General features: G+C 60.5%; 53 protein-coding genes (1 of these 53 only partly in view). 21 read left to right on the top strand and 32 right to left on the bottom strand.

Features of this window, described 5'->3' with window-relative positions:
• From KGA82_RS11285 to KGA82_RS11265, 5 genes are all read right to left on the bottom strand, one after another.
• Positions 1-415, bottom strand: partial view of an AI-2E family transporter gene (locus tag KGA82_RS11285; protein ID WP_207286463.1) — the 5' end (the start) only. It extends 641 nt beyond the left edge of the window; only the first 415 of its 1,056 coding nucleotides appear in the window; the start codon lies at positions 413-415; its stop codon lies off the left edge, out of view.
• Between the two features lie 72 nt (positions 416-487).
• On the bottom strand, positions 488-1,294 hold the full coding sequence (locus tag KGA82_RS11280) for a DUF4892 domain-containing protein (protein WP_008029299.1): 807 nt from the start codon (positions 1,292-1,294) through the stop codon (positions 488-490).
• A gap of 8 nt (positions 1,295-1,302) precedes the next feature.
• Entirely contained in the window at positions 1,303-1,962 is a 660-nt protein-coding gene (locus KGA82_RS11275; RefSeq protein WP_223450367.1) for a glutathione S-transferase family protein, read from the bottom strand.
• A 50-nt stretch (positions 1,963-2,012) separates the two neighbouring features.
• Positions 2,013-2,867: an alpha/beta hydrolase gene (locus KGA82_RS11270; RefSeq protein WP_008029303.1), complete on the bottom strand. Its 855-nt coding sequence runs from the start codon at positions 2,865-2,867 to the stop codon at positions 2,013-2,015.
• Positions 2,864-3,670: an alpha/beta fold hydrolase gene (locus KGA82_RS11265; protein ID WP_008029305.1), complete on the bottom strand. Its 807-nt coding sequence runs from the start codon at positions 3,668-3,670 to the stop codon at positions 2,864-2,866. Before KGA82_RS11265 ends, KGA82_RS11270 begins: the two co-directional genes overlap by 4 nt.
• A 206-nt stretch (positions 3,671-3,876) precedes the next feature.
• Here KGA82_RS11265 and KGA82_RS11260 point away from each other — a divergent pair, with 206 nt between their 5' ends.
• Entirely contained in the window at positions 3,877-6,834 is a 2,958-nt protein-coding gene (locus KGA82_RS11260) for an RHS repeat-associated core domain-containing protein (RefSeq protein ID WP_223450366.1), read from the top strand.
• A gap of 40 nt (positions 6,835-6,874) precedes the next feature.
• Here KGA82_RS11260 and KGA82_RS11255 read toward each other — a convergent pair whose 3' ends face one another.
• From KGA82_RS11255 to KGA82_RS11235, 5 genes are all read right to left on the bottom strand, one after another.
• Positions 6,875-7,318: a hotdog fold thioesterase gene (locus KGA82_RS11255; protein ID WP_223437144.1), complete on the bottom strand. Its 444-nt coding sequence runs from the start codon at positions 7,316-7,318 to the stop codon at positions 6,875-6,877.
• A gap of 32 nt (positions 7,319-7,350) precedes the next feature.
• The gene (locus tag KGA82_RS11250; protein ID WP_223450365.1) at positions 7,351-9,018 is read right to left on the bottom strand and encodes an AMP-binding protein; all 1,668 of its coding nucleotides are present in this window, start codon (positions 9,016-9,018) and stop codon (positions 7,351-7,353) included.
• A gap of 190 nt (positions 9,019-9,208) precedes the next feature.
• Positions 9,209-9,661 carry a phosphohistidine phosphatase SixA gene (gene sixA, locus KGA82_RS11245; protein WP_008041615.1) on the bottom strand — a complete coding sequence of 151 codons (453 nt, stop codon included), beginning with the start codon at positions 9,659-9,661 and terminating at the stop codon, positions 9,209-9,211.
• Complete coding sequence (locus tag KGA82_RS11240) at positions 9,658-10,005, bottom strand: DUF4389 domain-containing protein (RefSeq protein WP_223450364.1); 348 nt, start codon at positions 10,003-10,005, stop codon at positions 9,658-9,660. Before KGA82_RS11240 ends, sixA begins: the two co-directional genes overlap by 4 nt.
• Positions 10,006-10,036: 31 nt before the next feature.
• Positions 10,037-11,062 (bottom strand): NAD(P)H-dependent glycerol-3-phosphate dehydrogenase, encoded by a 1,026-nt coding sequence (locus tag KGA82_RS11235; protein WP_008029310.1) that lies wholly within the window; start codon positions 11,060-11,062, stop codon positions 10,037-10,039.
• 196 nt (positions 11,063-11,258) lie between these two features.
• Here KGA82_RS11235 and KGA82_RS11230 point away from each other — a divergent pair, with 196 nt between their 5' ends.
• The 7 genes from KGA82_RS11230 (at position 11,259) to KGA82_RS11200 (ending at position 18,781) form a co-directional block, all read left to right on the top strand.
• A complete protein-coding gene (locus KGA82_RS11230) occupies positions 11,259-13,382 on the top strand; it encodes a TonB-dependent receptor plug domain-containing protein (RefSeq protein WP_223450363.1) in 2,124 nt (707 codons plus the stop codon).
• Positions 13,383-14,315 (top strand): ABC transporter substrate-binding protein, encoded by a 933-nt coding sequence (locus KGA82_RS11225; protein ID WP_223450362.1) that lies wholly within the window; start codon positions 13,383-13,385, stop codon positions 14,313-14,315.
• Positions 14,312-16,213 (top strand): ATP-binding protein, encoded by a 1,902-nt coding sequence (locus KGA82_RS11220; RefSeq protein ID WP_223450361.1) that lies wholly within the window; start codon positions 14,312-14,314, stop codon positions 16,211-16,213. Before KGA82_RS11225 ends, KGA82_RS11220 begins: the two co-directional genes overlap by 4 nt.
• 247 nt (positions 16,214-16,460) lie before the next feature.
• A complete protein-coding gene (gene fabA / locus KGA82_RS11215; RefSeq protein WP_003179264.1) occupies positions 16,461-16,976 on the top strand; it encodes a 3-hydroxyacyl-[acyl-carrier-protein] dehydratase FabA in 516 nt (171 codons plus the stop codon).
• Positions 16,977-16,987: 11 nt separating this feature from the next.
• A complete protein-coding gene (gene fabB, locus KGA82_RS11210) occupies positions 16,988-18,208 on the top strand; it encodes a beta-ketoacyl-ACP synthase I (RefSeq protein WP_008029314.1) in 1,221 nt (406 codons plus the stop codon).
• 54 nt (positions 18,209-18,262) lie between these two features.
• A complete protein-coding gene (locus tag KGA82_RS11205) occupies positions 18,263-18,520 on the top strand; it encodes a hypothetical protein (protein ID WP_223450360.1) in 258 nt (85 codons plus the stop codon).
• A gap of 72 nt (positions 18,521-18,592) precedes the next feature.
• Positions 18,593-18,781, top strand: coding sequence for a hypothetical protein (locus KGA82_RS11200; protein ID WP_192420389.1), 189 nt, complete (start codon positions 18,593-18,595; stop codon positions 18,779-18,781).
• A gap of 70 nt (positions 18,782-18,851) precedes the next feature.
• Here KGA82_RS11200 and KGA82_RS11195 read toward each other — a convergent pair whose 3' ends face one another.
• The 7 genes from KGA82_RS11195 to KGA82_RS11160 form a co-directional block, all read right to left on the bottom strand.
• Positions 18,852-19,394, bottom strand: a complete 543-nt coding sequence (locus KGA82_RS11195) for a DUF2058 domain-containing protein (protein WP_008041629.1) — start codon at positions 19,392-19,394, stop codon at positions 18,852-18,854.
• A 28-nt stretch (positions 19,395-19,422) separates the two neighbouring features.
• Positions 19,423-20,256 carry a nucleoside triphosphate pyrophosphohydrolase gene (gene mazG, locus KGA82_RS11190; protein WP_223450359.1) on the bottom strand — a complete coding sequence of 278 codons (834 nt, stop codon included), beginning with the start codon at positions 20,254-20,256 and terminating at the stop codon, positions 19,423-19,425.
• 124 nt (positions 20,257-20,380) lie between these two features.
• A complete protein-coding gene (relA, locus tag KGA82_RS11185) occupies positions 20,381-22,624 on the bottom strand; it encodes a GTP diphosphokinase (protein ID WP_008029318.1) in 2,244 nt (747 codons plus the stop codon).
• Between the two features lie 122 nt (positions 22,625-22,746).
• Positions 22,747-24,099 (bottom strand): 23S rRNA (uracil(1939)-C(5))-methyltransferase RlmD, encoded by a 1,353-nt coding sequence (rlmD, locus tag KGA82_RS11180; protein WP_223450358.1) that lies wholly within the window; start codon positions 24,097-24,099, stop codon positions 22,747-22,749.
• Positions 24,099-25,001 carry a cysteine synthase CysM gene (gene cysM / locus KGA82_RS11175; RefSeq protein ID WP_207286454.1) on the bottom strand — a complete coding sequence of 301 codons (903 nt, stop codon included), beginning with the start codon at positions 24,999-25,001 and terminating at the stop codon, positions 24,099-24,101. The genes rlmD and cysM overlap by 1 nt, the downstream gene beginning before the upstream one ends.
• Before the next feature lie 396 nt (positions 25,002-25,397).
• Complete coding sequence (locus KGA82_RS11165; protein WP_223450357.1) at positions 25,398-26,804, bottom strand: sensor histidine kinase; 1,407 nt, start codon at positions 26,802-26,804, stop codon at positions 25,398-25,400.
• Entirely contained in the window at positions 26,791-27,513 is a 723-nt protein-coding gene (locus KGA82_RS11160) for a response regulator transcription factor (protein ID WP_008041637.1), read from the bottom strand. The genes KGA82_RS11165 and KGA82_RS11160 overlap by 14 nt, the downstream gene beginning before the upstream one ends.
• A gap of 214 nt (positions 27,514-27,727) precedes the next feature.
• Between KGA82_RS11160 and KGA82_RS11155 the strand changes: the two genes are divergently transcribed.
• Positions 27,728-30,481, top strand: a complete 2,754-nt coding sequence (locus KGA82_RS11155) for a response regulator (RefSeq protein WP_008029326.1) — start codon at positions 27,728-27,730, stop codon at positions 30,479-30,481.
• A 202-nt stretch (positions 30,482-30,683) separates the two neighbouring features.
• Positions 30,684-31,673, top strand: a complete 990-nt coding sequence (locus tag KGA82_RS11150) for a 2-hydroxyacid dehydrogenase (RefSeq protein ID WP_223450356.1) — start codon at positions 30,684-30,686, stop codon at positions 31,671-31,673.
• 5 nt (positions 31,674-31,678) lie between these two features.
• On the opposite strand, the gene KGA82_RS11145 is transcribed toward KGA82_RS11150, so the two are convergent.
• Positions 31,679-32,059, bottom strand: a complete 381-nt coding sequence (locus KGA82_RS11145; protein WP_223450355.1) for a hypothetical protein — start codon at positions 32,057-32,059, stop codon at positions 31,679-31,681.
• 134 nt (positions 32,060-32,193) lie between these two features.
• On the opposite strand from KGA82_RS11145, the gene KGA82_RS11140 reads away from it, so the two are divergent.
• Positions 32,194-32,628 (top strand): hypothetical protein, encoded by a 435-nt coding sequence (locus KGA82_RS11140; RefSeq protein WP_008029332.1) that lies wholly within the window; start codon positions 32,194-32,196, stop codon positions 32,626-32,628.
• Positions 32,628-33,032, top strand: a complete 405-nt coding sequence (locus tag KGA82_RS11135) for an META domain-containing protein (protein WP_192227941.1) — start codon at positions 32,628-32,630, stop codon at positions 33,030-33,032. Before KGA82_RS11140 ends, KGA82_RS11135 begins: the two co-directional genes overlap by 1 nt.
• 162 nt (positions 33,033-33,194) lie before the next feature.
• Here KGA82_RS11135 and KGA82_RS11130 read toward each other — a convergent pair whose 3' ends face one another.
• Entirely contained in the window at positions 33,195-33,662 is a 468-nt protein-coding gene (locus tag KGA82_RS11130; protein ID WP_192227942.1) for a TlpA disulfide reductase family protein, read from the bottom strand.
• A 114-nt stretch (positions 33,663-33,776) separates the two neighbouring features.
• On the opposite strand from KGA82_RS11130, the gene arsC reads away from it, so the two are divergent.
• Genes arsC through KGA82_RS11115 form a run of 3 tightly spaced genes read left to right on the top strand, consistent with a single transcriptional unit; the run spans position 33,777 to position 35,150 of the window.
• Positions 33,777-34,130 carry an arsenate reductase (glutaredoxin) gene (gene arsC / locus KGA82_RS11125; RefSeq protein ID WP_223450354.1) on the top strand — a complete coding sequence of 118 codons (354 nt, stop codon included), beginning with the start codon at positions 33,777-33,779 and terminating at the stop codon, positions 34,128-34,130.
• Positions 34,127-34,723 carry an NAD(P)H:quinone oxidoreductase gene (gene wrbA, locus KGA82_RS11120; RefSeq protein WP_008011647.1) on the top strand — a complete coding sequence of 199 codons (597 nt, stop codon included), beginning with the start codon at positions 34,127-34,129 and terminating at the stop codon, positions 34,721-34,723. The genes arsC and wrbA overlap by 4 nt, the downstream gene beginning before the upstream one ends.
• 1 nt (position 34,724) lies before the next feature.
• The gene (locus tag KGA82_RS11115) at positions 34,725-35,150 is read left to right on the top strand and encodes a DUF2069 domain-containing protein (RefSeq protein ID WP_008029342.1); all 426 of its coding nucleotides are present in this window, start codon (positions 34,725-34,727) and stop codon (positions 35,148-35,150) included.
• A 91-nt stretch (positions 35,151-35,241) separates the two neighbouring features.
• On the opposite strand, the gene KGA82_RS11110 is transcribed toward KGA82_RS11115, so the two are convergent.
• Both KGA82_RS11110 and ttcA read right to left on the bottom strand, forming a co-directional pair.
• Positions 35,242-35,916, bottom strand: a complete 675-nt coding sequence (locus KGA82_RS11110; protein WP_008029344.1) for a DNA-3-methyladenine glycosylase I — start codon at positions 35,914-35,916, stop codon at positions 35,242-35,244.
• Positions 35,917-36,039: 123 nt separating this feature from the next.
• The gene (gene ttcA, locus KGA82_RS11105) at positions 36,040-36,864 is read right to left on the bottom strand and encodes a tRNA 2-thiocytidine(32) synthetase TtcA (RefSeq protein WP_008029346.1); all 825 of its coding nucleotides are present in this window, start codon (positions 36,862-36,864) and stop codon (positions 36,040-36,042) included.
• A gap of 383 nt (positions 36,865-37,247) precedes the next feature.
• Here ttcA and KGA82_RS11100 point away from each other — a divergent pair, with 383 nt between their 5' ends.
• The gene (locus KGA82_RS11100; RefSeq protein WP_008029348.1) at positions 37,248-37,850 is read left to right on the top strand and encodes a Yip1 family protein; all 603 of its coding nucleotides are present in this window, start codon (positions 37,248-37,250) and stop codon (positions 37,848-37,850) included.
• Positions 37,851-37,998: 148 nt separating this feature from the next.
• Complete coding sequence (locus tag KGA82_RS11095; RefSeq protein WP_008029350.1) at positions 37,999-38,493, top strand: SprT family zinc-dependent metalloprotease; 495 nt, start codon at positions 37,999-38,001, stop codon at positions 38,491-38,493.
• A gap of 111 nt (positions 38,494-38,604) precedes the next feature.
• On the opposite strand, the gene KGA82_RS11090 is transcribed toward KGA82_RS11095, so the two are convergent.
• Together KGA82_RS11090 and KGA82_RS11085 are read right to left on the bottom strand one after the other, a co-directional pair.
• Positions 38,605-39,786, bottom strand: a complete 1,182-nt coding sequence (locus KGA82_RS11090) for a CaiB/BaiF CoA transferase family protein (protein ID WP_223450353.1) — start codon at positions 39,784-39,786, stop codon at positions 38,605-38,607.
• 145 nt (positions 39,787-39,931) lie between these two features.
• The gene (locus KGA82_RS11085) at positions 39,932-41,266 is read right to left on the bottom strand and encodes a dicarboxylate/amino acid:cation symporter (protein ID WP_223450352.1); all 1,335 of its coding nucleotides are present in this window, start codon (positions 41,264-41,266) and stop codon (positions 39,932-39,934) included.
• 338 nt (positions 41,267-41,604) lie between these two features.
• On the opposite strand from KGA82_RS11085, the gene KGA82_RS11080 reads away from it, so the two are divergent.
• The gene (locus KGA82_RS11080; protein ID WP_008029356.1) at positions 41,605-42,603 is read left to right on the top strand and encodes an AraC family transcriptional regulator; all 999 of its coding nucleotides are present in this window, start codon (positions 41,605-41,607) and stop codon (positions 42,601-42,603) included.
• 120 nt (positions 42,604-42,723) lie between these two features.
• Here the strand turns inward: KGA82_RS11080 and KGA82_RS11075 are convergent, their stop codons facing one another.
• Genes KGA82_RS11075 through KGA82_RS11065 form a run of 3 tightly spaced genes read right to left on the bottom strand, consistent with a single transcriptional unit; the run spans position 42,724 to position 45,098 of the window.
• Entirely contained in the window at positions 42,724-44,070 is a 1,347-nt protein-coding gene (locus tag KGA82_RS11075; protein ID WP_223450351.1) for an ATP-binding protein, read from the bottom strand.
• Positions 44,067-44,744: a response regulator gene (locus tag KGA82_RS11070; protein WP_008029360.1), complete on the bottom strand. Its 678-nt coding sequence runs from the start codon at positions 44,742-44,744 to the stop codon at positions 44,067-44,069. The genes KGA82_RS11075 and KGA82_RS11070 overlap by 4 nt, the downstream gene beginning before the upstream one ends.
• Positions 44,745-44,792: 48 nt before the next feature.
• Positions 44,793-45,098, bottom strand: a complete 306-nt coding sequence (locus KGA82_RS11065; protein WP_223450350.1) for a hypothetical protein — start codon at positions 45,096-45,098, stop codon at positions 44,793-44,795.
• A gap of 144 nt (positions 45,099-45,242) precedes the next feature.
• Here KGA82_RS11065 and KGA82_RS11060 point away from each other — a divergent pair, with 144 nt between their 5' ends.
• A complete protein-coding gene (locus tag KGA82_RS11060) occupies positions 45,243-46,034 on the top strand; it encodes a dienelactone hydrolase family protein (RefSeq protein ID WP_223450349.1) in 792 nt (263 codons plus the stop codon).
• A 152-nt stretch (positions 46,035-46,186) separates the two neighbouring features.
• Positions 46,187-46,912, top strand: coding sequence for a 4'-phosphopantetheinyl transferase (locus KGA82_RS11055; RefSeq protein WP_223450348.1), 726 nt, complete (start codon positions 46,187-46,189; stop codon positions 46,910-46,912).
• Positions 46,913-47,026: 114 nt separating this feature from the next.
• Here the strand turns inward: KGA82_RS11055 and KGA82_RS11050 are convergent, their stop codons facing one another.
• Both KGA82_RS11050 and KGA82_RS11045 read right to left on the bottom strand, forming a co-directional pair.
• Positions 47,027-48,637 (bottom strand): ATP-binding protein, encoded by a 1,611-nt coding sequence (locus KGA82_RS11050; RefSeq protein WP_008041763.1) that lies wholly within the window; start codon positions 48,635-48,637, stop codon positions 47,027-47,029.
• Positions 48,634-49,356 carry a response regulator gene (locus tag KGA82_RS11045; protein ID WP_008041764.1) on the bottom strand — a complete coding sequence of 241 codons (723 nt, stop codon included), beginning with the start codon at positions 49,354-49,356 and terminating at the stop codon, positions 48,634-48,636. The genes KGA82_RS11050 and KGA82_RS11045 overlap by 4 nt, the downstream gene beginning before the upstream one ends.
• 737 nt (positions 49,357-50,093) lie before the next feature.
• Here KGA82_RS11045 and KGA82_RS11040 point away from each other — a divergent pair.
• Positions 50,094-52,988, top strand: coding sequence for a ribonucleoside-diphosphate reductase subunit alpha (locus KGA82_RS11040; protein ID WP_008029373.1), 2,895 nt, complete (start codon positions 50,094-50,096; stop codon positions 52,986-52,988).
• Positions 52,989-53,254: 266 nt separating this feature from the next.
• Here the strand turns inward: KGA82_RS11040 and flgE are convergent, their stop codons facing one another.
• Genes flgE through flgB form a run of 4 tightly spaced genes read right to left on the bottom strand, consistent with a single transcriptional unit; the run spans position 53,255 to position 56,198 of the window.
• Entirely contained in the window at positions 53,255-54,574 is a 1,320-nt protein-coding gene (gene flgE / locus KGA82_RS11035) for a flagellar hook protein FlgE (RefSeq protein ID WP_223450347.1), read from the bottom strand.
• Between the two features lie 31 nt (positions 54,575-54,605).
• Positions 54,606-55,328, bottom strand: a complete 723-nt coding sequence (gene flgD / locus KGA82_RS11030) for a flagellar hook assembly protein FlgD (protein WP_223436517.1) — start codon at positions 55,326-55,328, stop codon at positions 54,606-54,608.
• 15 nt (positions 55,329-55,343) lie between these two features.
• Entirely contained in the window at positions 55,344-55,787 is a 444-nt protein-coding gene (flgC, locus tag KGA82_RS11025) for a flagellar basal body rod protein FlgC (RefSeq protein WP_007937507.1), read from the bottom strand.
• Positions 55,788-55,790: 3 nt separating this feature from the next.
• Positions 55,791-56,198 carry a flagellar basal body rod protein FlgB gene (flgB, locus tag KGA82_RS11020; RefSeq protein ID WP_008041767.1) on the bottom strand — a complete coding sequence of 136 codons (408 nt, stop codon included), beginning with the start codon at positions 56,196-56,198 and terminating at the stop codon, positions 55,791-55,793.
• Positions 56,199-56,637 lie beyond the last annotated feature (439 nt).

The raw sequence follows: 56,637 nt of genomic DNA, 5'->3' as shown, positions 1-56,637 counted from the left end.
AAGGTTTGAGCGACACCATCATCGCCGCGCCCTGCTGATCGATGCTGTTCCAGATCACCACCAGACGCGCGCCTACCAAAGGAATACTGCCCAGCCATGCCGGCGCCTCGGGCAGGCCATCCATCTGCACGTCCTTGATAAACGCCGTGGCATCACGCACATGGTCCGCGAGGTTGAAACCCAGCCACACCAGCGGCACCGCCACCAGCAACATCCAGCCGAGGGTCAGCAATGCCGCCGCCAGGGATTCTCGGCCATTGAGCCAACGGGTCAGCAAGCGCATCAGCGGCCAACTGGCGAACGCAAGCACCGCGCCCCAGAACATGGCCGACCAGAACGGCGCCATCACCCAGAAGCTCGCACCAAACAGCACCAGCAGCAGGATCTGCACCAACAGTCGATCGTTATTGATCATCCACGTCTCGAAAAAATGTCAGTCAGCCAATAAGAGTAGGCGAACGCGGCAAGCACGTCCGCCTGCCACAGCTTATCGCAACAGTTCGATGTGCAGGCCAGAGCCTTCGACGCTGCCGGTTTCCATCCTGGCCGTACGCACACCCTGGCCGATCAGGGCCTGGCGCCAGGCTTCGGCCTTCGGCCCGGACACACTGACCCGCAACGTGGTGTCCAGGTTCAGCCCACGGGAGATCAGGCGCAGCCAGGTATCGTCAGGGTCGCCGGTCAGCTTGGGGAAATCGAGCTCGCCGGTGCTCTTGAGTTCTCGAAGCAAGGTGGCGGAAGTCGGCAGCAAATCGCCCAGCGGTGCTGCGGCGTCGAACTGCTCGACGTGCAAATAGGCTTTGCGATTGCCGCGAGTGATGCTGTAAAGCGCCACCAGGGTGTTGTCCCGCGGCGCCGCCAGACGCAACAACAGGTAGGCCTGCTGATCGTCGGCCCCATAGAGCTTGGCATTGCCGAAGACCTCATTGGCCCACAGGCTGCTCTCGCCGCAATCACGGGCCTGGCACCAGAACAGCAACTGGGCGTCCTGCTTCTGCAAGGCTTCGCGAGCCGCCGTGAAGGCTTCGGTGGAGGAATGCTCCGCAGGCAGTTCGTAGGTCACCGACGTGGTTTGGCCGCGGGCGCTGACCTGACCGTCGAAGCGCAACTGCCCGCTGATCTTGCGGATCGAGCCCAGCGGGTAGATCCGTTCGAGTTCAGCGGTAGGGCGATAGTCGACGATCTGCGAATCGGCCAGGCGCGGCACGATCGGCAGGTCCTGACTGCCCGGCACATCGGCGGCAAACAGCGAAGGACTGAAACAACACAGCATTAGCAGACTGAGTGATCGCATGGACAGGCTCATCGGATCAGCATGGCCTGGGCACCCTTGACGACACTGGCGTCGTCGATGCGCTCGGGCACCAGCAAACCGCGCTGCACCGCCGGACGCGCCGCCATCGTCGCCATCCAGCGTTGCAAGGCCGACAAGCCGTCCACTGCCACACCGGACCACTCGTGACCACGGACCCACGGATAGGTCGCGATGTCGGCAATGCTGCATTCGTCCGCCAGAAACTCTACGTCTTGCAGGCGCGTGTCGAGCACTTCATACAGGCGTCGGGTTTCATGCTGATAACGGTCGATGGCGCCCTGGAGCTTTTCCGGAAAGTAACGGAAAAACACGTTGGCCTGGCCCTGCATCGGACCGATTCCACCCATCTGGAACATCAGCCACTGCAGCACCACCGAGCGCCCCTTCGGGTCCTTGGGCAACAGCTTGCCGCTCAGTTCTGCCAGATAAATCAGGATGGCGCCGGATTCGAACACGGCAAAATCGCCGTTGGCGCGATCGACAATCGCCGGGATCCGGCCATTGGGGTTGATCTTGAGGAAGTCCGCGGACTTCTGTTCCTTTTTGTCGAAACTCAGGGCGTGCACCGTGTAGGGCAGGCCGAGTTCCTCGAGCACGATAGAGACCTTGTGGCCATTCGGGGTCGCAGCGGTGTAGAGATCTATCATGGTTGTCTCCCATTTCAACCCGCCCAGCCTCGACAGTTGCCCGGCGCAAGTCAAGGAACGGCGAAGAACCGATTGAAACAGTCTGCGACAAGGTCGGCACCGGATTCGTCATTCAGGTGCAAATGATGACCGCCAGGCAGCTGTTCACGGCTAAAGGGTAGACGCTCCAGCAACTCGGGATGTTTGGCGAGCATGCCGTCGGCCGCGACGACCAGCAGCGCAGGACAACTGACGCGCTGGACGAAGGCCATGGCTTGTTCGGTGGTAAGACGCAGCGGCGATGGCAGCGTCAGACGGCTATCGGTGCGCCAGGTGTAACCGCCCGGCACTGGCATCAAGCCGCGTTGCGCCAGCAGTTCGGCGGCCTCGCGACTGACCGCCACCAAACCTTTCATACGCGCTTCGATGGCTCGATCCAGGGTGTTGTAGACCGGTTTGCTTTTCTCTCGCAGGTCCAGTTGCGCTTGCAGGGCCATGCCCATGCGCTCGGCAGCATTTTCGCCTTTGTCTGTAGGAGGAATGATGCCGTCGATCAAGGCCAGGTGCGTAACCCGCTCCGGCAGCGACCCGGCGATGATCAGCGAAGCGATCGCCCCCATGGAGTGCCCCATCAGCGCAAAACGCTTCAAGCCCAGCTGTTCGGCGACTTGCAGCACGTCATGGGCGTAGTCCCACATCGCGTAGCCGGCACCCGTCGGGCGATGCCCGGAATGACCGTGACCGGCCATGTCCAGCGCGATGATGCGCAGCCCTTTGAGCTTCGGCGCCAACCGGGCAAAGCTGTTGGCGTTGTCCAGCCAGCCGTGCAAGGCAATCACCGGCAAACCGTCTTCGGGGCCGAACAGGTGCGCCGCCAGCTCAATGTGCGGCAGGCTCAGGCGGACTTCCTCGACGGCATGGTTCATGCGCAATCCTGCTGATGACGAGCGTCCCAGCGGCTGAACAGGTTTTTCAGCAGCGTGGCGGTGTCCTGGGGACGTTCAAGGGGAAACATGTGGCCGCCGGGCATGGTCAGGGATTCGCCCAACGGCATGCGCCCGACAGAATTGGCGTGATGGCGCATCACCACGCGGCTTTTGTGCCCTCGCACCACCGCCAGCGGCACTTTCAATTGCCGTGCGCGACCGGGACTGGTGTGGGGAACGCCCCGGTAGATGCTGATTTCCGTGGCGGGGTCGAAACGCAGACGCAGTTTGTCGCCGACCTGATGCAGGCCGTGTTGCAGGTAAGCGTCGAAACATTCAGGGTCGAAACCACGAAACAGCGTTTTACCGGCGAAATAACGGCGGGCACTCTCGATATCGGCGAACTCTTCGCGACGCCCCAATGTGCGGCCGGCCGGGGTCAGGCGGTCGATAAAACCGAAACGCTTGGCCGCAAGGATCACCCATTGATCGGCGCGGGTCAGCACCGGTGAATCGAGCATCACCACGCCGCGATACAGCTCGGGACAACGCAATGCCGCATGCAGGTGCAGCACGCCGCCGAAGGAATGGCCGACGCCCCACACCGGTTCCGCCTGTTGCTTGAGGTGATGAATCAGCTCGTCCACCAGGTTGTGCCAGTTGTCATCCGCCGGGAAACGCGGGTCATGGGCGTGCTGCTCCAGATGCGTCACCTGATACTCGGGCGCCAGCGCCGCGAACAACTTGCCGTAGGTCCCGGAGGGGAACCCATTGGCGTGGGCGAAAAATATCTGCTGCGACATACCGGTCGTTCCATCAAACGAAAAACAGAACCTGATTGTCCGCAAGCCCACCGGGAACCGCAATGACCGTAACTGCCAGGAATGATGACAGTCGTGCCGTGGCTATGAGCGGCACGTTGGGTCGGACCTGTTATTTATGACAGTTGACAGTCAATCCTCATGACGCGGATAAGAGCACTGTCGCCAAGCTTCGGGCAATGCCTGTCATGACCCACGCCAACACGCCCGCTATTGCAGTGATCGACTCCCGCGGTCTGGGTGTACGTGCCGTGGCGTATCACCGCCGCGACAATTCTGCAGTCGAAAGCTGCATCACCCAGCAGGTCCACGATGTTGCCGGGCGTGCCGTGCTGAGCCGCGATCCACGGTTGTTTCGTTTACATCAGGCAGGCCAGAGCGCCGCCAATCAAATCAACGCGTTCAGCCTGTCGGGCGCCCTGTTGTTGTCCGAAAACAGTGATGCCGGCTGGCGCCTGGGCTTGCTCGGCGAGGACGGACAAGGCGTCGAAGGATGGGATCAGAAGCTCACCCATAGCCGCCTGCACTACGACGGGCAGCGCCGGCCAATCGCTTCATTCGAGAGCGCCCACGGTGAAGCGCAACGCTGCATCGCAAGGTTTGCCTACGCCGCTGCCAGCGCCGATGAAAGCCTTAACCGGTGTGGTCAACTGATTCGCCAGGACGACACCGCAGGCACTTTGCACAACCTCTCGTTCGGCATTGGCGGCACACCGCTGCAACACAGCCGAACTTTTGTCGAAGATCCGCAATGGTCCGTGGATTGGCCTGCGACGGAGAGCGAACGCGATGGTTTTCTGGAGGATGACCCAGCGATCACTCGCCTTCACTGCAACGCCGTGGGCGACCCCATCAGGCAGACCGACGCAAAAGGTAATACTCAAGCGTTCATTCAGACCCGTGCAGCCGAGCTGAAAGAAGTTCGCCTGACACTGGCCGGGCAGACCGAGGAAAAAACCCTGGTCAGTGACATCCGGTACAACGCTTTCGGTCAGGTCGAGCGGCAACGTGCAGGGAATGGCGTTGTTTCGTGTGCGACTTTTCGCCCTGAAGACGGGCGCCTGGAACAGCTGAAGGCTTACGTGCCAGATCAACCTGCGATCCAGGACCTGACTTACGAGTACGACGCCACAGGCAATATCACTGGCCTGACCGACACTGCCGACCCGACTCGCTATCACCGCAATCAGCGGATCGAACACACCCATCGCTACCGTTATGACAGCCTTTACCGACTGATAGCCGCCACCGGCCGACAGCTTCGCAATGCCGGCGGCGGGCCGCAGTTACCGGCGTTCCAATCTGCGCCCGACCCCGGGCAACTGGAAAATTACACGCGTATTTACACCTACGATGCCGCCGGCAACCTGGAAGTCATGCAGCATCAGGCCGACAGTGCCAGCCGCACCGAACGTACAGCCATCGCCGCTTCCAGCAATCGCAGCCTGCCTCAAAAGAGCAATGGCGAGTTACCCGACGACAATGACATTGCCGCCAGTTACGACCTGAACGGCAACCGCGTGACCCTGCAACCGGGACAAGACTTGCTGTGGGATTTGCGCAACCAATTGCGCCAGATCGATCGAGTGGTGCGTGAGGACGAGCCCGACGACACCGAGATTTACCTCTATGACGGTAGCGGCCAACGCCTGCGAAAGATCCGTCAGGCCTACACCGGCACGTTGACCCGCACCCACGAAACCCGCTACCTGCCGGGTGTGGAAATTCGCTCGTGCGCTGACGAAATCCTTCATGTCATCACGGTGGAGGCCGGGCGCGGCAAGGTGCAGATACTTCATTGGGAGAAAAAACCTGCGTCAGGCATTCCCCAGGACCAGCATCGCTACAGCTTCACCGATCATCTGAAGTCCAGCACCGTCGAGCTGGATGAAGCTGCGCGATTGATCACGTGGGAAAGCTACTACCCGTACGGTGGAACCTGCTGGTGGGCGGGGCGCAGCAAGCTGGAAGCCAGTTACAAAACCATTCGTTATTCAGGGCAGGAACGGGATGCCACGGGTTTGTATTACTACGGGTTTCGTTACTACATGCCTTGGTGTCAGCGGTGGCTGAGTGCGGATCCTGCGGGGACCGCGGACGGATTGAATCTGTATGCGATGGTTCACGCAAATCCGGTGGGGCATGTAGATATCGCCGGACTGATAGATGACCACACGCTACAAACCAGTAACCTGCGCGATGCGTCTTCATCTGCCTTTGTGCGTGATTTCGTTTCCAGGGGTATGTCCGGCGTGGTGCAAATGTCGACCATTGCGGCGTTGAACACCTTGCCCGCCAGTCGTGCTACCAACGCTGCACTGGAGACAACCGCGGGCCTGCTTGATGGGATTGCCGTCGGGATTGTCGGTGGTGGTTTGGCTGCACGGTTTCATCGTAACGCAATGGTATTCGGTGCCATCGGTGGCGTTTTGATAGGCACTTCACCGGCCGCGTTGAGTCATGACAGTGATTCAACGGACGAATCAGAGGTAGAACTGAACCAGACAGCCATCAACCGAATAGGCGCAACGGTAGGCGCTGTCACTCGAGAACTCTTACAACAGATACTCAGGGGGCATGGAGCAAACTTTCCCTGGGGCGATGTCAGCCTGGGAGATCGGGCGCCGACCGTTCATCGAACAGTCTTGGCCTATGCGGTAACTAACACACTCAATGGCGCGTTCGGTCGATTTGTCCCAGATTCCATTCGCAGCTGGCTAGGTCCTTTGATTGAGGGGGCGGATGGCGTTGTCGGCACGTGGCTGCGGGGAAATCATCCAGAAACAAACTATTCAGCCGGTACTTCGCCGATTCAGAGTCCACCGCTCCTCGATACAGCCTTAGGGACGACCGGCAGGATTGCCTCCAGCCTGTTCATTTTCGGCGTGAATACCGCGGTTGAAACTGCGACGGCCAGCATCACCGGCCTGGGTGCCGCCGAACGCGGGGATTCGGTGAACATGCTAAGTGGAGCCATCGCCGGTGCCTTCATCGGGCTCGCTGACTATCGAGCTGTGGTCATGCCAGCCGTTCTAGACGGATACAGTGTATTTAATCCGCAAGTCGCAGATAACATCAGTCCAGACGTCCAGTCAGAGATGTCTAGATCAGGCAGCCGAAGTATCATCCGGCGCCATAGCGTTTAGTGAAGTCTGAAGCTGTCAGTCGAGACCCGGTTCGAAAGGATTATCGAGCCGGCGGGCTCTCCCCCAACGGCACCACCGCCATGGTCAACCGCGACACACAACTGGCCTTGCCCTCATCGCTGGTCAACCGAATGTCCCAGACATGGGTCGTGCGCCCGATGTGAATCGGCTTGGCCACCGCCGTCACCCGTCCGCTGCGCAGCCCCCGCAAATGGTTGGCATTGATCTCAAGGCCCACGCAGTAAAACTTGCTGGCATCGATGCACAGGTAACTGGCCATGGAGCCGACAGTTTCGGCCAACACCACCGAGGCACCACCGTGCAGCAAACCATAAGGCTGGTGAGTGCGGTGGTCGATGACCATGCTCGCGGTCAGGGACTCTTCGTCGAAGGCTTCGAAGCGGATATCCAGCACTTCGCCGATGGTGTTTTTCTGAGTTGCGTTCAACTGCTCGATGTTGGGAGTGGTACGCCACAAACTCATTGCACACATCCTTTGTTGGTTTTGTTCGTGGCTCAATCCTGCCACAGCACCGCTTCGCTATGCTCGCTCCATTCTTCGAACCGGGGGCCGTAAGCCGCTTCGATCACGTTGCGCTTGATCTTCAGGGTTGGCGTCAGGAAGCCGTTTTCCACGGCCCAGCTGTCTTTGACGACAACGAGCCGGCGCAGGCGCTCATGTTTGTCGAGGGCGCCGTTGACCTCTTCGAGCAGTTTTTCCAGGCTTGAATGCAGGCCTGCACGCGCGGTTCCGCCGGCGTCCTGCTGCCCGACTGCCGAGAGCACGCACAACCCCAGCGGCGCGCTCAACCCATCGCCGACCACGCACACTTGCTCGATGCGTGAATGCACCGCCAAACGATTTTCGATCGGCGCCGGGGCCACATATTTGCCTTTGCTGGTCTTGAAGATTTCCTTCAGGCGACCGGTCAGGCGCAGGTTGCCTTCGGCGTCCTGTTCGCCCTTGTCACCGGTGCGCAGGAAGCCGTCCTCGGTGATGGTGTCGGCGGTTTTTTCCGGTTCCTTGAAATACCCGAGCATGGTTGCGCCACTGCGCACCAAGACCTCGCCCGATTCGGCGATCCGCACTTCAACGTCGGGGCAAGGCTTGCCGATCCAGCCCGGTTTGTTGTCGCCGGGCCGGCCGATGTGGGAATACCCGCAGCTTTCGGTCATGCCGTAGACCTCCAGCACGTCCAGCCCGAGTTTGCGGTACCACAGCAACAACGTCTGCGGCACCGGCGCGGCGCCGGACAACGCGACGCGCAAGGCGTCCAGCCCCAGCCCGGCGAGCACTTTGTGCCCTACCCGTTTGCCGATGAAGGGCAGCCCGAGCAGGAAGTCGAGGCGTTTTGCCGGGATCTTGCCGTACACGCCCATCTGGAATTTGGTCCAGATGCGTGGCACGCCGAACAGCGCAGTCGGCCGCGCACGCTGCAAATCAGTCAGGAAGGTGTCGAGGCTCTCGGCAAAGAACACGGTTTGCCCGGTGTAGATAGACGCCAGTTCGACGAACATGCGTTCGGCGACGTGGCACAACGGCAGGTAAGACAGCAATCGATCCGACTCATTGAGGCCGAACAACTGCGTGCCACGGGTGGTGGCGAACCCCAGATTACCGAAGCTGTGCATGACGCCTTTGGGCATGCCGGTGGTGCCGGAGGTGTAAATGATGGTCGCCAGTTGGTCAGCGGCAGGTTTGGGGTCGTCCTGGATCGGTGAGCAGGCTTGCAGGTCGGCCCAACTGAAATCGAAGGTGCCCGGCGGGTGCAACGGCAGGCTGATGGTCGGCAAGTCGGGATTGACCCCGCGGGACATGCCGGGCCAGTCGTCGAGTTTGCCGATGAACGCCAGCGCCGCTTCGGAGTGTTGAAGTACTTGCGCGACGGATTCGGCAGTGAGGTTCGGGTACAACGGCACCGACACATGCCCGGCCATCCAGATTGCCAGGTCGGCGATGATCCAGTGGGCGCAGTTTTTCGAGATCAGGGCGATGTGGCTGCCTTGCGGCAGTTCACGGGCGCGCAGCCAGTGCGCGGCGCAGCGAGCCTGATGGCCGACGTCTTCCCAGGTCAGGGTCTCGACCTGGCCACCACCCGTGGGCTGGACCAGAAAGCGCTGGCGGGGATGACGGGATTCGCGCTCGTAGAAGACGTCCAGCGGCAAACGAAAAGCAGCAGACATGCGACTCGCTCCTTTATTTTTGGTCTGGAGCAAGCGTAGTCAACCAAGCGATTGCTTGGTTGACTATTTCATTACAAAAAATCAGTTACGGCGCCGAACACTGTAGGAGCGAGGCTTGCCCGCGAAGGGGCCCTAGAAGGCGCTAAAAGCTTCGCGGGCAAGCCTCGCTCCTACAAAAGCAAAATAATCGTTACGGGTGTTTGAGGCTGTTGAGCTTCATCGATCCGATCAACAACTCATTGTGCTCAAGTTCGGCCAGGCCGGCGGTGCTGACTTTTTCCGGTGGATAGCCGGCGCCATGTTGCAGGTAGCTCAACAAGTTACCCACCAGCGGATTGTGACTGACCAAAAGGACGTCACTCACCGACACCAACTGCTCGGCCACTTTGTCCGGGTCGGTTTCCGGGGTCAGCCAGTCGACTGTACGAATCTCCGGTTCGAAGCCCAGAGCCTCACGGACCAGTTGCGCAGTTTCCTGCGCTCGCAGGTAAGGGCTGGCATAGATCGCGGTGACGGGCTGCCCCATCAACCGCGCAGCACTGCGCAGCACTTCTTCACGACCGTGGGTAGTCAATGTCCGTTCGGAGTCCGGACGCGAGCCGTAAGGCTCGGCTTCCCCATGACGCAATACCCAGAGTTTCATAGTTTGGGTTCCTCATCTCGGGCCGGATGCGGCGCAGGCGCCACGACGTGTGGCGCTTCACCTTCCGGTGTACGCGGCGTCGGCCAGTCAGCGAACGGCCAGGGTTTCTGGTCGCTGTGAAACGTGCCGAAACGACCGATCTGCGCCAGGAACTGGCTCAGGCTGTCGCCGAAATTCATCAGGCTGGCGCTCGGGGCGCCATAGATCAAACGATAGACCAGTTGCACCAGCACCACGGCGCCGAGGATGAACTGCGCCACCTGCCAGACCAGCAGGAAGACGATCATCCACAACACCCGCAGCAGGATGGATTCGTACTTGGCTTCTACTTTCGGATCGTTCATGTGCAATTCCCTGCCTGTTTTAAAAGCGTGATCAGTTAAAACCACTGGTGGAAATAAAGTCGACGTCGGTTTTCGGTTCGCCACGCATCAGCAGTTCAATGACCTGATTCAGCGTGCGCCCTTCGAACAGGATCGCGTGCAGCCCGGCGACCAGCGGCATATAGACACCAACTTCCTGGGCCTTGGCCTTGAGCACTTTCAGGGTGTTCACACCTTCGGCGACTTCGCCCAGGCGTGTCACCGCGTCTTCCAGGCTCAAGCCCTGACCGAGGGCGAAGCCAACCTGGTAGTTACGGCTTTTCGGCGACGAACAGGTGACGATCAAGTCCCCCACCCCGGCCAGTCCCAGAAAGGTCATGGGGTTGGCGCCCTGATTCACCGCGAAGCGGGTCATTTCCGCCAGCGCCCGGGTGATCAGCATGCTCTTGGTGTTTTCGCCCATGCCCAGCGCCACCGCCATGCCGGCGATGATCGCGTAGACGTTTTTCAGCGCCCCGCCCAACTCCACGCCGAAACGGTCGGCGCTGGCGTACACGCGAAAGGTGCGCCCGTGCAGCGCTTCCTGGACCCGTTGGCAGAGTTCTTCGTCTTCGCTGGCGACTACCGTGGCGGTCAGCGCGTGCTCAGCGATTTCACGGGCCAGGTTCGGGCCGGACAGCACGCCGATGCGCGCTTGCGGGGCGATTTCTTCGAGGATCTCGCTCATCAGTTTAAAGGTGTGGGCTTCGATGCCTTTGGTCAGGCTCACCAGCAATTTGCCGCTCAAGCGATCGGCGTGCGGAACCAGCACCGCGCGCAGCGCGCTGGAAGGCAGCGCGACAAAACACAGATCGCAGGCGTCCAGCGTGGCTTGCAGGTCGGTGACCGCTTCCACTCCCGGCAGAATCTTGATGCCCTTGAGGTAACGCGGATTCTCGCGATTGACCCGAATGGCCTCGGCCTGCTCGGGGTCACGCATCCACTGCCGGACCTGATGCCCGTTCTCGGCCAGCAGATTAGCCACGGCGGTACCAAAACTTCCGCCTCCCAGGACCGCAATTGGGCGCTGTTCAGTCATATGCAATCCGTTAATCCATACCAATGGCGATGTCGGCATTATACGGAGCGGCCCAGTGGCGGCCAGCCCCCGCGTCAATTACCGGCACTTGTAGAAAGAAGACTGATAAATCCGAGGAAAATGCCGGCATCGTGACTGAAAAAGTCGACCCGCTCGGTTAACATGCGCGCCCATTAATCGCTATCAAGGATGTGTTGTGTCGTTTGGCCCCGCTGCACCTCGCTCACCGCTGGTCCTGGCGCTGATATTCAGCCCGCCATTGCTGGCCGACGACCTGTTTCTCGACAACGAGCCGGTGCCGCAAGTGCTGACGGCTACGCGTCTTAAACAGTCGCCGGCGGCGGTTCCGGGAAGCATGACGGTGATCGACAGCGAACTGATCAACGCCAGTGGCGCCCGTGACATCAGTGAATTGCTGCGACTGGTGCCGGGGATGATGGTCGGCAACATCAGCGGCAATCAGGCGGCGGTGAACTATCACGGCACCAACGCCAGCGAAGCGCGGCGCATGCAGGTGCTGATCGACGGGCGCTCGGTGTACCGCGCCGGCCTGGCCACGGTCGACTGGAGCGACATTCCGGTGGCCATGGAAGACATCGAGCGCATCGAGGTTTTCCGCGGCCCGAACACGGTCAGCTATGGCGCCAATGCGTTGATGGCGGTGGTCAACATCATCACCCGCAACCCGGCCGACAGCCATGGTACGCGGGTCAAAGTCACCCGTGGTCAGCGCGGCATCGATGACTTTTACGCCAGTCAGGGCGTGGGTTGGGACGGTGGCGACATGCGCCTGTCGCTGTCCGGCCAGCAGGACGACGGCTTTGACTCGGACCGCCGCGGCGCCGATTACCGCGACAGCCGCCGCTTGAACCGTTTCAACCTCGCCGTCAGCCAGGCGCTCAACGAACAGCAAAGCCTCGATTGGCAATTGAATGCCAAGGATGGGAGCAACCAGCGACCTTATACCTACCGCCCGGTGTTTTCGGGGATTACCGCCGCCGGGAACAATTCCGACGTTGTGGCCAAGGACTATGCCGGTTCCCTGCGCTGGAACCTCGATGTTAATCCTGATCACAGCCTTTATATCCAGGGCTCGGCCCAGCACTGGGATCGTCAGCAGACCTGGCGCGCCTGCGACGCCGAGGTTTCGTTCAGCCCTGAACTGACCGAGCTCTGGCAGCTCAATCCGAATTACACCGAGCGCCTGGCGCGCAATATCGAGCGTTACGTCGGCCTCGGCGCACCGTCCGGCACGCCGGCAGAACAAGCCTTGGCGAATAAAGTGCTCGACCAGTGGCGCAACGGCGCCCGCCAAACCTTGTGCGGCGACATCGACCAGAGCACCCGCGAGACGCGCTACGACCTCGAACTGCAAGACACCCTCAGCCTGTCCGACAGTCTGCGACTGGTCAGCGGCCTGAACTATCGTTACGACCGGGCAGATTCCGAGACCTACTTCAATGGCACGCTCGACGACACGACATGGCGCGCGTTCGGCCAGCTCGAGTGGCGCGCAAGCGAACACTGGCTGTTACAGGGCGGTGCAATGTTCGAAGACACGCAATTGATCGGCAGCTCGCTGACGCCGCGCGTGGCGGTCAACTATCTGATCACTCCGCGCCACGGTTTGCGTGCGGTGTATTCGGAAGCCATCCGCTCGCCGGACATGTTCGAGAACAACGTCAACTGGAGTTACCGGGTGACCAACCTGCAACCCGCTGCCTACGGCCAGAACAGCGCCCGCTATTTCGTCAAGACCCGCGGTCCCGGCAATCTCGACCAGGAACACATGCGCTCGCGGGAACTGGGCTACAACGGCTACTTCGCCGAGTGGAGGCTGGCGGTGGACGTGAAGGTGTTTCACGACGAAATCACCGGCATGATCAGCGAACCGCTACGCAACAATCAGTACATCGCCAGCAACGCCAACAGCTCGCGCTTCACCGGTACGGAAACCCAGCTCGACTGGCGCCTGAGCAGTGCCGATCGCTTGCGCCTGACCTACGCCTATGTCGATGCCGAGGCAAGCAACCCGCTGGATGCGCAACAGACCGCGCGCAACAGTGGCTCCGCCGGTTGGCTGCGCGATTGGGGCCACGGCTGGAACAGTGCGCTCTTCTACTATGGTGACGACGCGCTCAACGGCTATCGCTTTGAGCGGGTCGACACGCGCATCGCCAAGCGCGTTGGCCTGGGCAAGGCCAGCCTGGAACTGGCCGGCGTGCTTCAACAGCGCCTGGACAATCAACCCACGACGTTCATCGACAACCGCTATGACGAGCGGCGAGTGCTCTACTTCAGCGCGGAGCTGGCGTTCTAAATGTTGCGCTCTCTATCACGGATGATGCCAAACCCTGGCCACCTGCTGGCCGGGTTGTGCCTGGTGTTTGCCGGGTGGCTGGGTAGCCTTTCGGTCAACGCTGCCGAAATTCTGCTGACCGGCGCCGACGACAGCCCGGGCATGCAGTCGTTTGCCAAGGCCCTGAGCGACCTGCGCCCGGCTGACAACGTTCGCTTTCAGCCACTGGCCAATCTGCCGACACCGGACAAATTGCCCGCCGGCACCCGGTTGATCCTGCTGGATCTGCCGAGCCTCGACTGGCGCCTGCAAGACGCCCGAGGCCCGGCGACGCTGGTGCTGCGCATCAGCCGCCTGCAAGCCCGCCAACGCCTGGGGGCAACCGTGCCGGCGCATTTGAGCCTGTTGTGGAGCGACCCGCCGCTGGATCGGCAATTACGCCTGACCCGAATCCTGTTGCCTCAGGTCAAACGGGTCGGGGTGCTTTACGACAGCCACAGCGAATTTCTCCTGGGCGAACTGCGCGAGATCGCCAAGCCCCTGGGTTTCGAAATCGTCACCGAGCGCTGGGACAATACCCATGACAGCCGACCGTTGCAGACACTGCTGAAAAACAGTGACGTGCTGCTGGGCCTCGACGATCCCGACCTGTACAACCCCAAAACCGCGAAAAACCTGCTGCTCAGCAGCTACACACGGCAAACCGCACTGATCGGCCCCAACGCCGGGTTCGTCAAGGCCGGAAGCCTGACCAGCACCTACAGCGACCAGAGTGACTGGCTGGCGATTCTCGACGATCTGCTCGACCGGCCACCGGCCACGTGGCCGCGCACGCACTACGCCAATCGCTTCAAAGTGTTGAGTAACCCACAAGTGGCTCGTTCGTTAGGCATTGAACAGATTAATGAAGCGTTGGTCGCAACACAGCTGGCCGAAGGAGAACGCCGCCCATGACTTTCCGTCGTCGTTGGGACATCAACACGCGAACCCAGATCATCAGCCTCGGCCCTGCCCTGCTGCTGACCTTGCTGCTGATCAGTTTCTTCACCTTCGTGCGGATCCAGGACCTGCGTCAGGAGCTCAATCACACCGGCCAACTGATCGCCAACCAACTGGCGCCGGCCGCCGAGTACGGGGTGATTTCCGGCAACAACGAGGTGCTTGAAAGTTTGCTCAAGGCCACCCTGGCCACGCCCAATGTGCGCTTTCTGGAAGTCCAGGACAGCGCCAACCGGATTCTGGTGTACGTCGAGCACCCCTCGGAAACCTACACCCGCTCGCAACAGGTCGAAGTGTTCCAGGCGCCGGTGCGCTTGCAACGCATCGCACTGCACAATGATTTCTTCCAGGGTGGCAAAGTCACTGGCGCCGCCCCCGCCGAAGATTATCTGGGGCGGGTGATCGTCGGCCTGTCGAACGACGCCTTCAGCAAGCGCCAACAGGAAATCCTCTTCAAGGCCGGTGTCCTCGCGCTGTTCGCCTTGCTGTTCACCTTCCTGATTGCCCGGCGCCTGGCCGGCAGCCTGTCGCAGCCGATCCGCGACATCGGCAACGCGGTCAAGGCGATCCAGAGCGGCGACTACAAAACGCCATTGCCGATTGTCGACGACACCGAACTCGGCGCGCTGTCGCAGCACATCAACAACCTCGCCAGCGGTCTGGAACAGGCCAGCCGCGAACAGCATCAGGCCATGGCGCAGTTGATCCAGACGCGCGAAGAGGCGGAAAAAGCCAACAACGCCAAATCGGACTTCCTGGCGATGATGAGCCATGAATTGCGCACACCGATGAATGGCGTGCTCGGCATGCTGCAACTGCTGGAAACCACCGATATGACCGCGGAGCAGGTCGAGTACGCGGCGCTGGCCTCGGAGTCCACCGAACACTTGCTCAAAGTCATCAACGACATTCTCGACTTCTCGCGCATTGAACGTTCAGAGCTGGAACTGGAGCACATCCCGTTCAACCTCGCGGACCTGATCGGCAGTTGCGCCCAGTCGTTCTCGCACAGCGCGATACAACGCGGGCTCGACCTGGCGTTGCTGATTCCCGAGGACATGCGTGACTTGCAGGTGCAGGGCGACCCGACGCGGATCCGGCAAATCCTGGTGAACCTGGTGGGCAATGCGCTGAAGTTCACCGAAAAAGGACGCGTCAGCATCGAGCCGCAGTGGCAGTCGCTGGATCACGAACTGTTGTGGTTCACCTGCACCGTGCGCGACAGCGGGATTGGTATCTCGGCCGAAAGCCTGGAATTGATGTTCAACGCGTTCCAGCAGGCCGACAGTTCTATTTCAAGGCGTTACGGCGGCACCGGGCTGGGACTGCCGATTGCCCGCACCCTGGCAGAACGCATGGGCGGAACCTTGCGCGCCCAGAGCGAGGAAGGTCGCGGCTCGGTGTTCACCCTGGAAATCCCGCTGGCGCTGTATAAACAGAAGCTGCCGGTACTGACACCGCGCACACCGACCGGCAGCGGTGACGGTGAAGGACGCAATGTGCTGTTGGTCGAGGACAACCCGGTCAACCAGACCGTTATCGAAGCAATGTTGCGCAGTCTGGGCTTTACTGTCAGCGTCGCCACCGATGGCGCTCAAGCGGTGCGAAGTGCCGAAAGTCTGATTTTCGAAGCGATTCTGATGGACTGCCGACTGCCGATCATTGACGGCTACGAGGCCACCCGCCAGATCCGCCAATTGCCCGGCTGCACTGACCTGCCGATCATCGCGCTGACCGCCAACGCCTTGCAGGGCGACCGCGAAGCCTGTTTATCGGCGGGAATGAACGATTACCTGGCCAAGCCCTTCAAACGCACTGATCTGCAGCAGATTCTGCAGCGATGGGTGCAGTAGTGCAGGCCTTTCGACCATCTGCGACTGGCGTGAAAGGCGAAAGTGCGGCAGTCTTAGGCACCCGAACAGGCCCGAAAAGGGGCTTGAATAATAATTTCAGTGCACAAGTGTACATTCATGTCCTTGGTGCTGTGACTTTCACCACAACGCAATAGTCTATGAGTAGGCTGCCGATTCGAGGCATGAACGCTTCGATCGGTCGGGAAGATTTGCCCCACCTGCCGCATGGGACTATTGAGGAGCTCGCATGACCAAACAAAACGCCTTTACTCGGGAAGACCTGCTGCGCTGCAGTCGCGGTGAGCTGTTCGGCCCAGGTAACGCGCAACTGCCCGCCCCGAACATGCTGATGGTGGATCGCATCACCCTGATCAGCGAAGAAGGCGGCAAGTACGGCAAAGGTGAATTGGTCGCCGAGCTGGATATCACTCCGGATCTGTGGTTTTTCGCCTGTCACTTCGAAGGTGACCCGGTGATGCCAGGCTGCCTGGGCCTCGACGCCATGTGGCAACTGGTCGGTTTCTTCCTCGGCTGGCAAGGCCTGCCGGGCCGTGGCCGCGCCCTGGGTTCGGGCGAAGTGAAGTTCTTTGGTCAGGTTCTGCCGACCGCGAAGAAAGTGACCTATAACATTCATATCAAGCGCGTCCTCAAAGGCAAGCTGAACCTGGCCATCGCCGATGGTTCGGTGACTGTCGACGGTCGCGAGATCTACACCGCCGAAGGCCTCCGGGTCGGCGTTTTCACCTCCACTGACAACTTCTAAGGGTTATCCGCATGCGCCGCGTCGTTATCACTGGTCTGGGCATCGTTTCGTGCCTGGGCAATGACAAAGAGACCGTCTCCGCTAACCTGCGTGCAAGCCGCCCTGGCATCCGGTTCAACCCGGAATATGCCGAAATGGGTCTGCGTAGCCAGGTTTCCGGCTCCATCGACCTTCCCCTCGAAGAACTGATCGATCGCAAGATCTATCGCTTCGTCGGCCACGCGGCGGCTTACGCCTATCTGGCCATGAAAGACGCCATCGCCGACTCCGGTCTGACCGATGAGCAAGTCTCCAACCCGCGTACCGGCCTGATCGCCGGTTCCGGTGGCGCCTCCACGCTGAACCAGATGGAAGCGCTGGACATCCTGCGCGAGAAAGGCGTGAAGCGCGTTGGTCCATACCGCGTGACGCGGACCATGGGCAGCACCGTTTCCGCCTGCCTGGCCACGCCGTTCCAGATCAAGGGCGTGAACTACTCGATCTCCTCCGCCTGCGCCACCAGTGCTCACTGCATCGGTACTGCGGTCGAGCAGATCCAGTTGGGCAAGCAGGACATCGTATTTGCCGGCGGCGGTGAAGAAGAACATTGGAGCCAGTCGTTCCTGTTCGACGCCATGGGCGCACTGTCCACCCAGTACAACGAAACCCCGGAAAAGGCCTCCCGCGCCTACGACGCCAAGCGTGACGGTTTCGTCATCGCCGGCGGTGGCGGCATGGTGGTAGTCGAGGAGCTGGAACACGCTCTGGCTCGCGGCGCGAAAATCTACGCGGAAATCGTTGGCTACGGCGCGACCTCCGACGGCTACGACATGGTTGCCCCAAGCGGTGAAGGCGCCATCCGTTGCATGCAGATGGCCATGTCCACCGTTGACGCACCTATCGACTACCTCAACACCCACGGGACCTCGACTCCGGTCGGCGACACCAAGGAAATGGAAGGCGTGCGTGCGGTATTCGGCGACAAGGCTCCGGCCATCAGCTCTACCAAGAGCCTGTCCGGTCACTCCCTGGGCGCCGCTGGCGTTCACGAAGCGATCTACTGCCTGCTGATGATGGAAGGCAACTTCATGGCGGGTTCCGCCAACATCGACGAGCTGGACCCAGCAGTGGCAGACATGCCGATCCTGACCAAGACTCGCGAAGACGTCGCCTTCAACACCGTGATGAGCAACAGCTTCGGCTTCGGTGGTACCAACGCTACTTTGGTACTGAAGCGCTGGCAGGGTAAGTAATACCCCGCCGCTACGCTGCACACAAAAACGCCCCGACTGGTTCGGGGCGTTTTTTTGTCTGAAGAAAATAAATTCACCGCGATTTCTTCTGTAGGAGCCGGCTTGCTGGCGATCCAGTCGACGCGGTTGTTCAGACGCATTGCGTTATCGTTCATCGTCAGCAAGCCGGCTCCTACAGGCTTTGTTTGCTGGAAACATGAAGCTTTTGTCATGAAGCTCAAAGCCCTGCGACCGAATGTCGCGTATTACGCGGGCTGCAGCACTTTTACAGAATTGGCAAGAGTGCGTTACCAAACGCAGTCGTTTACTTAGCAAGCTAACCAAATATATAACTGAGTCCTGCACACGCCTTGCTGCAGATATCACAGAGATTGGAGCTAGCAGATGACTGTAAAAGTAACTGAACGCGACGATTCACATAAATCCCACGAAGGCGTAGCCGCCGGCATCCGGATCTGGGACGTGCACCAACAAGGCATGTTGGTTGGGATGTTCCACTCCGAAACCGACGCCCACAGCTACAAGGCCGAACTGGAAACACTGGAGCAACAACGAGAGCTCCGATCCGCATAAGCAACGACAGCATTGAAAACGACAAACCCCGCCATGAGCGGGGTTTGTCGTTGTAGCAGTCGTTAACCGCTTACCACATCAGATCATCAGGAATCTGATAGGCCGCGTACGGATCGTCTTCAGCCGCCGCTTCTTCGGTCTGCACATTCAGCTGCACGATGCGCTGCGGATCGCGTTCCTGGATCTTCAGGGCCGCCTCACGCGGGATCACTTCGTAGCCGCCGGCATGGTGCACGATCGCCAGCGAGCCGTTGCTGAGCTTGTTGCGCATCAGCGCGTTGACCGACAGGCGCTTGACCTTCTTGTCGTCAACGAAGTTGTAGTAGTCCTCGGTGGTCAGCTTCGGCAGGCGCGAGACTTCGATCAATTGCTTGACCTGCGCGGCACGGGCCTTGGCCTCGGCTTTCTCTTGCTGCTGACGGTTCAGCTCCTGGTCACGCTTGACCTTCTCGGCCAGTGCTTCCTGCGCCAGACGCTGCTGGGTGTCATCCTGTTCAATCTGACCTTTATGGACCAGACGCTGCTGCTTCTGCTTCTCTTTGCCGACCTGCTTGGCCTGCTTTTGGTTGACCAGCCCTGCCTTTAGCAACTGGTCGCGAAGGGAAATGCTCATGGTGCTTATTTCTCACTTAGGCCACTGCTCAACCGCAGCTGGGCAAATTCTTTTCCTGACGTTTGGCTTCGCCCCACAAGGCGTCCAACTCTTCGAGGGTGCAATCTTCTATGGGACGGTGGGTGTCGCGCAATGCCTGTTCGATAAAACGGAAGCGTCTTTCGAATTTGCTGTTGGCACCGCGCAAGGCGGTTTCCGGATCGACCTTTAAATGACGCGCCAGATTGACCACGGAAAACAGCAGGTCACCGACTTCATCGGCAATCGCTGCCGAGTCGTTGTCGGCCATGGCTTCGAGCAATTCATCGAGCTCTTCGCGGACTTTATCCAGCACCGGCAACGCATCCGGCCAGTCGAAACCGACCTGCCCTGCGCGCTTTTGCAACTTGGCCGAACGGGATAACGCCGGCAACGCGGCGGGCACGTCGTCGAGCAAGGACAGTTGTTGCGGCGCCGCGGATTTCTCGGCGCGCTCTTCAGCCTTGATTTCTTCCCAGCGCTGCTTGACCTGCTCTTCACTCAGACGCGGAACATCCAGCGGCGCGTACAGATCGCCGGTGGGGAACACGTGGGGATGACGACGGATCAACTTGCGGGTGATGCTGTCGATGACGCCGGCAAATTCGAAGCGCCCTTCTTCCCGGGCCAGTTGGCTGTAATAAACCACCTGGAACAGCAAATCGCCCAGCTCGCCTTGCAAGTGATCGAAGTCTCCACGCTCGATCGCGTCGGCGACTTCGTAGGCTTCCTCAAGGGTGTGCGGGACGATGGTCGCGTAGGTTTGCTTGATGTCCCACGGGCAGCCGAACTGCGGGTCGCGCAGACGGCTCATCAGGTGCAACAAATCTTCAAGTGAATACATCTTTTAGTAATCTCTACGCTCTGTAGGAGCGAGGCTTGCCCGCGAAAGCTGCATGTCTGACACACCGTTTTCGCGGGCAAGCCTCGCTCCTACAGATATCACCATCAATTTCCGTGAAGGTTTCTCACGGCGTACGGTTACGCCGGGTTTCGATGATGTTCGGCAACTGGGATATCCGCCCCAGCAACCGCCCAAGCGCATCCAGCCCCGGGATCTCGATGGTCAGGGACATCAACGCGGTGTTGTCCTCTTTGTTCGAGCGGGTGTTGACCGCCAGCACGTTGATTCGCTCGTTGAGCAGCACTTGCGAGACGTCACGCAGCAAACCGGAACGGTCGTAGGCACGGATGATGATGTCCACCGGATAGGTGAGCACCGGCACCGGGCCCCAGCTGACCTGGATGATCCGCTCAGGCTCGCGACCGGCCAGTTGCAGCACCGAGGCGCAGTCCTGACGGTGAATGCTCACGCCACGGCCCTGGGTGATGTAACCGACGATGGCATCGCCCGGCAACGGCTGGCAGCAGCCCGCCATTTGCGTCATCAGGTTGCCGACGCCCTGGATCTGAATGTCACCGCGCTTGCCCGGTTTGTAGCCGGTGGCCTTGCGCGGAATCAGTTCCAGCTGCTCGTTGCCGCGTTCCGGCTCGACCAGTTGCTGTGCGAGGTTCACCAGTTGCGCCAGGCGCAAATCGCCTGCGCCCAACGCGGCAAACATGTCCTCGGCGGTTTTCATGTTGGCCTTGTCGGCCAGCTTGTCGAAATCCACCGCCGGCAAGCCAAGGCGACTGAGTTCGCGTTCGAGCAGGGTTTTACCGGCCGCGACGTTCTGATCGCGCGCCTGCAATTTGAACCAGTGAACGATCTTCGCCCGTGCCCGCGAGGTGGTGATGTAACCCAGGTTCGGGTTCAGCCAGTCGCGGCTCGGGGTGCCGTGCTTGCTGGTGATGATCTCGACTTGCTCACCGGTTTGCAGGCTGTAGTTGAGCGGTACGATGCGCCCGTTGATCTTCGCGCCACGGCAGTTGTGACCGATCTCGGTGTGCACGCGGTAGGCGAAGTCCAGCGGTGTCGCGCCTTTCGGCAAGTCGATGGCGTGACCGTCGGGGGTGAAGATGTACACCCGGTCCGGCTCGATATCGACCCGCAGCTGTTCCGCCAGGCCGCCGATGTCGCCCAACTCTTCGTGCCACTCGAGCACCTGACGCAGCCAGGAGATTTTCTCTTCGTAGTGGTTGGAGCCGGACTTGACGTCGGTGCCCTTGTAGCGCCAGTGCGCGCAAACGCCCAGCTCGGCCTCTTCGTGCATGGAATGGGTGCGGATCTGCACTTCCAGCACCTTGCCCTCAGGCCCGATCACCGCCGTGTGCAACGAGCGGTAGCCGTTCTCTTTCGGGTTGGCGATGTAGTCGTCGAACTCTTTCGGGATGTGCCGCCACAAGGTGTGGACGATGCCGAGCGCGGTGTAGCAGTCGCGCATTTCCGGCACCAGCACGCGAACGGCGCGAACGTCGTAGATCTGGCTGAACTCCAGACCCTTGCGTTGCATTTTGCGCCAGATCGAATAGATGTGTTTGGCCCGGCCACTGATGTCGGCATCGACGCCGGTGGCCTGCAATTCGACTTTCAGCTGGTTCATCACATCGGCGATGAAACGCTCGCGATCCAGGCGCCGCTCGTGCAGCAACTTGGCGATCTGCTTGTACTGATCGGGCTCGAGGTAGCGGAAGGACAAGTCCTCCAGTTCCCACTTGATGTGACCGATGCCGAGACGGTGGGCGAGCGGCGCGTAGATGTCGAAGACTTCCCGGGCGACGCGGTTGCGCTTCTCGTCGTCGGCGGTTTTCACCGCTCGGATCGCGCAGGTGCGTTCGGCCAGTTTGATCAGCGCGACACGCACGTCGTCGACCATGGCCACGAGCATCTTGCGCAGGTTTTCCACCTGGCCCTGAGTGCCCATCACCATGGATTTACGCGGGCTCAGGCTGTCGCTGATCGCCGCCATGCGTTGCACGCCGTCGATGAGTTTGGCCACCACGGGACCAAAGCGCTGGCTGACCGCCGGCAACTGGATCTGACCTTCGCGCACGCCTCGGTACAGGACCGCGGCGACCAGCGAATCCTGATCGAGCTTGAGGTCGGCGAGGATCTCGGCAATTTCAAGGCCGGTGCGGAAACTGGAGTTTCCCTCTGACCACAAATTCTTCGCCGCATTGGCTTGTTGTTCTGCCTCGCGAGCGTACTCGCAGGCTTCTTTCAAGGCTTCGCGATCCAGTGCCAGATCGACACTGACCGCATGATCGAGCCAAGCCTCGAGATTGATACTGCCGTCGGTGTTGATCGGCTGGTGTGCTCTCACCTGTACCATCTTGCTTACCTTCCCTACGACGCAGATTCAATGCGTCAAATCGCTGACCTTCGCTGCCCATGAGCCCACGTCGGGCTGGTACGCGGCTGCACGGGCGGGCCAGTCGGACCAGACGAGCCTTCCTAACTCGCTTCAAATAACGCCATGGCTTCGACATGCGCCGTCTGAGGAAACATATCGAGAATCCCGGCACGTTTTAACCGGTAGCCCTGCTTGATCAATTCCACTGTGTCGCGCGCCAGCGTTGCCGGATTGCATGACACATACACCAACCGCTCGGCACCCATCGACTTGAGCTTGCGCACCACCTCGAAAGCACCGTCACGGGGTGGGTCCAAGAGTACCGCACAAAAGCCTTCGCGCGCCCATTCGGCATCGGTCAAAGGCTGGGATAAATCGGCCTGAAAAAACTTCGCATTATGAAGATTGTTGCTAGCGGCGTTCGCGGCTGCGCGCTCAACCATCGCCTGCACACCTTCGACTGCCACCACTTCGCGAACCGCCTTGGCCAGCGGCAAGGCAAAGTTACCCAACCCACAGAATAGATCGAGAACGCGCTCATCCGCTGTCGGCTTCAACCAGTCCAGCGCCTGGGCAACCATCGCTTCGTTGACCGCCGCGTTGACCTGAATGAAGTCTCCCGGCCGGTACGCCAGGTTCAAATCCCACTGTTCAAGGCGATAGCCCAAAGACTGATCGGCTTGAACCGGTTGTGGCTCGCCCTCTCCATGCAGCCACAATTGAGCTTCATGAAACGAGCAGAAATCCTTGAGGATCGTCAGATCGGATTCGGACAACGGCGCCATGTGCCGCAGCAAAACCGCCAACGACGAACCACTGAACAATTCCACATGCCCCAACGCCTGAGGCTTGCTCAAGCGGCGGAGCATTTCCGGCAAGCGGGTCATGATCGGTTGCAAGGGCTGTACCAGCACCGTGCATTCGTTGATCGCAACGATGTCCTGACTGCCAGCGGCGCGGAAACCGACTTCGAGCTTCTTCGCTTTCATGTCCCAGCGCACCGCTACACGGGCGCGACGGCGGTAAGCGAATTCCGGACCGCTTAACGGCGCGGCCCATTCTTCGGGCTCGACACCGGCGACCTTCGACAATTGCTCGGCGAGCATGCGCTGTTTCAGGGCAAGTTGTTCGGTGTGCGGCAGATGTTGCACGCTGCAACCGCCACAGCGACCGGCATGCGGACACGGTGCCGGGCGACGCAGTTCGCTGGCCTGGAACACACGCTCGGTGCGCGCCTCGACTACTTTGCCGTGGGCGCCCAACACGCGCGCCTCGACCTCTTCACCGGCCAATGCGCCGATGACGAACCAGGTGCGACCTTCGAAAAACGCGATACCGCGACCGTCATTCGCCAGGCGCTCTATAGTCAGGCGCTGCTTTTTGCCGGTCGGAATTTGCGGGGCCTTGCTGCCGCCGGTGGGCTGGAAGCGCAGGCCTCTCTCGTGCTTGGCCATCAGTTGGGCGCGTCGAAAATGCCGGTCGACAAGTAACGGTCGCCACGGTCGCAGATGATCGCGACGATCACCGCGTTTTCAACTTCTTTGGACAGGCGCAGCATCGCTGCCACGGCACCGCCCGAGGACACGCCGCAGAAGATGCCTTCTTCGCGAGCCAGACGACGGGTCACGTCCTCGGCTTCGCTTTGCGCCATGTCGACGATGCGGTCCACGCGATCGGCCTGGTAGATCTTCGGCAGGTATTCCTGCGGCCAGCGACGGATGCCCGGGATCGCCGAGCCTTCCATCGGTTGCAGACCGATGATCTGCACGTTGTCGTTCTGCTCTTTCAAGTAGCGCGACACGCCCATGATGGTGCCCGTGGTGCCCATCGAACTGACGAAATGAGTGATGGTGCCCTCGGTCTGACGCCAGATTTCCGGGCCGGTGGTGGTGTAGTGCGCTTGCGGGTTATCTCCGTTGGCGAACTGGTCCAGCACCTTGCCACGGCCTTCGGCTTCCATTCGCTGAGCGAGGTCGCGTGCGCCTTCCATGCCTTCTTCCTGGGTGACCAGGATCAGCTCGGCGCCATACGCCGTCATCGCGGCCTTGCGCTCGGCGCTGGAGTTGTCCGGCATGATCAGGATCATCTTGTAACCCTTGATCGCGGCGGCCATGGCCAGGGCGATCCCGGTGTTGCCCGAGGTCGCTTCGATCAGCGTATCGCCGACGTGGATCTGCCCGCGCAACTCGGCGCGGGTAATCATCGACAGCGCCGGCCGGTCCTTGACCGAACCCGCCGGGTTGTTCCCTTCGAGCTTGAGCAAAAGGGTATTGCTGGTGGCGCCGGGCAGGCGCTGCAAACGAACCAGCGGAGTGTTGCCGACGCAATCGGCGATGGTTGGGTACTGCAAGGTCATGGCGTATTCGCAATCCAGACTGCGGGGGCGCCTATCATACCGGCAAACGTTGGAAGGCCATATCACGCAAAGTGCGGTGCTTATGGCTTATGGGAATAAGGGACTGATTCAGGACTCTGCTGCCTGCGCAACATAGACCTGGGCAGCGCCTCAAAACTCTAACTGAACAACTCCCGTGCCGAGGGACAGGGTTTGTGTCAGCAGCGCTCACACTTTTGCCGGCTGGATTTCGCTGCGACCGAACAGCGCAGCTTTGAACGAGATTTTACACTGGGGAGAAAATGATCAGGTTGTGGGTCCAGGAAAATTGTCTCACCAGCGGTGAGACTTTTTCGTGGGGCTGACCCGAAGGGCCTCTTCGCGGGCAAGCCTCGCTCCTACAGGGAATAGCGTTGATCACACCATTTGCGGTCGGCACACATCCACTGTGGGAGCGAGCCTGCTCGCGATGGCGTCATCAGCCACCAACCGCATGTTCAGCCGCAACCCTGCCCCAGTGTTTTCAGCCCAAAGCCGTCCGCCCTGACGCTGCACCGCATTCCTTGCAATGCTCAGCCCCAACCCGAACCCGCCATTCCCCGGCCGCGAACCATCGAGTCGAGTGAACGGCGAGAAGATCCGCTCAAGATCCTCTTCAGCCACCCCGCCCCCTTCATCCTCCAGCCACAGATGCCAGTAACCGCCTTCACGTCGTCCATCCAGACGCACGATGCCACCCTTCGGTGAATGGCGAATGGCATTGCGCAGGATGTTTTCCAGGGCCTGGGCCAGCGTGTTGAGATTGCCGCGCACCCAGCAGGATGAATCCACCGCGCACTGCAATTGCTCGGTGGGGCAGCAACTTTCATAGCAGGCGTTGTCCGTGAGCATTTCCCACAGTGCCTGAATCTGGATCGCCTCGTCGGGCAAGGGCGTGCGCTCGGTGTCGAGCCAGGCCAGTTGCAGCGTGTCTTCGACCAACCGTTGCATGCCATCGACTTCGCGACCAATGCGTTCGCGCAGTTGCACCAGACTTTGCTCACCCTCGCTCGCCACGCGCAAACGGCTCAAGGGGGTGCGCAATTCGTGGGACAGGTCGCGCAACAGCTGTTGTTGCAGGGCCACCGTGCTTTGCAGGCGCTCGGACATGTGATCGAACGCGCGGCCAAGCTCACCCAGTTCATCAGAACGATTGGTCGTGCGGCTCGACAGGCGCACACCCAACTGGTCGGCGCGCCACGCATTGGCCTGCTCGCGCAGTTGATTGAGGGGCACGACCAGCAATCGATACAGCCCGACGCACAACAGCAAGGTGAACAGTCCGGGAATCACACCATTGGTGATGACGCGCCAGAACACCCGGTAGCGCCCCGGCTTGAACCGCTGGGGCAGTTCGATCACCACGCTGCCAACGGATGAGTCACCGGGAAACGGTATGCGCAGCCACGGCAGGCGTTTTTTGTGAATGGGCCAGTCCAGGCCACGCAGAAAAGTCAGGCGCTGGATTTCCTGGTCCGTCAGCGATTGGCTGCTCAACGACTGCAAATCGCCGCCAATCACACCCACCCAGCCCTTTTCACGCTGTCGCATCTCCTGCAGCCAGGCATCGACACCTGCGCTCTGCCCCTGCTCCCATGCCTGTTCGGCTTCGGCGGCATAGCGCGTCAGAGTGCCTCGGGCTTCGTCAGAGAGAAACTGGTTGCGCTGTTCCATGTAGCGGCCCCAGGACCAGCTCAGCCAGATCATCAGCAGACAGAACGCCACCAGCAGACAGGCGAGTTTCCAGAATAGCGAATGCCTGCCCGGCAGGTCAGACCACTTCATGGTCAGCACTCAGGACATAGCCCTTGCCCCACACCGTGCGCACTTCCCGTTCGGTGTAGCCGATGGCCTTGAGCTTGCGACGGATCTGGCTGATGTGCATGTCGAGGCTGCGGTCGTGAGCCGCGTAACCCCGTTGCAACACGTGCTGATAAAGGAAGGCTTTGCTCAGCACCTCATCGCCGTTGCGGTGGAGGGTGTCCAGCAACCGGTACTCGCTGCGGGTCAGGCCGGCGGCGTGTTCGCCATAGAACACCTCGAAGCATTCATCGTCGAAACGCAGACTGTCCGCCACCAAGGCAACCGGCGCCACGGCCGGGCGACGATCCAGTGCGACGCGCCGCAGGATCGCTTCGATGCGCACGCGCAGCTCGGCCATGCTGAAGGGCTTGGGCAAATAATCATCGGCGCCGAGGCGGAAACCGCTGATGCGATCGGCTTCGGCGCCCAGTGCCGACATCAGCACCACCGGGGTGGAATGGCTCTGGCGCAATTGGGTCAGCACGTTCAATCCGTTCATGCCCGGCAGCAGAATGTCCATCAGCACCACATCGAAGGCTTGCTCACGGGCAATCGCCAGGCCTTCCTGGCCGTTTTGGCACCAGGTCACCTGGAAACCGCTACGACCCAGTTGCTCGTGCACATAAGCACCGAGCACCAGGTCGTCTTCGATGGAGAGGATTCGGGGATGGCCAACAGAGATGGGAGTCATGAGTATCTGCAAATAATTCTCAGTTGATGATTATTCAAGATTGCCTCGCCGGGGGCAACCCAAGGTTTGCCAGCCACGCAAAAGCGCTGGACTGCCCGACGAATGACGTCATCAATTTTACGAGGATTGCCCGCAAGCAAATCGCTACACTGCGCAAGTGGCGTGTACCGGATGTACACGCAGGTTCTTAAATGGCTGGATGCAGGAGAGAGGCGTGCTCAAGAAACTGGGAATAAAAGGCCGCGTGCTGTTGCTGACCTTGCTTCCGACCAGCCTGATGGCCTTGGTGCTGGGCGGCTATTTCACCTGGATGCAGCAATCCGACCTGCAAACCCAACTCATGCAGCGTGGCGAAATGATCGCCGAACAGCTCGCGCCCCTTGTCGCGCCGGCCATGAGCCACAAGGACACCGAACTGCTGGAACGCATCGCCACCCAAGCGCTGGAAACACCCGATGTGCGCGCGGTGACGCTCCTCGCCCCGGACCGCTCGTCGCTGGCGCATGCTGGCCCGACCATGCTCAATCCGGCGCCGCTGGGCAATGGCTCGCAAATGCTGCGCCGCAGCGGCAACGATGCGACGCGTTACCTGCTGCCGGTGTTCGGCAAGCACCGCAACCTGGCCGGTGACCTGATACCCGAGGAATCTGACCGCTTGCTGGGTTGGGTCGAACTCGAACTGTCCCACAACGGCATGTTGCTGCGCGGTTATCGCAGCCTGTTCGCCAGCCTGCTGTTGATCGGCGCGGGCCTCGCCGGTGCGGCGCTGCTGGCATTGCGCATGGGCCGCACGATCAATCGGCCGCTGAGCCAGATCAAGCAAGCGGTGGCGCAACTCAAGGACGGTCACCTGGAAACCCGCCTGCCGCCGCTCGGCAGTCAGGAGCTCGATGAACTGGCGTCCGGCATCAACCGCATGGCCGGCACCCTGCAGAACGCCCAGGAAGAATTGCAGCACAGCATCGATCAGGCCACCGAAGACGTGCGCCAGAACCTGGAAACCATCGAAATCCAGAACATCGAGCTGGACCTGGCGCGCAAGGAAGCCCTGGAGGCGAGCCGGATCAAATCCGAATTCCTCGCCAACATGAGCCATGAAATCCGCACGCCGCTCAACGGCATTCTCGGTTTCACCCATCTGCTGCAAAAAAGCGAGTTGACCCCACGTCAGCTCGACTACCTGGGCACCATCGAAAAATCCGCCGACAGCCTGCTGGGGATCATCAACGAGATCCTCGACTTCTCGAAAATCGAGGCCGGCAAACTGGTGCTCGACCACATTCCGTTCAACTTGCGCGATTTGCTCCAGGACACCCTGACCATCCTCGCCCCGGCCGCCCACGCCAAACAACTGGAACTGGTGAGCCTGGTCTATCGCGACACGCCGCTGTCGCTGGTCGGCGATCCGCTGCGCCTGAAGCAGATCCTCACCAACCTGGTGAGCAACGCGATCAAGTTCACCCGCGAAGGCACCATCGTTGCCCGCGCCATGCTCGAAGACGAGCATGAAGACAGCGTGCAACTGCGCATCAGCATTCAGGACACCGGCATCGGCCTGTCGAACGAGGACGTGCGCGCGCTGTTCCAGGCCTTCAGCCAGGCCGACAACTCGCTGTCCCGGCAACCCGGCGGCACCGGCCTGGGGTTGGTGATTTCCAAGCGCCTGATCGAACAGATGGGCGGCGAGATCGGCGTCGACAGCACGCCGGGCGAAGGTTCGGAATTCTGGATCAGCCTGAGCCTGCCGAAAACCCGCGACGACGCCGAAGACCTGCCCGCTCCGCCGTTGCTCGGACGCCGCGTCGCCGTGCTGGAGAACCACGAACTGGCCCGTCAGGCGTTGCAGCATCAGCTGGAAGACTGTGGCCTGGAAGTCACCCCGTTCAACACTCTGGAAAGCCTGACCAATGGCGTGACCGGCGCACACCAGACCGATCTGGCGATCGACCTCGCCGTGCTCGGCATCACCAGCAACGACATGCCGCCGGAGCGTCTCAACCAGCATATCTGGGACCTTGAGCACCTCGGCTGCAAAGTGCTGGTGCTGTGCCCGACCACCGAACAGACACTGTTCCACCTCTCGGTGCCGAACCCACACAGCCAGCTCCAGGCCAAACCGGCCTGCACACGCAAGTTGCGCCGGGCTTTGTCCGATCTGGTCAATCCGCGCCAGCAACGTAGCGATCCCGGCGAGCCAGTATCCAGCCGCGCGCCGAAGGTGCTCTGCGTCGACGACAACCCGGCCAATCTGTTGCTGGTGCAAACCCTGCTCGAAGACCTTGGCGCCAAGGTGCTTGCGGTGGAAAGCGGCTATGCCGCCGTCAAAGCGGTGCAGACCGAGACCTTCGATCTGGTGTTGATGGACGTGCAGATGCCTGGCATGGATGGTCGTCAGAGCACCGAAACCATTCGCCAGTGGGAAAGCGAACGGCATTGCACGCCGCTGCCGATCGTGGCCCTCACCGCCCACGCCATGGCCAACGAAAAACGCGCGCTGCTGCAAAGTGGCATGGATGATTACCTGACCAAACCGATCAGCGAGCGGCAATTGGCTCAGGTGGTGTTGAAGTGGACCGGACTGGCGCTGCGCAATCAGGGGCCCGAGCGTTCCAGTGACAGTCACGGCGGCAGCCACGAGCTGCAAGTGCTGGATCACGAAGAAGGGTTGCGGCTGGCGGCGGGCAAGGCGGATCTGGCGGCGGACATGCTGGCGATGTTGCTGGCATCGCTGGAAGCCGACCGCGAAGCCATCCGCTTCGCCCGGGAAACCAACGATCACAACGCGTTGATCGAACGCGTACACCGCCTGCACGGCGCCACCCGTTATTGCGGCGTGCCGCAGCTGCGCGCTGCCTGCCAGCGCAGCGAAACCCTGCTCAAGCAACAGGACCCGAAGGCTCCGGGCGCATTGGAAGACCTCGACCGGGCCATCAATCGCCTGGCGGCGCATGCCCGTATCAATGCTTGATGCAACGCAATCCGTTTGGTTGCCACGGGCGTAAGCTCACCGCAATCCCTTGTAGGAGCATGGCTTGCCAGCGAAGGGGCCCTCAAACCCTTCTTCATTCTGGAGGACGCCTTCGCTGGCAAGCCATGCTCCTACGGGGGATCCGGGCGGGCCTGAAGTTTTCGGCAACAGGCATACCGCGTGTTTTTTCCAGGAGGACGCCATGCGCACCATTCTTTTCAGCAGCCAGACCTACGACCGCGACAGTTTTCTCGGTGCCGACCTCCCTGCCGGCATCGAGCTGCACTTTCAATCGGCGCGACTCAGCCTCGACACGGCAGCGCTGGCGGAACATCACGAAGTGGTCTGTGCCTTTATCAATGACGACCTCAGCGCCCCGGTGCTCGAACGTCTGGCAGCGGGCGGCACACGCCTGATTGCCCTGCGCTCGGCCGGCTACAACCATGTCGACCTGACGGTGGCGAAGCGCCTGGGGTTGTCGATTGTGCGGGTTCCGGCCTACTCGCCCCACGCGGTGGCCGAACACGCGGTGGCGCTGATCCTGGCGCTCAACCGTCGTTTGCACCGTGCCTACAACCGCACCCGCGAAGGGGATTTCAGCCTCCACGGGCTGACGGGGTTCGACCTGGTGGGCAAAACGGTCGGCGTGGTCGGCACCGGGCAAATCGGCGCGACCTTCGCGAAAATCATGAACGGTTTCGGCTGCCGGCTACTGGCCTATGATCCTTACCCCAATCCACAAGTCGAAGCCCTCGGCGCACGTTATTTGAGTTTGCCCGAGCTGCTGGCCGAATCGCAGATCATCAGCCTGCACTGCCCGCTCAATGAGCAGAGCAAACACCTGATCAACCGCGAGTCACTGGCGCACATGCAAGCCGGCGCCATGCTGATCAATACCGGTCGCGGTGGTCTGGTGGACACGCCGGCGCTGATCGACGCGCTGAAAGACGGCCAACTCGGTTATCTGGGGCTGGATGTGTATGAAGAAGAGGCGCAGCTGTTCTTCGAGGACCGTTCCGACCTGCCGCTGCAGGACGATGTGCTGGCGCGCCTGCTGACCTTCCCGAACGTGATCGTCACCGCGCATCAGGCCTTCCTGACCCGTGAAGCCCTGGGTGCAATTGCCGCGACGACGTTGCAGAACATTGCAGCCTGGGCGGCCGGCACACCGCAAAATCAGGTCGAGGGCTGAGCGGATCAGGCCTTGGACAACAGGATCATCAAGGCCAGCCAGCCAAAACCGAGCAAGCGTTGGCCTGTTGAATGCCCGGGACGCAGCAGGAACCAGACAAAAAACGGTGGCAGAAAGAAAATCATCAGTTTCAGCCACAGCTCCACCGGACGCGAACCGTTGAGCGTCGGAGCAGGAACCGCGGCCTCGCCGCCGGCTTTGCGTTTACGCCCGAACGCGGCCGGCGAAACCTTGGCCACGCTCTCGTCTTGCGGTAAACGTCCGAAAGACAGTGGCGCCTTCGACGTTGCCGCTTGCGCCTCTCGTGTCGGCGCACCGCAATGAACACAAGCAGGCGCCGTTGAACTGATGCGTTGCTTGCACTCAAAACATTCGATTAACGCCATGTCCGTTCCTTAGAAATGCAAAAGCGGCAGTTTGCCATGAGTCGGCAGGTCATTTGAACCTGATCGAAGGTCATCTGCTTGCGCAATGCTGCGTGCAGGCCCGTGCTAGCATACCGCGCATATTTGGAGGACCCATGGTCGAACACGATTTCCGCTATAACCTGATGAACCCGCAACACACCCTCACCGAATGCCGCGCCCTCGTGCCGGGGCGTTATCAAGTCACCGGCAACGGCGGCTCGATTCGCAACAATGACGTGCTGGTCGTGACCCTCAAAGGCGCCAAGGACTTGTCCATGCGCCTGACCGTCGAAACGGTTCGCCACCTGATCAACCCGCCCGGCCAATGGGTCGCGGTGGCCAGTGGCCCGGTGTTCGGTGAACTGGCGATCCACACCTGGAAAGTCAACTGCGACAGCTGCGCCAAAGAGCTGAGCTTCGAGTTCGCGGTCGACGCCAAACTGGGTAACAAGGCTGAAAAGCCTGCCGCCACCGCGCGGATTGCCGAGTTGGGCTGGACCGCCGTCGGTGAGAAGCACCTGTGCCCGAAATGCCAGGAGCCTGCGTGATGAAACGCCTTGCTCTGACCGCAATGGTCGGCGCCAGCCTGCTGGGCTGTGCCGCCGAGCCGGTAAAATTGCAGCAGAACCGCAGCTACATTCTGGAATGGATCGGCGAACGCCCGCTGATGGATTACAGCCACCTGACCGTCACCCTCGGCGAAGATGGCCGGGCCTATGGCAACGGCGGCTGCAACCACTGGTTCGCACCGTATACGCTCGAAGACGACAAGCTGAGTTTCGGCAAGGTCGGCAGCACGCGCAAACTGTGCGCGCCGGCGTTGATGGAACAGGAAAAGCGCTTCCTCCAGGCCCTGGAAAACGTGCAGCGCTGGGATGTTTCGCCGATCGACCAGATGCGCTTCTGGCCGGCCGAAGGCAAGCCACTGCGTTGGTGGCTTGAAGAAGGCTGAACCCTTGCCGGCGACAACGGCGGGCCAATCACCATTGATGTCGCCTGATACGATTTCCCCTGTAGGAGCCGGCTTGCTGGCGATAGCGGTGTGTCAGGCGACATAAATGCTGACTGATTCACCGCCATCGCCAGCAAGCCGGCTCCTACAGGTCCGTGTGAATCAGTTCGTTGCTTTTAGCGCCTCAAGCTTCGCCATCAGCCCCGCCGCTGTCTGCTCACCCATCAACTGTTCCCGCACCTTGCCCTTGTTATCGATGATGTACGTCACCGGCAACGCCTCGCTGCGCGGCAGTTCAAACAGCTCCGCCGGATCCGAAGCCAATACGGTGAACCTGATCCCCAGTTTCTCGCTGGCGCTTTTCAGCTCTTCGCCCTGCACGTTGTCGAAGTTGACCCCGAACACACCGATCTTCTTGTCCTTCAACTGCTCGGCCAGCCCGTTCAATTCCGGGATCTCGGTTCGGCACGGGCCGCACCATTCGGCCCAGTAATTAAGCACCAGCCATTGTTTGTCCAGACGTTCGGCGGCGACTTTTTGGCCGTTCTGATCGATGCCATAGTCATTGCCGCAGCCCCCCAACATCAGCGCACCGATGATCGCCAATGCCGCTGCCAATCGCCTTGTCATGTCGTGATCCTTGTTCAAAATTGAATGCGCCTGCGACCCATCGCCTCCCAAGGTTCTGGATTACGCGCTGCACAGTTAGAATAGCCGTCACCTTACGCAAGATGCGACCCGCACATGACCGATCTGACGCTTTATCACAACCCGCGCTGCTCGAAATCCCGCGGTGCGCTCGAACTGCTCGAAGCCCGTGGCCTGACGCCGACCGTGGTGCGCTACCTCGAGACCCCGCTCGACGCCGCGCAATTGCAGAGCCTGCTGAAAAAGCTCGGCCTCGGCGCCCGGCAATTGCTGCGCACCGGCGAGGACGAGTACAAGACCCTCAACCTCGCCGACACCAGCCTGAGCGAGGCGCAATTGATCGCCGCCATCGCTGCGCACCCGAAACTGATGGAGCGACCGATTCTCGAAGTCGGCGACAAAGCCGTCATCGGCCGTCCGCCGGAGAACGTGCTGGAGTTGCTGCCGTGAGCGCGCCGTACATTCTGGTTCTGTATTACAGCCGCAGCGGTTCGACCAATGAAATGGCGCGGCAGATCGCCCGTGGTGTCGAGCAGTCCGGGATGGAAGCGCGCCTGCGCACCGTGCCGGCGATTTCCACCGAGTGCGAAGCAGTGTCGCCGGACATTCCGGACGAAGGCGCGCTGTACGCCAGCCTCGACGACCTGAAGAACTGCGCAGGCCTGGCCCTCGGCAGCCCGACGCGTTTCGGCAACATGGCCGCACCGCTCAAATACTTCCTCGACGGCACCAGCAACCTGTGGCTGACCGGCGCCCTCGTCGGCAAACCGGCCGGGGTTTTCACCTCCACCGCGAGCCTGCACGGCGGTCAGGAAACCACGCTGCTGTCGATGATGTTGCCGCTGCTGCACCACGGCATGCTGATCACCGGCCTGCCGTACAGCGAGTCCGCGTTGCTGGAAACCCGTGGCGGCGGCACGCCTTATGGCGCCAGTCATCACGCCGGCGCCGATGGCAAAAGCGGCTTGAATGAACATGAAGTGGCGCTGTGCCGGGCCTTGGGTCTGCGCCTGGCAAAGACCGCACAAAAGTTGGTGAGCTGAGATGGCGAAAAAGCCGAAGATCCTGCCTTCCATTGAATGGCTCGAACCACGGGTTCGGGCGATGCGCGTCATCAGTCTGCTGTGCTACTTCGGCCTGGTGGGATTGCTCTGCGCTTATTACCTGGTGGTCGCCGACCTGCATGGCGCGCGGCCGTGGGTGATTCTGCTGATCGAACTGGTGCCGCTGCTGTTGCTGGCGCCGGGGATGATCGTCGGCAGCGCGCGCGGGCATTCGTGGATGTGTTTTGTGGTGAACCTGTATTTCATCAAGGGCGCACTGGCGGCGTATGACCCGAACCGGCAGCTTTTCGGTTTGCTGGAAATGGGTGCGAGCCTGGCGGTGTTCTGCTCGGCGCTGTTGTATGTGCGGTGGCGGTTTCAGTTGAATCGTAAACTGGCTGGCGAGGGCGAGATTTCCGTCGCCTGATCGGCCCCCTTCGCGGGCAAGCCTCGCTCCTACAGGTCCGTATGGTGCTCTTGTAGGAGCGAGGCTTGCCCGCGAAGGGCATCACTCGATATCAATGGTTGGCGGTGTACGCCAGCATCATCGAGATCTGGCTCATCGGCCGACCGCCGCTTTCTTCATGCCACTGGTTGAACACGCCCTGCACCGTGGCCAGGTCCCGCAGGCTGGTGGGCACTTTGTCGACGATCTTCTGCGCATTCAGCGCCGCCACCACGTCATAACTCGGCACAAAGGTGTCCTTGCCGACCATGCGCAGGAAGCGCGGCGCCGACAAGCCACCCAATTGATGACCGTGTTTTTTCAGGTAGGTCCACAAGCCGACGATATCGGTCACCGGCCAATCGGCGATCAACTCGCCAAAGCTGCCTTTCTCATGGGCCACGTCCAGCACGAACTGCGCATTGCGCGGCACGCTCTTGAGCTTGCCCAGGTGGCGGATGATCCGCGCGTCCTGCATCAGGCGTTCAAGGTGTTCGGCGCTCATCAGCACGACTTTTTCCGGGTCGAACTTGAAGAACACTTCTTCGAAGGCCGGCCACTTGGCGTCCACCAGGCTGTGCTTGAGCCCGGCGCGGAACACACGCAGCGCCATGGTCGAGAGGTAGCGATCGTCGCTGATATCGCGCAATTGCGCCGCAGTCTTCGGAACGGGCAGATGGGCTTCCAGTTCGGCTGCGGAACCGAAGCGGTTCAGACAGTATTCGTGCAGCCACTTGTAATCGCGCATGCCCTCTCCTGAGGAGTCAGTGAGTAGACCAATGTGGGAGCCAGCCTGCTGGCGATAGCGGTGGGTCAGTCAACGTCTGACTTACCGCTATCGCCAGCAGGCTGGCTCCCACAGTGATGGTGTTTAGAGATTTACTACGTTAACGAACCGCGACATGGCGGTTTCGTCGATCCGCAGGTTGGTGAAGTCGAACAGGTTGCGGTCCGCCAATTGCGACGGGATCACGTTCTGCAAGCTGCGGAAAATGCTTTCGGTGCGGCCCGGCGTCTTGCGCTCCCATTCCTGCAGCATTTCCTTGACCACCTGACGTTGCAGGTTTTCCTGGGAACCGCAGAGGTTGCACGGGATGATCGGGAATTGCTTGAGGTCCGAGTAGGCCTGGATGTCTTTTTCGTTGCAGTAGGCCAACGGGCGGATCACCACGTTGCGGCCGTCGTCGGCGCGCAGCTTCGGCGGCATAGCCTTGAGCGAGCCGTTGAAGAACATATTGAGGAAGAACGTTTCGACGATGTCGTCGCGGTGGTGACCGAGGGCCATTTTGGTCGCGCCGATTTCGTCGGCAAAGGTGTAGAGCGTGCCGCGACGCAGGCGCGAGCACAGCGAGCAGGTGGTCTTGCCTTCCGGAATCAGCTCCTTGACCACCGAGTACGTGTCTTTCTCGACGATGTGGTATTCGATGCCCAGGGTTTTGAGGTACGCCGGCAGCACGTCCTCAGGGAAACCCGGCTGTTTCTGGTCCATGTTCACGGCCACGATCTCGAACTTGATCGGCGCGACCTTCTGCAAATGCATCAGCACGTCGAGCATGGTGTAGCTGTCCTTGCCGCCGGACAGGCAGACCATGACCTTGTCACCGTCTTCAATCATGTTGAAATCGGCGACAGCCTCACCGGCCTGACGGCGAAGGCGCTTTTGCAGTTTGTTCTGGTTGACCGTGAGAGTGCCCATGACGCGAGATCCGTGAGGTGTGACGAAAGGCCGGCATTTTACGCAAAAACCCCTCGCCGGCGAAGAGCCCCCTATCTCCTGTAGGAGCGAGACCGGCTTGCCGGCGATGGCGGTGTGTCAGTCCAAACAGTCATGCCTGATACACCGCCATCGCCGGCAAGCCGGTCTCGCTCCCACAGGGGATTGTGGTTGACAGTCCCAGCGGCGATTAACAGCCTTGTTTACAGCGCGATTTGCTCTAACGCCCTACAACCTGCGGGGTTAAGACCTTTCTATACTGCGTCATAAGGTCGCACACATATCCAGACCTTTACTTACTTGGCCACTTTGGCCTGTAGGCGCTCCACTGGGGGGCGACGGTAAAAACAAGAGGAGTGACTGGCATGATCCATCACGTAGTGGGGCTCTTCACCCACCCCGACCAGGAATGGAAAGAAATCCGTGGCGACCAAGAGGAAAGCATCAGCCACATGTACCTGACCCACACGCTGATTCTGGCGGCGATCCCCGCCGTGTCGGCGTTTATCGGCACCACGCAGGTCGGCTGGGTAATTGGCAGCCGGGCACCGGTGATGCTGACGCAGGAAAGCGCGCTATGGATGACGATCATGTCGTACGTGGCGATGCTCGGCGGCGTTGCCGTAATGGGCGCGTTCATCCACTGGATGGCCCGCACCTATGACGCCAACCCGAGTCTGGCACGTTGCGTTGCGTTTGCGACCTACACCGCGACCCCGCTGTTCATAGGCGGCCTTGCGGCACTGTACCCACACATGTGGCTGGGGATGATCGTCGGGACGGCGGCCATCTGCTACACGGTGTACCTGCTGTATGTGGGGCTTCCAACTTTCATGAACATTCCATCTGACGAGGGATTTCTATTTTCAAGTTCGGTGCTCGCCGTCGGTTTAGTCGTACTGGTGGCGATCATGGCATTCACTGTCATTGTCTGGGGACTCGGCGTGGGGCCGGTCTACACGAACTAGTTACGCTTGCCACCCAAAATCAAGATCTGCCAATACAGGCCGCCGCAAGGCGGCCTTTCAATGTGGGGGTAACGACCATTCGGCGCCCTGGCGATTCGCAAGGCCCGAGCGTTGCGGCATACTCGACGTCTCTGGAGATCCATCAAGCATGCCCGAGCAACTCAATACCCGCGTCGAAGACTGTTACCAACAAGCCGAATCCTTTTTCAAACGAACCTTCAAACGCCCCGTGGTGAGCCTCAAGCTGCGCGGGCAGAAAGCCGGTGTCGCGCATCTGCACGAGAACCTGCTGCGCTTCAATCCGCAGCTGTACCGCGAAAACACTGAAGACTTCCTCAAGCAGACCGTGGCTCATGAAGTCGCCCACCTGATCGCTCATCAGCTGTTTGGCGATCGCATCCAGCCCCACGGCGAAGAGTGGCAACTGATCATGCGTGGCGTGTACGAACTGCCGCCCAATCGCTGCCACACCTACGACGTCAAGCGTCGCAGCGTGACGCGCTATATCTACAAATGCCCGTGCGCCGACAGTGATTTCCCGTTTTCGGCGCAGCGCCACAGCCTGGTGCGGCAGGGGCGGCGGTATTTGTGTCGGCGGTGTCGGAGCACGTTGGTGTTCAGTGGGGAGATGCGGGTCGAGTAGTCCGATTTGTTGTGTTTTGGTGGGCCCCTTCGCGGGCAAGCCTCGCTCCTACAGAAGCATCGAAATCACCTGTAGGAGCGAGGCTTGCCCGCGAAGAGGCCGGGTCAGGCGCTAGAGAATCACCTTGGCACGCCGCAATTCTTCAATTCGCAGCGAACTAAACCCCAACTCCCCCAACACCTGATCCGTATGCTCACCCAGCGCCGCACCGATATGCCGAGGCTCGGGCAACCCATCCGAGAACTTCAACGGACACGCCATCTGCGCCTGGCTCGTGCCATCCCCTCGCGGCACGTCGGTCACCAATTCCCGCGCCTGCAACTGCGGATGCCGAACCGCCTCACCCAAGGTCAGCACCGGCTCGACACACGCATCGAGCTCGGCAAACAGTGCGCACAATTCGGCAAAGTCGTGTTTCTCGAATTCAGTCTGCAGCGCGTCCTTTAGCTTCTTTTGCTGGGCAGGCTGAGGTGACAGGCCCAACGCCGCCAACTCCTCCAGCCCCAGTGCCGTGCACAGTTGCTTCATGAACGGCGGCTCCAGGCTACCCACCGATAACCAGCGGCCATCCCGCGAACGGTAATAGTCGTAGAAGCTGCCGCCGTTGAGCATCTGGTTTTCCCGGCCCGGCTCCTCGCCACAGGCCAGGTACCCTGCCCCGGCCATGGCGTTCAGGCTGAATGCGCAGTCGGTCATGCTCACATCCAGATGCTGCCCCAACCCGCTTTGTTGCCGGGCGATCACCGCCGCCAGCAGGCCGATGACGCCGTGCAGCGAACCGCCGGCGACATCCGCCACTTGCACGCCCAAGGGCAGCGGGCCGTTGTCGGCGCGGCCGGTGTAGCTCGCCAGCCCCGCCAACGCCAGGTAATTGATGTCGTGGCCGGCGCGATCCTTGTAGGGGCCGGTTTGCCCGTATCCAGTGATCGACACGTAGATCAGCTTTGGGTTGATGGCTTTCAACGCTTCATACCCCAGGCCCAATCGTTCCATGACACCAGGGCGGAATTGTTCCAGGACGATGTCGTAGTCCTGCACCAGTTGCTTGATCACCGCCAGCGCCTCGGGCTGCTTGAGGTCCAGCGCCAGGCTGCGCTTGTTGCGATTGAGGTACGCGTGGCTGGCCGACACGCCTTGGTCATGGGGCGGCAGCACGCGCAACAGGTCCATGCGGGTCGGCGATTCGATGCGCAAGACCTCGGCGCCCATGTCAGCCAATAACAGCGAGGCGAACGGCCCCGGCAACAGTGTCGAGAAATCCAGAACCTTGAGTGATGCCAATGGGCCGGGCATGAGCGATCTCCGTATTCGATGCCTCCAGCCTAGGCAGCCAATCGCGTTGCAGCAATCACCTGATGTGTCAGCAACTGTGACCGTTACGCTCAAATTCCAGGCATGAAAAAACCCGCCGAAGCGGGTTTTTTCATGACAACGCGTGTTACTTGACGTTGCTTGGGGTTGGGCCTTCGGCCACACCCAGGTCGTCTACTTCACGTTCATCGGAGATACCGCGACCGCCGGAAGCCAGCTCGACTTGCAGCTTGTCTTCGTCCAGCTCTTTCACCCACTTGGCCACGACCAGGGTCGCAACGGCATTACCAACGAGGTTGGTCAGCGCACGGGCTTCGGACATGAAGCGGTCGATACCGAGGATCAGCGCCAGGCCGGCTACTGGCAGAGTACCCACGGCCGACAGGGTGGCTGCCAGCACGATGAAACCACTACCGGTCACACCTGCCGCACCTTTGGAGGACAACAGCAGCACCAGCAGCAAGGTGATCTGGTGAGTGAGGTCCATCGGCGTATCAGTCGCCTGAGCGATAAACACAGCCGCCATGGTCAGGTAGATCGAAGTACCGTCGAGGTTGAAGGAGTAACCAGTCGGGATCACCAGACCCACTACCGATTTATCCGCACCCAGGCGTTCCATTTTGATCAGCATGCGTGGCAGAGCCGATTCCGACGAGGAAGTGCCCAGTACGATCAGCAGTTCTTCACGGATGTAGCGGATCAGCTTGAGTACGCTGAAACCATGCACGCGGCAGATGGCGCCCAATACCAGAACCACAAACAGGATGCAGGTGATGTAGAAGCAGATCATCAGCTGACCAAGCTGTACCAGCGAGCCAACACCGTAAGCACCAATGGTGAAGGCCATGGCACCGAAGGCACCGACCGGCGCGAGCTTCATGATCATGTTGATGATGTTGAACATCACGTGGGCGAAGCGATCGATAAAGTCCAGGACCGGCTTGCCGTACGCACCCAGGCGATGCAGGGCGAAACCGAAGATCACCGAGAACATCAGAACTTGCAGGATATCGCCGTTGGCGAAAGCGCCGACGATGGTGTTCGGAATAACATTGAGGATAAAGGCGACGATGCTCTGGTCTTTACCGGCCGAGATGAAGCCAGCGATTTTGCTGGTGTCCAGAGTCGTTACGTCGATGTGCATGCCGGCGCCCGGTTGCACGACGTTGACCACGACCAGACCGATCAGCAAGGCAATAGTGGAAACGATTTCGAAGTACAGCAGCGCATAACCGCCGGTCTTGCCGACCGATTTCATGTTCTGCATGCCGGCGATACCGCTGACGACCGTACAGAAGATGATTGGCGCGATGACCATTTTGATCAGTTTGATGAACCCGTCACCCAGCGGCTTGAGGGCCACACCGGTCTGCGGGTAGAAGTGACCAAGCAGGATGCCGATGGCGATGGCAACGATCACCTGGAAATACAGGGATTTGTACAGTGGCTGACGAGTCGTCATTGCAAAGTTCCTCAAGAGTGCGCGCTAACAACATCCATCTGTTGCCCACGACACCTGAATTGCGAACCCTCCTGCACTGGAGGGATTTGTTTTTTCGAGCTGCACGACGGCAGGCATCTGCTCGTTGTATCGCAAGCGGCGTGCCACTTTTGCAAAACCCGCTGCGAGCCTTTTGACATCAGGGGTTACAGGTTCAACGTGCCGTGGGTGCGCTATAAAACAGTGGCGGATTTCCGCCCATCCGCCAAACCTCGTCCTGCAATTTGGCGGATATCCGCCTTGTCCATTGCCTGACCCGACGACTACCATCCGTCGTTCAATAGACGGACCTGCCTTCTATGCGCGAACGTACCATCGCCAGCCATTTCGCCCGTGCCGCCCTCGGTGGCGCGCGTCGGCTGGGTCATGACTGTTCAAACCTGTTGCAACAACTCGGCATCAGCCCCGAGCTGCTGGAAGAACCGCGTGCGCGCATTGCGCCTGAGCAGTTCACTCGTTTGATCCAGGGATTGTGGCTGGCACTCGACGACGAGTACCTGGGCTTCGGGCCGGTCCCGAGTAAAACCGGCAGTTTCGCGATGATGTGCCACGCGGTGATTCACTGTCGCAATCTCGATAAGGCACTGCATCGCGGCTTGTTGTTTTATAGCCTGTTCCCCGGCGGCCCGCGCCTGACCCTGACCCGCGAAAACGAAATGATCCGCCTGAGCCTGGACGATTCGCAGTTTCAGGACCCGGACCATTTCCTCACCGAGAGCCAGTTGATGGTCTGGCATCGCCTCGGCAGTTGGCTGATCGGCCAGCGCATCCGCCTGGAACAAGCGACGTTCAGCTACCCGAAGCCCGAGCACGGCGCGGAATACGAGTTGCTGTTCCCCTGCCCGATGGAGTTTTCAGCGGCGCAGAGCAGCCTGCTGTTCCACAGTCGCTACCTGAACATGCCGTTGCTGCAGGACGAGCGGACCCTCAAGCATTTCCTCGAACACTCCCCCGCCGACCTGTTGTCGCGCCCGGATGACGGCGACAGCCTGAGCAGCCAGTTGCGCCGCTTGCTCAGCCGCGACAGTGCGCGCTGGCCGGACCTGGAAGCGGTGGCCGCGCACCTGCACATCAGCCCGCAGACGCTACGCCGGCATTTGCGCGAAGAGGGTTCGAGTTTTCAGGAGTTGAAGGATCAGTTGCGCCGGGACATTGCGATTTATCATCTGGGGCGTGCGGACCTGTCGTTGCAACAGATTGCCGAGCAGCTGGGGTTTTCCGAGCCTTCGGCGTTTCATCGGGCGTTCAAGAAATGGACCGGGCTTACACCCGGAGCCTACCGCGCGCAGGAGAATTGATTGTTGCGGTGACTTCACCGGCCCCTTCGCGGGCAAGCCTCGCTCCTACAGGAAAGCGCATTCCTGTAGGAGCGAGGCTTGCCCGCGAAGAGGCCCGATTGAACACCTTCAAACTCCCGGTCAAACCACCGGAAAATGAATCCGGAACGCCGCGCCGCCCATCGGCGAATCGCCCAGGGTCAGTTTCGCGTTGTAACTCTCGATGATGTCCTTGACCACCGCCAACCCGATCCCCTGCCCCGGGTGCTGACGGTCCAGCCGTTCGCCGCGCTGCAGAATCCGCGCGCGCTGATCCGGTGGCACACCCGGCCCGTCGTCCTCGACGCACAATTCGACCCCGCTCAAGGTTTCGCGCACGCTGATGCGCACTTCGCCCAGGCACAGGCGATAGGCGTTTTCCAGCAGGTTGCCCATCATTTCCAGCAAGGCGCCCTGCTCGATCGGCACGTAGCATTGCTCCGGCAGATCGAAGGCCACCCGTACACGTTTGTCGCGGTAGACCTTGTCCAGCGTGTCGCAGAGGCTTTTCAGCACCGGACGCAACCGCACCTGATGGCGCACCAGGCCGCTTTTGCGCAGGCTGGCGCGCTGCAACTGATAGCTGATCTGCTGGCTCATGCGCTCGATCTGGGTTTGCAGCACCCAGGCCTGATCGCGATCCGCCGGGCGTTGCGCCATGTCTTCGCTGACGCCTTGCAGCACGGTCAACGGGGTTTTCAGGCTGTGCGCCAGGTCGCCGAGAGAATCGCGATAGCGGCTGCGCTGTTCGCGCTCGCTGTGCAGCAAGCGGTTGAGCGAGCCGGTCAGGCGCAGCAATTCACGCGGGTGTTGTTCGCTGAGGCTTTCGCGGGTGCCGCTTTCGATTTCGTCGAGCTCCTGACTGAGTCGGCGCAACGCCTGCAAGCCCCAGGTCAGGCCGATCCACAGCAACGCCAGCAGCACCAACAAAGCGGCGCCGAAACCCAGATAGAGATTTTCCCGCAGACCTTCGAGGGTGTCTTCGTACTCGCGCACCGGTTGCAGCGCGACGATGCTGAACGCCGCGCTTTTGCCGCCGAGCAGTTTGACTTCGACGTCATAGACGAAGAATTCCTGGCCATTGGCTTCGCTGATCCTCGCGAACTCGTTACCGCGCCCGTCGTAACGCGGTTTGTAGTTGATGTCCTCTTCCTGAGTACCCTTCGAGCGCCAGACCAGGTGACCTTCACGGTCATAGATGTAGCCGAGCAAACGGCTGTCGGTGAGGTTGAAACGCTCGTCCGGCAACTGCGCCGGCATCTGCAAGTGGTTCCCCTCGACCCGGGCGGCGGAAATCAGCGTGGTGACGTCCGACGCCAGGCGCTGCTCGATGGAATCCTGCAACGCCAGGCTGAACGCGCCCTGCATCGCCGGCAGCAACGCCAGCATGAACAACACCGCCAGGATCGTGGCGGCGAGCATCAAACGGACACGAAGCGAACGAATCAAGTGCAGCGCTCATTGAACAGGTAGCCGAGGCCCCGCACGGTGTCGATCGGCTTGAAGCCGGCCGGGCCTTCGAGTTTGCGGCGCAAGCGGCCGACCAGCACTTCGATCACGTTCGGATCGCGCTCGTCGTCATCCGGGTAGAGCTGCTCCATCAAGCGGTCCTTGGCCACCACTTGCTGATGATGGCGCATCAGGTATTCGAGGATCCGGTACTCGTAGGCAGTCAGCGCCAGCGGTTGTTCATCGAGGGACGCCTGCTTGCGATTGAGGTCGAGCAGCAGCGGCCCGGCGACGATGGTTGACTGGGTGAAACCGCTGGAACGACGCAGCAAGGCATTCAGGCGCGCATCCAGCTCTTCGAACTGGAACGGCTTGACCACGTAATCGTCGGCGCCGGCAGCGAGGCCTTCGACCTTGTCCTGCCAGTTGCCGCGCGCGGTGAGGATCAGGATCGGGAAGGTCTTGCCCCGCGAGCGCAGTTGACGGATCAGGTCGAGCCCGCCCATGCCGGGCAGGCCGAGGTCGATCACCGCCAGGTCATGGTTGAATTGCTCGGTCTGGTACAGCGCCTCCTCGGCGTTGGCCACGGACTCGACCACGTGGCCACTGTCCGTCAGGCGGGTTTGCAGGTGATGGCGCAACAGCGCTTCATCTTCGACGACCAGCAATTTCATAACGCTCTCCCGGGCAATTCAACCTCTCCAGAGGTGCAACGGCGTATTTCAAGACAGATCATAGCGGCCCATGAGGTTCTCCTGACGGAGTTTAATGCCATTGTGAAAGACCGACACGTTCGCGTAAGCAGCGCAGTAATCGGCCTGAGGGTTCGGGCGGCCCAACTGCGCGCCCCAGGCACTGTCATGACTGATCACGCCGTTCGTGCCGATGCTGTGCAGGGTGAGGGACTTTTTGGGTCGCTCGCCGGTCTTCCCAAGAGCAAGGCTGGCGACATTATCGTCGGAAGCGAACGCCGCAGTGCTCGCGCTCAAAACGGTGAATGCCAGCAGCAGGTTTTTAAAGCCAGTCATAGGAAAATGTCCTCATGCGCAGATGCTTTGGGTACGGCGCTACATTACGCACCGGCCCCTGAACTCCCCCTGAACGTACTCTGAACCCGAGCTGAACCAGATCGACTAGGCTGTGTTGACGACTTTTTTGCAGGAGATCCGACCATGCGTATATTCCTTGCCCTGTTCTTGCTGGCCGTGAGCGGGCTCAGCCAGGCGGCCATCAAGGCCCAGGAAATCCCTTATCAAAGCCCCGACGGCACCAAACTGATCGGGTATTACGCTTACGACGACGCAGTTAAAGGCCCCCGCCCTGGCGTTGTGGTGGTTCACGAGTGGTGGGGCCTCAATGACTACGCCAAGCGCCGCGCCCGTGACCTCGCCGGTCTGGGCTACAGCGCCTTGGCCATCGACATGTATGGCGACGGCAAAAACACCGAACACCCCAAGGACGCCATGGCGTTCATGCAAGCGGCGATCAAGGACAGCGCCGCCGCCAGTGCGCGGTTTCAGGCCGGGCTGGATCTGTTGAAGAAACAGCCGCAAACCGATCCGGATAAAATCGCCGCGATTGGTTACTGCTTTGGCGGCAGCGTGGTGCTGAACGCGGCACGTCAGGGCTTGCCGCTGGCGGGCGTGGTGAGTTTCCACGGGGCGCTGGCGACCAAAGCGCCTGCAACACCGGGCAGCGTGAAGGCGAAAATCCTCGTGGAGCATGGCGCGCTGGACAGCATGGTGACGGCGGAAAACGTCGCGGCGTTCAAGGCGGAAATGGACAAGGCCGGGGCCGATTATCAATTCGTCAACCTTGAGGGCGCCAAGCATGGGTTCAGCAATCCGGATGCGGATCGCTTGAGCCATGGCGATCATGGTGGGCCGGATATTGGTTACAACAAGGCGGCGGATGAAAAATCGTGGGCGGATATGCAGGCATTCTTCAAGAAGATATTTGGTTGAGCAGGTAGACCGCGGCGCGGCCTTCGCGGGCAAGCCTCGCTCCTACATGGAACAACGCAATCCTGTAGGAGCGAGGCTTGCCCGCGAAGAACGATAACGCGGTCTGACGTCAGGGCTACCCAGCTTCAAGGCAACCCGGCAAAATGCCCGACATGAATCCCGTCCCCGCCCTGCCCGCCTGCTGCACCCCACTCGATGCCCATTGGCCGCTGCCGTTCGTGTTGCCCGATACGGTGCTGCTGAGCACGCACTTCAACACCTCGCAACTGGCCGCCGATGACTTTCAGCGCAGCGCCATCGAGCCGCCTGCGACCATCCGGCGTTCGGTGGCCAAGCGTCAGGCCGAGTTTCTCGCCGGCCGGGTTTGCGCTCGCGCCGCGTTGCAGCGATTGGAAGGGCTGAATTTTACCCCGGCCATTGGCGAAGACCGGGCGCCGGTCTGGCCCGCGCACATCTGCGGCTCGATCACCCACAGCACCGGCCGCGCTGCGGCGATTGTCGCGCAGAAAACCCACTGGCGCGGCCTGGGGATGGACCTGGAAAACCTGCTCAACCCTGAACGGGCCGAGCGCCTGGCCGGGGAAATTCTCACCCCGCCGGAGTTACAACGCATGGCGGCAGGCCATCGCGATCAACTGGCGCTGCTGGTGACGCTGACGTTTTCGGTGAAGGAGAGTCTGTTCAAGGCGCTGTATCCGATTGTTCAGCAGCGCTTCTACTTCGAGCATGCCGAGGTGTTGGAGTGGTCCGAAGCGGGTGAGGTGCGGTTGCGAATGCTGACGGATCTTTCCAGTGAATGGCGCCATGGCACCGAGCTGGATGCGCAGTTCGGGGTTAAGGATGGGCAGTTGTTGAGTTTGGTGAGTATCAAGGCCTGAGGATTTTTGGTGTCGGACAGGGCCTCTTCGCGGGCAAGCCTCGCTCCTACAGGATCGCATTCCCTGTAGGAGCGAGGCTTGCCCGCGAAGGCGATTTCCGGGACAACAAAAATCTCAACGCTTCTCCTGATTGCGCGGCCAACTCAAACTGAAACACGCCCCACCCAGGCTCTTGCTCTTGCTGATCAACGCTCGCCCGTCATGCCAATGGATGATCCGCCGCACGATCGACAGCCCCAACCCATGCCCGCCCGAAGCACGGGTTCGGCTGTCATCGAGACGCAGGAACGGCGTAAAGATTTTCTCCCACGCGGATTCCGGCACACCCGGCCCGTCGTCCTCGATGTCCACTCGACAACGCTGCTGCCCGACCTGATAGCTGACGGTCACCCGCGATGAGGCATGACGCATGGCGTTGCTCACCAGGTTCTGGATCGCCCGGTGCAGGTAACGGGGTTCGGCCTCGACCCAGGCATCATCGCAATCGGCGGCCGAGAGGCACAGACCGCGCTGCACCGTGACGTCGGCGCGCAAGGGCGCCAATTCTTCGATCACTTGATTGACCAGCGCATCCAGGTCGATCCGCTGGAAATTCAGCGCGGGCGAACCCTGTTCCAGCCGCGCGTAAGTGAGCATTTCGTCCACCAGCCGATCAAGGTCTTCAATGTCGTGATCCATGCCCTCGCGGTACTTCTCCAGCGCCTGCGGCGTGGTGGCCGAGCCGATCATCTCCAGGCCGAAACGCAGCCGCGCCACCGGCGTGCGCAATTCGTGGGACACGGCGCGTACCAGTTCACGCTGGATCGCCAGCAACTGCTGCAAGTGCTCGGCCATGCCGTTGAACGCCGAGGCCAGGCGTCCCACCGAGTCGGCGCCGCGCGCCGGCACGCGGGTTTCCAGGCTGCCTTTGGCGATGCGCGTGGCGGCCGCTTCGAGCCCGCGCAAACGACGCTCCAGTTGCCGCACCAAGAGATAGACGATCAACCCGATCAGGCTCAAGCCCAGCGCCGCGATCAGCACCAGCCACTCCGGCGGGTAAGGATTCATCTGATACAGCGGACCGATTTCCAGCACCCACGGCGTGCCGACCATGCCGGCAAACACCCGGATCGAATCGCCGCCCTTGCCCAGCGCCATTACCGTATCGCCTTCGGCCACCCGACGGCTCTGGTCTTCGTCCATGTCCGCTTCGCCGACCGTGACCAGCCGCAAGTCAAAACCAAACCCCTTGTCTTCTTTCAACTGCGCCAGACGCTTGGGCTGCTCGGCCACCGGCACGCGCACCAGCTCATCGGCGAGCAGGTAAATGGTCGCGCGGGCCAGTTGCTCGCTGATCTGCTGCACCTCCCCCGTGAGCACCAACTGCTCCTTGTCGCTGATCAGTCGATAGACCTTCGCCGCATGCGGACCGGTCTGCTCCACCAGCGCCTGACCGCGCAGCACGCGGGTGCGCTGAGTCAGGTCGAGGTCGGTCTGGGCGAAGGTCTTCAGCGCCAACGGAATCCCGAGCAGGCGTTCCCACACCAGCAAGGCGCGGTGACGCTGGGTTTCGTTCATCGGTTGCAGGTTGTCGGCCATCAGCGAGAACGTGCCATGGGCCAGGCGCTCGCGGTACTGCTCGCTGCGCACCTGGTTGAGCATGTGCAAGGCCAGCACGCCGAGCACCGCCACCAGAATCAGCGCCGCGCACATGCCGCCATAGATGCGCAGGAAGATCGAGTTCACAGCGACGGGTCTACGCAGGCTTCCGGCACGAACAGATAGCCTTTGCTGCGGATGGTTTTGATCAGGCGCGGATGATCCGGGTCATCGCCGATCTTCGGCCGGATGCGCGAAATGCGCACGTCGATGGAGCGGTCCTGGCCGTCATAGCCGATGCCGCGCAGTGCGGTGAAAATCTCTTCACGAGAGAGGATGCGCCCAGCATTGGCCACCAACAGCCACAGCAGGTCGAACTCGGCGCTGGTCAGCTCGATGCCGTTGTCATGCAGCCAGGCTTCACGCAAGGCGTTGTCCACCACCAGCGGGCCGAATTGCAGGCGCCGCTGTTTTTCCGGGACGGGTTCAGGCGCTTCACTGCGCCGCAACAAGGCCTGGATGCGGGCCAGCAGCAGGCGTGGGCGAACCGGTTTGCAGACGTAGTCGTCGGCGCCCAGGTCGAGGCCGAGGATCTGATCGGTGTCATCGGTACGCGCGGTGAGCATCAGGATCGGCCCGTCGTACTTGTCACGGACCTTGCGGCAAATGCTCAGGCCGTCTTCGCCCGGCAGCATCAGGTCGAGGATCACCAGGTCCGGTTTTTCCTTGATGATGCGTGCGGCCGCCAGGGCGCCGTTGCCTTCGATCGACACACGCAGGCCATTGGCCTCCAGGTATTCGCGGGTCAGTTCGGCCAGACGCTGGTCGTCTTCCACTATCAATACCTGCCAGGCTTCTTGCTCCACGGTGACCTCTGCTTGCCAACAACACTAATAAGGAAGGATCCGCCCGTCTTTTTGTAATGATTGGGGAGGATAAGAATGCGTAACCATCGGCCGATTGTATAAACGTCGCCCGCCGAGAACACAAGCCGGCAAATGCGTTCGGACAACCCGGTTTTTTGTGATAGGGTTCGCGCCCTTAAAAATCCGAATGACTGTTTTCAATCGCTGAAAATCAGTGAAAAACAGTCCGCTCCAGCTAGGTCGCGGCCTACACGCTCGTTCCACCTTTCACACACAATTTACGCACAGGTTTATCCACAGGTAGTACGTTGCAACACCCTCCGAAACGCATTATCTTGTACCCCGGCGCGAAAAAAACCCTACATGTAGGGTTTTACGCCAAAAACCAAACACAAACCGGACACCGATTTCAAGCGCTTTTATTGCCTCTTTCCGGTTGAACCAAACGTATTTTCGAAAGACCAAACCGCGCGTGCGGATGGCTACTGTTTTTGAGCCGGAAACGGCGTTAACGGTACGGGTGTTGCAGTCGATTACTGTCACCCAAAAGGATCCTGGTGTCAGGCTCAAGGCCTGGGACCAAAGACTTCGGCATGGAAGCGGCGCCCCAACAGCCCCCTTCCTGATCTGTCCCGAAGTTGGTATGCCCGGCCCAGCCGGTTGTAGTGCTTCAGGACGGAACGGTGGGCACCGTGATGGTGCCCAAACAAACATAGAGAATGTGGAGACAACCCCCCATGCAAACCGACACAACTCGCGAGAACCCGCAGGGCACTTTGCCGCAGGCCGCTGATTCGACTTCGGATCTGTCCGCCACCGCGCCTGGCCAACTGCGCGTGATCAAGCGTAACGGCACTGTCGTTCCTTACACCGACGACAAGATCACCGTCGCGATCACCAAAGCGTTTCTCGCAGTTGAAGGCGGCACCGCTGCCGCTTCGTCGCGAATCCATGACACCGTGGCCCGCCTGACCGAACAGGTCACCGCGACCTTCAAGCGTCGCATGCCGTCGGGCGGCACCATCCACATCGAAGAAATCCAGGACCAGGTCGAACTGGCCCTGATGCGTGCCGGTGAGCAGAAAGTGGCTCGCGACTACGTGATCTACCGCGACGGTCGTTCGAAACAACGCGCTGCCCACGCTCCGGCAGAAGAAGCGGTCAACGCTCACCCGTCGATCCGCATCACCCGCGCCGACGGCACTTTTGCACCGCTGGACATGGGTCGCCTGAACACCATCGTCACTGAAGCGTGCGAAGGCCTGGAAGAAGTCGACGGCGACCTGATCCAGCGCGAAACCCTGAAAAACCTGTACGACGGCGTGGCCCTGACCGACGTCAACACCGCCCTGGTGATGACCGCCCGTACCCTGGTCGAGCGTGAGCCGAACTACTCGTTCGTGACCGCCCGCCTGCTGATGGACACCCTGCGTGCCGAAGGCCTGAGCTTCCTGAACGTTGCCGAAAGCGCGACCCACCACGAGATGGTCGACCTGTACGCCAAGGCATTGCCTGCGTACATCGCCAAGGGTATCGAATTCGAATTGCTGAACCCGGTCCTGGCCACCTTCGACCTGGAAAAACTCGGCAAGGCGATCAACCACGAGCGCGATCAGCAGTTCACCTACCTGGGCCTGCAAACCCTGTACGACCGTTACTTCATCCACAAGGACGGTATCCGCTTCGAACTGCCGCAAATCTTCTTCATGCGCGTGGCCATGGGCCTGGCGATCGAAGAGAAGCAGAAAGAAGACCGTGCGATCGAGTTCTACAACCTGTTGTCGTCCTTCGACTACATGTCGTCGACTCCGACCCTGTTCAACGCCGGTACCCTGCGTCCACAGCTGTCCAGCTGCTACCTGACCACCGTGCCGGATGACCTGTCGGGCATCTACCACGCGATCCACGACAACGCCATGTTGTCGAAATTCGCCGGTGGCCTGGGCAACGACTGGACCCCGGTTCGTGCACTCGGTTCGTACATCAAGGGCACCAACGGCAAATCCCAGGGCGTGGTTCCGTTCCTGAAAGTCGTCAACGACACCGCCGTTGCCGTTAACCAGGGTGGCAAGCGCAAAGGCGCTGTATGTGCCTACCTGGAAACCTGGCACATGGACATCGAGGAGTTCATCGAACTCCGCAAGAACACCGGTGATGATCGTCGTCGTACCCACGACATGAACACCGCCAACTGGATCCCTGACCTGTTCATGAAGCGCGTCTTCGATGACGGCAAGTGGACCCTGTTCTCGCCGTCCGAAGTACCGGACCTGCACGACCTGACCGGCAAGGCTTTCGAAGAGCGTTACGAGTACTACGAAGCCCTGACCGAGTACCCGGGCAAGGTCAAGCTGTTCAAGACCATCCAGGCCAAAGACCTGTGGCGCAAAATGCTGTCCATGCTGTTTGAAACCGGCCACCCATGGCTGACCTTCAAAGACCCGTGCAACCTGCGCAGCCCGCAGCAGCACGTTGGCGTGGTCCACAGCTCGAACCTGTGCACCGAGATCACCTTGAACACCAACAAGGACGAGATCGCCGTTTGCAACCTGGGCTCGATCAACCTGCCGAACCACATCGTCAACGGCAAGCTGGACACCGCCAAGCTGGAACGCACCGTGAACACCGCTGTTCGCATGCTCGATAACGTTATCGACATCAACTACTACTCGGTGCCACAAGCGAAGAACTCCAACTTCAAGCACCGTCCGGTCGGTCTGGGCATCATGGGCTTCCAGGACGCTTTGTACCTGCAGCACATTCCTTACGGTTCCGACGCTGCCGTCGAGTTCGCCGACAAGTCGATGGAAGCGGTCAGCTACTACGCCATCCAGGCATCCTGCGACCTGGCCGACGAGCGCGGCGCATACGAGACGTTCCAGGGTTCCCTGTGGTCCAAAGGCATCCTGCCGCTGGATTCGCAACAGATCCTGATCGAGCAGCGCGGCCAGAAGTACATCGACGTTGACCTGAACGAATCCCTGGACTGGGCACCGGTTCGCGCCCGTGTACAGAAAGGCATTCGTAACTCCAACATCATGGCCATCGCACCGACCGCGACCATCGCCAACATCACTGGCGTCTCGCAGTCGATCGAACCGACCTACCAGAACCTCTACGTGAAATCGAACCTGTCGGGCGAATTCACCGTGATCAACCCGTACCTGGTTCGCGACCTGAAGGCTCGCGGCCTGTGGGACTCGGTCATGATCAACGACCTGAAGTACTACGACGGTTCGGTGCAGCAGATCGAGCGCATCCCGCAAGAACTCAAAGAGCTCTACGCGACTGCCTTCGAAGTGGACACCAAGTGGATCGTCGACGCGGCAAGCCGTCGTCAGAAGTGGATCGACCAGGCTCAGTCGCTGAACCTGTACATCGCCGGCGCCTCGGGCAAGAAGCTGGACGTGACCTACCGCATGGCCTGGTACCGTGGTCTGAAAACCACTTACTACCTCCGTGCCCTGGCCGCGACCAGCACCGAGAAGTCGACCATCAACACCGGCAAGCTGAACGCTGTTTCCAGCGGCGGCAACCATGGTGAAGATTCGGTCCTGGCAGCTCCTGCCGGTCCTGCTCCAGTGCCGAAGGCTTGCGCCATCGACGAGCCGGATTGCGAAGCTTGCCAATAAGCTGAGCCGGTAGGCGCTGAAAGGCGCTTACCCGACAACCCCCGATCAGTCCTCTGGATTGGTCGGGGGTTTTCTTTTGCCCATGGAAATGTGGTGACCGGTATGACGCCTTCGCGGGCAAGCCTCGCTCCTACAAGGTCTTGTGAACGACAAAGAGCTTTGTAGGAGCGAGGCTTGCCCGCGAAGAGGCCCTCCCTGACAACACAAAATCCCGGCCACAAAAAAGCCCCTCTTGCGAGGGGCTTTTTATGCAGCGCTATCCAGCATCAGGTCATCTGAATGATGGTCTGCATGATGGTGCTTTGAGTCGAGATGGTCTTGGCGTTCGCCTGGTAGTTGCTCTGCGCCTTGATCAGGTCGACCAGTTCGCTGGTCAGGTTGACGTTGGACTCTTCCAGGGAGTTGGAGTGGATCTCGCCCAAGGTGCCGGTGTTCGGCGCATCGTAGCCCGGGATACCCGACGCGTAGGTTTCTTTCCAGCTGGTGCCGCCTACTGGCTGCAGACCTTGCTCGTTGGTGAAGCTGGCGAGCGAGATCTGGCCGATGGCCTTGGTCTGGCTGTTGCTGAAGTTGGCCAGCATGATACCGCTACCATCGATGGTCAGGTTGGTGATCTGGCCGGTGGCGTAGCCGTTCTGCGTAGGAATCGAACGTGCGGTGTCAGCATTGTATTGCGAGGTTTTGGCCATGGAGACCGTAACGACGCCGGAAGTAGCGCCGTTCGCTGTCCACACGCCATTTTTCACGTCACCGGGAATCCAGCCGGTGACCCTCAGGTCAGGGCTGACGATCGGCGCCGGAACGGCCGGAGTGGTAACCGAAACCAGATTGCCCGAGGTATCGAACACCATGGTCGAAGCGACCGGCAGGTTCAACGGAACCGCGGTAGGACTAGGGTCGCTGCCATTCGGGTTGCGACCATCAATCAGGGTGTAGGTTTTCCAGGTGTTCGCCCCGGTCTTGACCATGTATTGGTCCATGACGTGCTTGTTACCCTGAGTGTCATAAATCGGGGTACTGAACTGTTTGGTGAAGGTGGCTTCTTTGGTCGAATCAAACGGGGTGGCAACCTGATCGATAACCGGTGCGGTGGAGTTCAGGTTGATCGTCGACGACACCGTGGAGGTGTTTTTTGGCGCCAGGTTCGAAGTATCGATACGCAGGTCGGTCAACACGCCGTTGATGATCTTGCCGTTGGCGTCCACGCCGTAACCTTGCAGACGCGAAGTGCCGTCGGTGTTGGTGACGTAACCGTCCTTGTCGACCTTGAACGTACCGGCACGGGTGTAGGACAGCGAGCCGTTGTCGTTCAGCACGAAGAAGCCGGAACCGTTGATGCCCATGTCCAGCACGTTGCCGGTGTTGTTGACGTCGCCCTGGGTGAACTGCTGGGAAACGTTGGCCAGGCGCACGCCGTTACCAATGGTTTTGCTACCGGAACCCAGCTTGGTGGCCGAGTAAACGTCCGAGAATTCCGCACGGGACGATTTGAAACCGGTGGTCGCGACGTTGGCGATGTTGTTGCCGGTCACGTCCAGTTGTTTGTTGGCTGCATAGAGACCGCTAAGGCCGATATTGAAAGACATATTCCACTCCTTTGTGCCGTGTTAGTCGGCTCTACATACCAATTGTTTGTACTTTGGACAGGGCGATGCTGCCCCCACCGGCGAGATTGAGCATCAACTCACCACCGGTCTGGCTGATGGTCACGCTGCTGACAGTCGCCGGCAGGTACGTCACCAGCGAAGTCGCCTTGCCGTCGTAAGTTGCGGTGGCGCCGAAGGTGTACGTACCCGCCTTGGCCACTTCGCCTGCATCGTTCTTGCCGTCCCAGATGAAACTGGCGCTGCCGGCTTTTTGGCTGCCCAGGTCGATGGTGCGGATGACCTTGCCATCGGCGTCGGTAATCTTCACTTTCACCGGGTCCACCGAGGCCGGAACCGCGATGGTCCCGTTGAAGCTCTTGGAGGTATCGACCACGGCCTTCTCGCTCGGCGCGATGACCGAACGCCCGACCAGCGACGAAGCCTGCAGGGCCTGGGATGAGTTGTAATTGCTGGCCAGGCCACTCACGGTGGTGTTGAGCGTGGTGATGCCTTCCAGGCTGCTGAACTGCGCCAACTGGGCAACGAACTCGCCGTTGTCCTGCGGCTCCAGCGGGTTCTGGTTCTTCAGCTGTGTCACCAGCAACTGCAGGAACGCGTCCTTGCCCAGGGCCTTTTTGCCGGTGGCGCTGTTCGTGGCGGACGCCAGGCCGTCGGCACTGGTGTTGGTCTTGATCGAAGAGTTGGCCAGGATGTCTTTGAGGCTAATGCCGCTAGTGGTATCGGTAACACTCATCTGAGTCGCCCCTTATCACTGACCGAGGGTCAGGACCTTCTGCATCATGGTTTTGGCGGTGTTCATCATTTCGGCGTTGGTCTGGAACGAACGGCTCGCGGAAATCATGTCAGCCATTTCTTCAACCACGTTGACGTTCGGGTAGTAGACGTAGCCCTTGGCGTCGGCCGCCGGGTGGTTTGGCTCATAGCGCGCTTCCAGATTGCTCTGGTCTTCGACCACGCCCAGCACTTGCACGCCCTGACCGGCCGCGTCCTGGTTCTGGAACAACGAATCGCTGCCGCCGCTCTGCCCACCCTGGAACATGGTGGCGAACACTGGATGACGTGCGCGATAGGTCTGGTCGATGCTCGACGAGACGGTCTCGGCGTTGGCGATGTTCGAGGCCACGGTGTTCAAGCGCGTGGTTTGCGCACTCATGCCGCTACCGGCAATGTTGAAAACACTGGATAGAGACATGTCTTACTCTCCGCGAATGGCTGACATCAGCCCTTTGAATTTGCTGTTGAGCAAGGTGAAGCTGGCCTGGAAGTTGATCGCGTTTTCCGCGTAGTTCGACTGTTCCAGCTGGGCGTCCACGGTGTTCTGGTCAATCGACGGTTGCATCGGCGTGCGATACAGCAGCGACTCGTCGCCATTGCCCATGCCTTCGGCTTCGATATGACGGTTGTTGGTCATGTTCAAGGCGAATGTGCCGCTCTTGGTTTTCTCGTTCTGCTCGGCGAGCACTTTCGAGAAGTCCAGATCCCGAGCCTTGTAGTTCGGGGTGTCGGCGTTGGCGATGTTGTTGGCCAGGACTTCGGCACGCTGGGCGCGGAAGCCCAGGGCTTGTTCGTGGATACCGAGCGCTTTATCGAAGCTGATGCTCATGTCGGGAAACCTTCGGGTGACCTGATTTTTCGTACGATGGATATAGCAAGCGGCGTGCCAATTCAAAAAAGCCCGTAAACCGGGGCTTTGCGGGCTTGGGCAAGGCGGCAATGCCAGAAAAGCGGCAACGGGTTTCCGCCGTCTGCCGCTTTTCTGCCGCTTTCGGTTTTGGGCTTGGGTTGTGTGCATATCCGTTTTTGCGGTAACGGCGGCTATTGGTTTCGCCCTTACGGCGAGTCACTTTGGAAAAGCCCCAAAGTAACCAAAGGGCTCTTGCCCCTTTCGTTCGGTGGCTCGCTAATGCTCGCCATGCCCTCGCTCCGGTCCTGCTCCGTGGGCCCGCCGCCATCGGCCATCCATGGCCGGGGGCGGCTAACCCGGCATCCATGCCGGGTTGCCCACTGCGCAGAACCTCCACTCGGCCTCTCGAGGGGGCGAC

Source organism: Pseudomonas sp. BF-RE-22, assembly GCF_019956155.1.
Lineage (GTDB): Bacteria > Pseudomonadota > Gammaproteobacteria > Pseudomonadales > Pseudomonadaceae > Aquipseudomonas > Aquipseudomonas migulae.
The sequence above is the reverse complement of the archived record's forward strand: the minus strand, read 5'-3'. Positions and strand labels throughout refer to the sequence as shown.

Excerpts from the sequence above, each read along its gene's own strand:
- relA (WP_008029318.1), bottom strand. The coding sequence starts at position 22,624 with ATGGTACAGGTGAGAGCACACCAGCCGATCAACACCGACGGCAGTATC.
- KGA82_RS11220 (WP_223450361.1), top strand. The coding sequence starts at position 14,312 with ATGACTTTCCGTCGTCGTTGGGACATCAACACGCGAACCCAGATCATC.
- KGA82_RS11040 (WP_008029373.1), top strand. The coding sequence starts at position 50,094 with ATGCAAACCGACACAACTCGCGAGAACCCGCAGGGCACTTTGCCGCAG.
- fabA (WP_003179264.1), top strand. The coding sequence starts at position 16,461 with ATGACCAAACAAAACGCCTTTACTCGGGAAGACCTGCTGCGCTGCAGT.
- KGA82_RS11115 (WP_008029342.1), top strand. The coding sequence starts at position 34,725 with ATGGCGAAAAAGCCGAAGATCCTGCCTTCCATTGAATGGCTCGAACCA.
- KGA82_RS11255 (WP_223437144.1), bottom strand. The coding sequence starts at position 7,318 with ATGAGTTTGTGGCGTACCACTCCCAACATCGAGCAGTTGAACGCAACT.
- KGA82_RS11250 (WP_223450365.1), bottom strand. The coding sequence starts at position 9,018 with ATGTCTGCTGCTTTTCGTTTGCCGCTGGACGTCTTCTACGAGCGCGAA.
- KGA82_RS11260 (WP_223450366.1), top strand. The coding sequence starts at position 3,877 with ATGACCCACGCCAACACGCCCGCTATTGCAGTGATCGACTCCCGCGGT.
- mazG (WP_223450359.1), bottom strand. The coding sequence starts at position 20,256 with ATGTATTCACTTGAAGATTTGTTGCACCTGATGAGCCGTCTGCGCGAC.
- KGA82_RS11080 (WP_008029356.1), top strand. The coding sequence starts at position 41,605 with ATGCGCGAACGTACCATCGCCAGCCATTTCGCCCGTGCCGCCCTCGGT.
- KGA82_RS11140 (WP_008029332.1), top strand. The coding sequence starts at position 32,194 with ATGGTCGAACACGATTTCCGCTATAACCTGATGAACCCGCAACACACC.
- arsC (WP_223450354.1), top strand. The coding sequence starts at position 33,777 with ATGACCGATCTGACGCTTTATCACAACCCGCGCTGCTCGAAATCCCGC.
- KGA82_RS11150 (WP_223450356.1), top strand. The coding sequence starts at position 30,684 with ATGCGCACCATTCTTTTCAGCAGCCAGACCTACGACCGCGACAGTTTT.
- KGA82_RS11275 (WP_223450367.1), bottom strand. The coding sequence starts at position 1,962 with ATGATAGATCTCTACACCGCTGCGACCCCGAATGGCCACAAGGTCTCT.
- KGA82_RS11165 (WP_223450357.1), bottom strand. The coding sequence starts at position 26,804 with ATGAAGTGGTCTGACCTGCCGGGCAGGCATTCGCTATTCTGGAAACTC.
- flgC (WP_007937507.1), bottom strand. The coding sequence starts at position 55,787 with ATGTCTCTATCCAGTGTTTTCAACATTGCCGGTAGCGGCATGAGTGCG.
- KGA82_RS11135 (WP_192227941.1), top strand. The coding sequence starts at position 32,628 with ATGAAACGCCTTGCTCTGACCGCAATGGTCGGCGCCAGCCTGCTGGGC.
- flgD (WP_223436517.1), bottom strand. The coding sequence starts at position 55,328 with ATGAGTGTTACCGATACCACTAGCGGCATTAGCCTCAAAGACATCCTG.
- KGA82_RS11270 (WP_008029303.1), bottom strand. The coding sequence starts at position 2,867 with ATGAACCATGCCGTCGAGGAAGTCCGCCTGAGCCTGCCGCACATTGAG.
- sixA (WP_008041615.1), bottom strand. The coding sequence starts at position 9,661 with ATGAAACTCTGGGTATTGCGTCATGGGGAAGCCGAGCCTTACGGCTCG.
- KGA82_RS11070 (WP_008029360.1), bottom strand. The coding sequence starts at position 44,744 with ATGAAATTGCTGGTCGTCGAAGATGAAGCGCTGTTGCGCCATCACCTG.
- KGA82_RS11235 (WP_008029310.1), bottom strand. The coding sequence starts at position 11,062 with ATGACTGAACAGCGCCCAATTGCGGTCCTGGGAGGCGGAAGTTTTGGT.
- KGA82_RS11225 (WP_223450362.1), top strand. The coding sequence starts at position 13,383 with ATGTTGCGCTCTCTATCACGGATGATGCCAAACCCTGGCCACCTGCTG.
- flgB (WP_008041767.1), bottom strand. The coding sequence starts at position 56,198 with ATGAGCATCAGCTTCGATAAAGCGCTCGGTATCCACGAACAAGCCCTG.
- KGA82_RS11195 (WP_008041629.1), bottom strand. The coding sequence starts at position 19,394 with ATGAGCATTTCCCTTCGCGACCAGTTGCTAAAGGCAGGGCTGGTCAAC.
- KGA82_RS11240 (WP_223450364.1), bottom strand. The coding sequence starts at position 10,005 with ATGAACGATCCGAAAGTAGAAGCCAAGTACGAATCCATCCTGCTGCGG.
- KGA82_RS11055 (WP_223450348.1), top strand. The coding sequence starts at position 46,187 with ATGAATCCCGTCCCCGCCCTGCCCGCCTGCTGCACCCCACTCGATGCC.
- KGA82_RS11130 (WP_192227942.1), bottom strand. The coding sequence starts at position 33,662 with ATGACAAGGCGATTGGCAGCGGCATTGGCGATCATCGGTGCGCTGATG.
- KGA82_RS11085 (WP_223450352.1), bottom strand. The coding sequence starts at position 41,266 with ATGACGACTCGTCAGCCACTGTACAAATCCCTGTATTTCCAGGTGATC.
- KGA82_RS11090 (WP_223450353.1), bottom strand. The coding sequence starts at position 39,786 with ATGCCCGGCCCATTGGCATCACTCAAGGTTCTGGATTTCTCGACACTG.
- KGA82_RS11160 (WP_008041637.1), bottom strand. The coding sequence starts at position 27,513 with ATGACTCCCATCTCTGTTGGCCATCCCCGAATCCTCTCCATCGAAGAC.
- KGA82_RS11065 (WP_223450350.1), bottom strand. The coding sequence starts at position 45,098 with ATGACTGGCTTTAAAAACCTGCTGCTGGCATTCACCGTTTTGAGCGCG.
- KGA82_RS11110 (WP_008029344.1), bottom strand. The coding sequence starts at position 35,916 with ATGCGCGATTACAAGTGGCTGCACGAATACTGTCTGAACCGCTTCGGT.
- fabB (WP_008029314.1), top strand. The coding sequence starts at position 16,988 with ATGCGCCGCGTCGTTATCACTGGTCTGGGCATCGTTTCGTGCCTGGGC.
- KGA82_RS11100 (WP_008029348.1), top strand. The coding sequence starts at position 37,248 with ATGATCCATCACGTAGTGGGGCTCTTCACCCACCCCGACCAGGAATGG.
- KGA82_RS11200 (WP_192420389.1), top strand. The coding sequence starts at position 18,593 with ATGACTGTAAAAGTAACTGAACGCGACGATTCACATAAATCCCACGAA.
- KGA82_RS11145 (WP_223450355.1), bottom strand. The coding sequence starts at position 32,059 with ATGGCGTTAATCGAATGTTTTGAGTGCAAGCAACGCATCAGTTCAACG.
- KGA82_RS11280 (WP_008029299.1), bottom strand. The coding sequence starts at position 1,294 with ATGCGATCACTCAGTCTGCTAATGCTGTGTTGTTTCAGTCCTTCGCTG.
- KGA82_RS11095 (WP_008029350.1), top strand. The coding sequence starts at position 37,999 with ATGCCCGAGCAACTCAATACCCGCGTCGAAGACTGTTACCAACAAGCC.
- ttcA (WP_008029346.1), bottom strand. The coding sequence starts at position 36,864 with ATGGGCACTCTCACGGTCAACCAGAACAAACTGCAAAAGCGCCTTCGC.
- KGA82_RS11060 (WP_223450349.1), top strand. The coding sequence starts at position 45,243 with ATGCGTATATTCCTTGCCCTGTTCTTGCTGGCCGTGAGCGGGCTCAGC.
- cysM (WP_207286454.1), bottom strand. The coding sequence starts at position 25,001 with ATGACCTTGCAGTACCCAACCATCGCCGATTGCGTCGGCAACACTCCG.
- flgE (WP_223450347.1), bottom strand. The coding sequence starts at position 54,574 with ATGTCTTTCAATATCGGCCTTAGCGGTCTCTATGCAGCCAACAAACAA.
- KGA82_RS11265 (WP_008029305.1), bottom strand. The coding sequence starts at position 3,670 with ATGTCGCAGCAGATATTTTTCGCCCACGCCAATGGGTTCCCCTCCGGG.
- rlmD (WP_223450358.1), bottom strand. The coding sequence starts at position 24,099 with ATGGCCAAGCACGAGAGAGGCCTGCGCTTCCAGCCCACCGGCGGCAGC.